The sequence below is a fragment of the Prochlorococcus marinus CUG1415 genome, assembly GCF_017696015.1.
GTDB lineage: Bacteria > Cyanobacteriota > Cyanobacteriia > PCC-6307 > Cyanobiaceae > Prochlorococcus_A > Prochlorococcus_A marinus_AE.
In genome coordinates this window covers 230,141-287,406 of sequence record NZ_JAAORL010000002.1, presented here as the reverse complement: position 1 = coordinate 287,406, position 57,266 = coordinate 230,141, and the positions used below count along the sequence as shown (strand labels likewise).

Below are 57,266 nucleotides of genomic sequence, written 5' to 3'. Positions count from 1 at the left end.
AATAAAATGTATTTCTAGCCCCTTTGGTTTTATTGCTCCAAGTGCTTTTGCTGCTCCTAAAACTGCAGCGCTTCCGCCCATATCATATTTCATCATTTCAATTTGAGATGCTCCTACTTTCAGGTTGTATCCTCCAGAATCAAAGGTTAAACCTTTACCAACAAGCGCAATCTTTTCTTTTATAGGCCCCTCTGACTTCAAAGTGAGATGTATAAATTTAGGATCTAGATCAGAACCTTTTGCCACAGCTAAATATGCACCCATTCCTAAATTTTCACAATCTTTTGCCTCTAAAATTTTTACTTCCAAACCATGCTCTTTAGCTATTTGAGAAGCTTGCATAGACATTTCCTTTGGCGTAAGACTATTTGGAGGGGCGGCTACCAGTCTTCTGGCTAGTTCTACACCTTCACATATTTTTTCTGTCTCTTCAAAGCTAATATTTTCAAATTTCTTTAAATTCAAAAACTCTATTTCTTTCAGAACTCTCTCTTCATCTTTTTTCTTGTTGAATCTATTGTCCTTATAGGCAGATAATCTGACTGATTCCGCTAATTGATTTATTTCTAGTTTTGAATTTATTAATTCCCAAGGTAGCAAGATGCTGATTTTTTCATTTTTATCAACAGTTTTCCTAATTAGATTTCCTATGGAGTTTTCTATATCACTTTTTTTTAGGTCTTTCGATTTTCCAAGACCAACTATGATTAGAGTTTCTAATTTTTGATCTAAAAATTCAAAGCTTAGAGTTTCCCCTTTCCCTCCTTTGAATTTTTTTTGAGTAACTTTTTTTAGTAATAATTTTGGTTCAACAACAAATTTTATGTTTTCAAGTTGACTTGCAATTTCTTCCTCTAAAACTCCAAAAATTAACGAAGCACCTTGCCAGTTATCTAGATTTTTTTGGAATGTGGAAAATTGCATTTGTAAAATGGATTTAATTAACTTTTAGTTGTTTGTGAAAGTAGTTGTCCACCTATCTCGGGTTTCTTTATTAAAAGGTGGTAACCATAAATATATCAGTTGCTGTTCTAATTTACGTCTTAACTTTACTTCTTTAGGTACATCTAAGAAGAAACGAATATCTTGGTGACTTGAGAGGTTGTTATGGTTTAGGGCTTCTTTGTAGTTCATGAGATAATTTTTACAGTCATGTTCTCCCTTCCATCTTTTATTTGCTAAATTTGTTTCTCCAATATAAAGAATGATTTTAGAACTCTCCATCGAGTCAATTACAAAATACATTGCTGGACCATTGTGTATATATTGATTGGTTCTCCAAAAGTTCAATGATAATGGCTGCAGGGAAAACGGATCAATTTTTCTTTCTTTGGAAATTGTATTTATAGGAAGACTTGCTTGGTGCAAAGTTTTATTTTGAGCATCTTTTGAAATTTTTAATTGGTGATTATGGATTCTATTTCTCCATTCAGTAAGGATTTCGCCTTTGATTTTTAGATTATTTGAGTTTTGAAAATTAATTGATGTATTTACATTTGAACTAAATAATTCAAATTGTCTATTTTGGTTTGGAATATTATTTACGTTAAATTTTTCCAATATTTAGAAAACATGTCTACTAAATTTAATTCTGAAAAAATATAAATCAAAGAATTATTTATAAACTAAAATTTATTAATGTTCTAATCAATTTAAAAGATTCTTGTTATCTTGTAATTGAGCCTCAATCTTGCGCAGTAAAAATAGAAATGGGATTCTTTGAGTCAGACATAGTTCAAGAAGAAGCTAAAAAGCTTTTTACAGATTACCAAGAACTTATGAAACTTGGTTCTGATTATGGAAAATTTGACAGAGAAGGAAAAAAGATGTTTATAAAAAGAATGGAATCTCTTATGGATCGTTATAAGGTTTTTATGAAGAGATTTGAATTGTCTGAAGATTTTCAGGCCAAAATGACAGTAGAACAATTAAAGACACAGTTAAGTCAATTTGGAATTACTCCTGATCAAATGTTCGATCAGATGAATAAAACCTTAATAAGAATGAAGGATGAACTTGATAAAACTTCTTAAATTTAACGGTTAAAGCTTCATGTCAGATAATTTAATATTGCCATCATGGCTCTCAAGAGGAATAGAAGAATATTTCCCAAGTAAGGAAACAGATCAAACTTTTTCGGAGATAATTGATCATGCGAAAAAAAATAATAAAAAATTAAGGGTTAAACTCGGAATCGATCCAACTGGAACAGATATTCATCTTGGGCACAGCATATTGTTCAAAAAACTTAGGGCATTTCAAGATAATGGTCATGTTGCAGTTTTAATTATTGGAGATTTTACTGCTCAAATTGGAGATCCAACTGGAAAAAACAAAACAAGAGTGCAGTTATCGGAAAAACAAGTTAAGGAAAATGCAAAAACTTACTTAACCCAACTAGGAATGGGTAAACCAGCTAATGAATCTATTTTAGATTTTGATTCAAAAGATAGAATAGAAATTAGATATAACAGTGAATGGTTAAAAGGACTAGATCTTAATTCGATAATTGAATTAATGGGGAGTGCAACAGTTAGTCAAATGCTTGCTAAGGAGGAATTTAATAAAAGGTACACTTCACAAGTTTCAATTGCTTTGCATGAATTCTTATATCCATTATTACAAGGTTACGATTCGGTGGTTGTTCAATCAGATATTGAGCTTGGAGGGACAGATCAGAAATTTAATATTGCAATAGGAAGAGATCTTCAAAGGCATTTTAAACAAAAACCTCAGTTTGGTATTCTGTTGCCAATTTTGACAGGTTTAGATGGCATAAAGAAGATGAGTAAATCTGAATTTAACACCGTTGGTTTGACTGATGACCCACTTTCAATGTATTCAAAATTAGAAAAAGTACCCGACGATATAATACCTACCTATTTTGAATTACTTACTGAATTAGATTTAAGTTTGCTTGAAAAATCAAATCCTCGTGAATTACAGAGAAGAATGGCTTTAGAAGTTACTACTTTATTCCATGGGACTGAAGAAGCATTAAAAGCGCAATCAAACTGCGAAAAATTATTTCTTGGACACAAAGAAAAAGTTGGAGAAATTCCAGAAATTTCATTAAAAGAGATTGTTTTTCCAGTAAAGTTTTTTTACTTGCTAAGTGCTCTAAAACTTTTCAAATCAAGCAGCGAATCCAAAAGATCTATTAAAGGTGGGGGAGTAAAAATTGATAGTCAGAAAGTAATAAATCCTGATTTAGTTTTTGATTCAAAAAATGAATTAGAAGGGAAGATTTTACAAATTGGAAAAAAAATAATTAAGAGGTTTGGAAACTAAAAATTGATGAATAACGGATTTAACTCAGAAGATAAAATAATATTGGCAATTGATGGGCTAGATGTAAACCAAGCAAAATTACTTCTAGAAAAATGTCCCAATATTAAGTGGGTAAAAGTTGGTTTAGAGCTTTTTGTTAGGGAAGGTCCAAGAGTTATTGAAATTTTAAAAAGTTTAAATAAAAAAGTTTTTTTAGACTTAAAATTTCATGATATTCCAAATACCATGAGTGCAGCATGTTTCCAAGTTTCAAAATTAGGGGTTGATATTATTTCTATTCATGCTTCAGCAGGTCTAAAAGCTCTTAAGGATTCTAAAAAAGCATCTTTAGAAGGAGCCTCCTCAGTCAGAGTAAAACCTCCATTTGTTGTTGGAATCACTGTTTTAACAAGCTTTTCTCTTAAAGATTTTCAAACTGATCTTGATAGAAATAATTCAATTGAAGACAATGTATTGAGACTTGCAAAGTTGTCTTTTGATGCTGGATTAGATGGATGTGTCTGTTCCCCTTGGGAGGTAAAAATGTTGAGATCTATTTATAAGGACAATTTTGAATTAATTACACCAGGTATCAGGTTAAAGATTGAGAATAAAGATGATCAAAATAGAATTATGACTCCCCATGAAGCTATTGATAATGGCGCTTCTAAATTAGTCATTGGTAGATCAATATCAAAAGCTATAGATCCTAATAAAGCTCTAAAAGAAATATTTGAATCTATTAATTCTGGTTGATTTTGGATTCTTCTCCCTTGAGCAATCTTTTCATGTTTGTTCTATGTTTCCAGATTACTAATAATGCCACAATTAAACTTATGAAAAAGTATGAGTGCATAAAATTGCCGAGGTAAAAAAACATAAAGATAGGAAGTAAGAATGCAGCGGAAATACTGGATAAAGAAACAAATTTAGTTTTTGTTAGGACTATTAAAAAAATCCCAAGAGCCGCTAGTCCAACTTTCCAGGAAAGAGCTAAAAACATACCTAATCCAGTCGCAACAGCTTTCCCTCCTTTACCTTTGAGCCATACTGGCCAAATATGTCCTGAGATAGCTGATATGCCTGCTATAACTTCTATTAATCCTTGAGCTGTGTAATATTGAGCAATTTTTACTGCAATAAGGCCTTTCCCAACGTCAACGATAAAGACAAAAAGTGCCGGCCATTTCCCAACATTTCTTAAGACATTTGTGGCACCTGTAGATCCAGAACCTATAGTCCTTAGATCTATATTTTTAAGATATTTTCCAATTAAAAAACCTGTAGGAAGTGAACCTAAAAGATAACTTGTAAAAATTATTAAGATATTCATAAAGATTAGTTTAATTCAAGATCATCGTAAATTTCACTATCTGAACCAGCAAATGCAACCCATAATGGGAACTGAAGTATTGGAATTTCAACAGATGTTTCTGCTGCATCAATAATAATAAATGGTAATTCTTCATTTGCTTCTAATCTGTCAGCTCTTTCGATGACACCTTCAGGCCTTTCAAAAAGAACAATCCCACTGTTAGGTCCAAAGTCATCTCTTGTGAGACCAAGTGAATCTTGAAGTATTCTTCTCCATTCTCCTAATCGTTCAGGCTGCGAAGCTAAAATAAGAGTCTGAAACTGATCACCATATAATTCCCCAAGGATAGATATTAAACCAGCTGATAATAAGGCATTTTTTTGTCGAGATCCTCTACTTTCAATAGAACCTCTTCCACCCATATTAAAGAACCAATCATCCATAATTTCAATATCTGATGAATCAAGACTTCGTCTTAATTTCCAAGGTTCAGCATAAAAATCAGGTTGTTCTATGAAAGTTGAAAAGCAGTTTCTTATAATCTTTTCATCTGGCTTAAATGTTTCAGAAAGAGCAGGAACATTAACTACATTATTTGTACTAGTATTTTCCTTCTTCTCATCCAGTGGAGAAGGCTTTACGATTATTGGTTGAGAAACTAATTCAAGTTTTTCAACGTTTTGTGAAAGATTCTGCAAAGCACCAGTTAAGTACTCTTGAAAGCCCTTAACTCTTTTAGCGATATTATCTGACTGCCCTTTAAAATTTGAATCAATATCTTTTTCTAATTCAGTTTTTTTTGTTTCTAAATTTTTTATTTCTTTAACTAAATAGTCTTTTTTTGAAACTAGATCTCTAAAAATCTCATTAGAAATTTCATCAAAGGATTTGTTTGACTTGTCATTTTTTGAAGTAATTTTTTTATTTTGCTTTGTATTTTTCTGACTAATTTGTTTGGATTTATCATCTGAAATTGACTTATCTTGTATTAATTCCTTTTCAGGATTATTGTTTGAAATTTCTTGATTGGTCATTTAAATAATTTTGATGATTAAGAAAAAACTGAATTTTAGGAATTTTTAATTTCCAGGGAGTCAACTTTTTTTAAAAGTTCATCTTTTAATTGCCTTGGATTAAATAATATTGGTAATAAATGAGGACTGGACTTTTCTCTAAAATAAAAAATACCTGGGATTATAGGAAAAAAGAATTTCCATGATATCCAGTTCTTAAATGGAAAAGTTCTAATCTCTTTACCTAATTGTAAAACGATAAAATCATCAGTTGTTATTTTTATTCTTAAGGTAAATGACTGAAGCAATAAAAAAAAGCTAAAAGATGCAGAAACTATTGTTGGCAAAGAACCAATATTTAAAAATAAAAGCATAAAACTTAAAACTATTAGAATTATTGGTAATTGAAATGATGGTGATATTATTACTGGTTCTTCTTTTTTTGAATTAGTGTTAAACATAGAATCATCCAAATAAAATTTGCGTTAATAATACATCCATTAAAGATACAGTAACGAGAGTAATTACAACCGCTCCTGTTGTACTTGTTCCAACTTCTTTTGGACCACCTTTAGTTGTGAGTCCATATCCACAAGCAATAATTGAAATAAGTAATCCGAATACGACAGATTTTATTAACATTGAAGTTAAGTCTGTACTGGTTAAACTCACATTACCTGATCTTACAGATGTCCAGAAAACTATTGGAGGAACTTTATAAAAAATTGTGCTCCAAATTTGTCCACTCCATAAAGCTACAGATAAAAACAAAAGACACTGTATCGGAGACATTATTACCATCGATAGTAACCTTGGAACCACCAGATATTGGACTGGTTCGGTCCTTAACATTGTTATAGCCTCAATTTGTTCTGTAACTTTCATAGTTCCCAATTGAGCAGCATAAGCAGTGGCAACCTTCCCAGTCATTAAAGTAGCAGTTAGAAGAGGAGCCATTTCTCTAGCCATTCCTACCGCTAATAAACCTCCTATTTCACTTGATACCCCCATGCTTGTCAATTGTGATGCTACTTGAATATTGAAGACTGTACCTGCCGCTATTCCTGTAATTAATACAATTAACAAACTTCCTGGACCTGACTCCATAAGTTGGTCAAAGAGATCATTTTTGGAAATTTTACCTCTGAAGATAAAATTAATTGCTTGCCCGCCAATGATTAAGCTGCTTAGAATTCTTTTGAAAAACTTAGGGTAATACATATCTTTATATTAGTTCTTAATTAATTCTTGATCCCATTCCCTCATAATTAATAGACCCCAGTAGACAAGTATAGAAGGGATTAAACCCATGCAAATCCTTACTGTTATTAATGCAGAATCTGGTTGATTCATATCAATAATCCCCTGACAGGCTGCTTGCTTGAACCCAGTAAGAGTGAGAAGATAACCAAATAATCCAACGCTTAAAGCAATACCTAATTTTTGACATAAAACCATCCAAGCAGTATAAATTCCTGCTGCCTTCTCTGGGTCATGATCAATAGCGTCTGGCAATAAAGACCAAGGTATTAAATATGCTGTTGATGCACCAAAACCAACCAACAAAATTGTTAGAAATAAAGTTAACATTTTTATAGAATCTATATTGAAATTAGTAATTTCAAAATTATTTGACAATGGAGGTAATATCATTGCAATCAAGCAACCAACAATCCATATAAGTCCACCTATTTTTAATGCTTGAACTCTTCCATATTTATTAGAATAAAAACTCCAGACTTGCAATCCTAACAGAGCACTTATTTGAAAAGGAATGATAATCCAAAAGGATACCCCTCTTGGTACATTCATGACTTGTTGCAAATATATTAATGAAACTGTTTGCATTAACTGAAGGCCACACCAGAGAAGTAAATAGAGATATATCACTTTTATAAAGATTTTATTCTTTAAAATACGCTTAAATTGATTTTTTATAGGCTGTATTTTATTGATAGGTTTTCTTGCGATCTTTGCATATGGAGCTAGGCCCCAAGTAGAAAGTAAAGTAATTATTGTAACGAACGTGCCAGATATTCTTCCCATATTTAGGTAACCAGTATCTCCTTTGCTTAGAAATATTGCACCTACTGTTAATCCTGTTAAAGAAGCTAATATTGAGCCAGTAAATCTGGCGGCGTTAAGCCTAGTTCTTATATTTTCATCTTCACTAATTTCTGTGGATAATGCTCCATAAGGAAGATTTACAGATGTATATGCTGTCATATACAAAATTGATGTGCATATGTAATAAAAAGTTTTCTCTTTGAGGCTGTAATCATTGGGTATCCACCACATTGCAGCTAAAAAAATCCCCAAAGGAACTGATGCCCCAATCATCCAAGGTAGTCTTGGCCCCCATCTTGATTGGGTATGGTCGCTCATCCAGCCAATCAAAGGATCATTAATTGCATCCCAGAGCTTGATTATCATCAAGATAGAGCTTGCTATCCAAGGAGGTAATCCAGCCACACAAGTAAAGAATGGGAAGAGGTAAAAACCAAATTGAGCATTAGCAAGGCCTGTTCCAGCATCTCCAAGCCCATAGGAAAGCATTAATCTTGTTCTTGACCCCGATATTTTTTTTGAGTGTGAATTTTCCAATCTTTTTAAGTTGTTGACTGTTTGATAATGTATTATTGCAATGGTAATTCTATTACTTATTGCGGGCGTGGTTTAGTGGTAAAACCTCAGCCTTCCAAGCTGAAGATGCGGGTTCGATTCCCGCCGCCCGCTTTTTAGAATATATTATTTTTTGCTCCAAATACTTCTTCTGAAATGATTAATAAGGAGCTTCTACTTTTTATTGAAACAGATTGTTCATTAACAATTAAAGGTACAAAAATCTCAGACATGCTAGTATCGATAACTTTTAACCAATTATATTCACATTTTGGCAAGGGGAAGTCGATACTTTTTGAATATGCATTTAAACCTATCCAGACCAGAGGATTATTTCTACCTTTGTTTATGCTAAAGGCAACTGTGTGAGACCAACTACTCCAATCTGGGCTATCTAACTTTGTTCCATGCCAATGATATCTTGGAATATTTTCATGGTCTTGATTCTTCGGAAAAAATGATGGATAAAAAATTTTTATAAGTTTTTTTCGAATTTTTATAACGTATTTAAAGTATTCTAACAACTCTAAATCTTGTAGAGCAGGATCCCAATTCATCCAACCCAATAAATTATTTTGGCACCAAGAATTATTGTTGCCTCCTTGGGACCTCCCTATCTCATCACCCATAAGTATCATTGGAACACCTTTAGATATAAGTAAACTAAGAAGAAGATTTTTTTGTTGTCTTTTTCTTAAATCATTGATTAATAAGTCTGTAGTTGGTCCCTCTATACCATGATTCCAAGAATTGTTATGGGAATCACCATCTTTATTTTGTTCTCTATTGGCAAAATTATGTTTTCTATTGAATGTTACTAAATCTTTTAGAGTGAACCCATCATGCGAAGTAATAAAATTTATTGATTTTGGGAAAATATTATCTTCTTTGTAAATAGATGGACTACCTTTTATTTTATCGCTCATATTCCAAGCTGTATCTTTATCTCCCTTCCAAAATCTCCGCAAGTCATCTCTAAAATGACCATTCCAAGTGAAAGTATTCTTGGATGGGAAATCACCTAATTTATATAAACCACCACAATCCCATGGTTCACTTATCAATTTGATATCAATAAGTTCTGGTTCACATTCTATATCTTCAAAAATTGGAGGATTATCGAGCGGCGAAAGATTTTCTCCTCTTGATAGGGCAATTCCTAAATCAAATCTAAAACCATCAACTCCTAATTCACTCGCCCAACATTTTAATGATTCAATTATTAGTTTTCTAACTAATCCTCTGTTTGCTGCAATAGTATTACCACAGCCAGAGACGTCCTGATAATTTTTATCTTTCCCAATAAAGTAATAAAGATTTTCATCTATACCTTTCCAAGATATTGCCGGTCCTTCAGAATCTCCTTCAGACGTATGATTATATACAACATCTAATATGACTTCAATGTCTGCTTTATGACATTCCTCTACTAATCTTCTGAATTCCTCTCTATTCTTTTCGGCGGATTCATTCGAAAGATATTCAAAATGTGGGGTAAACCAATTGATTGGACTATAACCCCAAAAATTTTTTAGACCATTTGGTGCATCAGTTGGATCAAAACAAAAAATTGGAAGTAATTCAATTGTGGTAATCCCCAGTTCTTTAAGATACGGAATTTTTTTTAAAAATTTCTTAAAACAACTTTCATCTTTATCAGTTGATTCAGTGAAAGCTTTGATATGGAGTTCATAAATAATTGTTTCTTCCCAAGAATGTTTCGGTCTTGGATAATCCTTAAAATTAAATAATTTTCTATCGCAAACAACGCTTTTAAGACAAGAATTAGTATTTTCTTGCGTTTTTAATGCATTTTCTCTTTTATAACTTCCCCATCCAGTAATGCCCCTTGAACATGGATCAAGTAATACTTTTTTTTCATAGTTATTATTAATATCATTATTTTTTTGTTTTACTCTAAAACCATAAATACAACCTTCATTTAGATTTTTTATTTCCGCATGCCAGTAAGGACCTGTATTATGATTCTGATCTAGTTTCAATATACTTTTTGGCGAAATAGAGTCCTCTTTCTCAAACAATAAGATTTCTACATATTCTGCATTTGTGGATATTAGGGAAAAATTAACCCCTTCTGAAGTTAGAGAACTTCCTAAAGGAAATGGGTTACCTTTATTGATATAAGTCACTGTCTCTTTATCATTGAGTAGTTAAATATTGAGATAATTTATTCAAATTACTGATATTTGAATAATAGATGCAAAATTAAAAAAAAAACAAATTTAAGGTTTCACTAATCAACATCATGCAACCTTGGAGAATCTTTATTATCTAAACTTATTGTAATTTATCCATCCATCTGCTCTGTGAATAAACGTTTTTGAGAGAAAGTTTAAGCATGAGAAAACTAGATTTTCTTGATTTCAAAATACAAATTATGCTGTTTCATGTGATGAGAAGGAAATATATCTTGAAATTCATAAAATATAATAAATAGTTCAAATTTTTAATTTCATCAACTTTGGGCATTTCCCCCCTTGATCAATGAAGTAAGCCTTTTTAAGGCTAAATCCAGTATTATCAATGGTTTTAAGTGATTCCCAGATACAGAGTTTATTTTTATATAAGAAAAATGTTCGGCTATTAAATTAAATAATATAGCTAAAAATGTCTTTAAGATTTGTATAAAGCTTTGCGCCGCCGTGATTTTCGGTTGCCGTATTCGTATTTGCTCCATATGATGTGCAAGATCGAGGTTTTTAGACTTGATTAAAACTCTTGTCTTTTTAAATCTCTGCTTTACAAAAAATTCAATGAACAAAGCTGATTTAGTAAATCTTGTTGCTGCTCGTACCGAGCTCACAAAAACGGATGTTTCTTTAGTTGTTGATGCAGCTATTGAAACTATTGTTGATTCAGTAGTGGAAGGCAAAAAAGTCTCCATACTAGGATTTGGTTCTTTCGAGCCAAGAGATCGTTCTGCGAGACAGGGATTAAACCCTAAGACAGGCGAAAAAATAGCAATACCTGCTAAAAGAGTTCCTACATTCTCAGCGGGTAAACTTTTTAAGGATAGAGTTCAAGGGTAATCTTTTTTAATCTAATTCTTCCTTTAAAACTAAGATGCTCTTGGAGAGCATCTTTTTTTATGAATGGCAATAAAATATTATTATATTTACTCCTGAAATTTTTAAAAAATTATTCCAAGTTTTATATCTTAAGAAGTGATGAAAATTTTAACTATTTTACTCTTGAAATTTTTATTATTATCTAATTGCCTTATGGCAGAAACAATACCAACAAAGTCCAAGATTTTAAAACAATCCAGTGAATGTATTAAAGATTCTCAAAAACAAATATGTAGAGAATTAGTTTCTCAAATAGAAAAACTGCAATTAGTAGAATTTGATCAAAATAGATTCAAATGTCAATCTAGTTTATTGGGGTTGCAGTCGGAACTTATTGAAGCTTATTTTTTAAAAGAATCCTACAATGAAAAAATGTCATTTATGATCCCATATGTGATTAAAAATTGTTAATTATTAAAATAATTTCTTTTTTTGGAATATTATAAATTTGTTATTTAAGTTGGTATGGTAAAAGGTTTCTCTGATAAAGAAGTTAAGAATGAAGATCAAAAACAAGATTCAAAAAATGAAAAAAAAGGATTAGCTTCTATTCTAAAAGACAAGAAAATTACTTATACTTTGCCAAGTAAAAAACAACAAAATATTCTTGCATCAATAGTACTTGGCTTGAATGGAATTTTATTACTCTTAGTTATCTTGTATCTAAATAATCAAAAATTCCATGACTTTGTTTTAAATATTGGACGTTAACTATATTTTTAGATCGAATATTTTTTTTAGATGATATATTTAAATTTTAGAAAATTTTATGAAGGTCGTTAATTTAGTTTTTCAAATATTTTTTTTGTTAGCACTTGCTTTATTATTTATATATTATTTAACAGGTATTGACTCTGCTTTTGAGGCAGATCAGTATTGTCATTCAGATCTCTCAAGTTACGATAACTTTTCTGGTAATTATGAGTGTGATCATGATACTGAAACACATCAGTGGATACTTTACGAGTCAAATGACAACAAAGAACCAGCTAAAATTATTAAGAAATTTAGGTACAAATTTTTATAATTCAAATTTTTTATAAAAAAACTTTGCACATATTATGGAAATTATGGCTGTAATTGTGAAGGTAAGATACTGATATATGCTTCCTTCTAAGTAAATTTTATTTTTATAAAGAGGATAATCTATGAAAGAACCTAATGTTCCCCATATTATTACCCATAAAGATATGTATAAGAATACTTTTATTGGATTAGATTTTTTTGCTTCCATTTTTAATTAATACCAAAGATTGAAGAGGTTACAGGTCTTCCGTTGAAAACCAACTCAGTTAATATCAGCATTAAGAATCCAATCATTGCTGCTCTACCATTCACAAGCTCAGCGCTGCTATTAAATCCAAAAACATTCTTTACTTCATCCCCCTGATTATCTACCCATTTTGAGTATGCATTGTCAGTTAGTGATTCATTAGTAAAATCATCATTTTGATTTTCTATTGGATAGTTTTCTTCTTGCATAGATTCTTTTTGTTATATATTAATAATTTTAAAACTAATTTATTATTAAATTAAACTTGAAATTAAAATAAAAATTATTATCCATAAAAATTGTAATCTCAAAATTAATTGACAAATTAAGTTAATTTTCTCTCCAGTGCAAATATCTCCATTTGCATTAATTATTGGCTTTTCAATAATTTCATTTTTATATTTACTTTTTCCTCCCAATTTAATTCCTGAAATGTAAGCAAATATAGCTTCTGAAATCCCAGAATTAGGGGAATCATACTTTTTACCGTCAAGATAACTTTCTTTTATGATTAATACATACTCATTAATTTTGGAACTTACTAAAGGTAATGTTATTAAAACTAATCTTGAAGGAATAAAAGTAAACATATCTTCGATTTTTGCACTGAAAAAACCTAAATATCTAAAGTAACCATATTTGTAACCTATCATTGAATCTAAAGTACTTATGGCTTTATAAGACAAACCAAGTGACAAAGGCCCTGGTAGAAAAATTGAAAATTTCATTAAAACAATTCCAATAAACATCCAAAATAGTGGCCCAAATATTCCATCAACAGAGTTTTCGGTAAGACTCTCGGTACTAGACCTCAACAGATGTTCTAAAGATGATGACCTTACATCCCTACTTACTATTCTTTGCACTTTATCTTTGATTATTCTTTCATTTTGGCCATTAATTTCTTTGTTTTCTATTAGCTCTGCAATCTCTTTCACACTTGAAATCAGTCCTTTAGTCGCGATACAACTTGAAAGGCCTATAAAAATTAACAATCCACTAAAAAAATTATTTCTTAATTGCATATAACTTAGTTCTATCAATTTCCCTAGACTAAAGCTCATTACAATAGTCGATATAGCTACAATGAAACCGCCCCAAAATAATATCTTTTTATTTTCTCCAAAATTATTTATGAGGTAATCCGATATTTTCTTTATGTAAAAGCCAATTATTTGAACAGGGTGGATAAAAAATCTTGGATCTCCGATCAATAAATCAAAAAGAATCGATCCAAGAAATATTAAAAATAAATTTATTTCAGCCAACTGAACATCGAACGCAGACCTTTACCTACTTTTTCAATTTCATGTTTTGAATTTTCTTCTCTTAATTGTGTCATTAAGGGCTTATTGTTATCGCATTCTTCTACAAAATTCTTAGCGAAAGTTCCATCTTGAATATCTTTTAGAATTTTCTGCATTTCTTTCTTTGTATCACTATTGATAAGTCTTTTGCCACTTACATAGTCTCCATATTCTGCGGTATTTGAAATGGAATCTCTCATTTGAGATAAGCCCCCCTTCACCATTAGATCAACAATTAGTTTAACTTCGTGTAAGCATTCGAAGTAAGCAAGTTCTGGTTGATATCCTGCCTCTACTAGAGTTTCGAAGCCTGATTTGACGAGTTCTGATAAGCCTCCGCACAAAACCGCTTGTTCACCAAATAAATCAGTTTCTGTTTCTTCTTTGAAATTTGTTTCAAGTATCCCAGCTCTCGTTCCGCCAATCCCTTTAGCATAAGCCATCGCCAACGATCTTGCACTTCCAGAAGAATCCTGCTCTACTGCGAATAATGCAGGAACTCCTTGACCATTCTGATATTCCCAACGAACAGTGTGTCCAGGTCCTTTTGGGGCAATCATTACAACATCTACAAAACTAGGAGGTTTGATAAGTCCGAATCTTATATTAAACCCATGAGCAAAACTTAATATCTTTCCTTCTTTTAGGCTTGGCTCTATTTCTTTAAGATATACATCTTTCTGAAACTCATCTGGGAGGAGAATCATTATCCAGTCTGCTTTTTCGCAAGCTTCAGAAACACTAAACACTTGTAGACCATCGCTAATAGCTTTACTTTCAGACTTACTTCCTTTGTATAATCCTACAATTACATCCATACCGCTGTCTTTAAGGTTTAGGGCATGTGCGTGACCTTGTGAACCATATCCTATTATCGCTATTGTTTTATTATTTAAAAGACTTAGATCTGCATCTGTGTCGTAAAAGAGTTGCGTCATTAGTTGTAGCTTCTTTGCATTTAATAATTAATATTTTAGACATTAAACGTGTAAATAAACCAATAAATTATTAATTTAAAAATGAAAGTTTAAATATTAATTTAGAAAATTTAAGATTGATTTGCTTCGCTTGGATGTGTGATCACTCTATCAATTAGGCCATAGTTTTTTGCCTCTTCTGCACTTAGAAAATAATCTCTATCTGTATCCTTTTCAATTTTTTCAAATGATTGACCTGTCATATCTGCCATAGACATGTTTAACATATCTTTAATTCTTAAAATTTCCTTGGCCTCTATTTCAATATCACTTGCTTGGCGTTGAGATGTGCCTCCTAGGGGTTGATGAATCATGATTCTGCTATGAGGTAAAGCTACTCTTTTACCTTTAGTACCGGCGGCCAATAGGAAGGCACCCATGGAGGCTGCTAGGCCTACGCATATTGTTACTACATCACTTTTTACGTATTTGATAGTGTCATATATTGCCAAGCCAGCAGTAACTGATCCTCCTGGGCTATTTATATATAGATAGATAGGTTTGGAATTATCATCAGAATCAAGATATAGCATTTGTGCAACAAGGCTATTAGCAATACCATCATTAACTTCTTGTCCAAGAAAAAGAATTCTTTCAACTCCTAGTCTTGTATATATGTCAACCCATCTTTCGTATTGACTTCCGGGAAGTCTGTAAGGCACGCTTGGAGTTCCTATTGGCATGATTTTAAAGTAATTGTTTGTGAGAGTTAAATTTTATTTGGTAAATCTTTTTGACTTGTGAGTATTCTATCGATCACTCCATAATCTAGGGCTTCTTGAGGATTGAGATAACTCATCCTGTCGGAGTCTTTAGAGAGTTCTTCTATAGTCTTCCCAGTATTACGAGAGAGAATCTCCAGCATTGATTTTTTATTTTTCAAAACTTCCTCAGCTCTTATTTGTATATCGGTTGCTTGACCTCTTGCTCCGCTTATAGGTTGATGTAAAACAATAGAGGCGTGCGGAAGAGCTGCTCTTTGACCCTTGGTTCCAGATGAAAGGATCACTGCAGCAGTCCCCATTGCTTGACCGATACAGATTGTATGTACTGGAGGTTTAATGTAGCTTATGGTATCGCAGATAGCGAAAGCTTCTGTTTCGAAACCAACAGCGTCACCAGTGTACCAACTTGTTCCGGTTGAATTGATATAGAAATAGATAGGTTTTTCTGGATCCTCAAACTCAAGGTAAAGAAGTTGAGCAATTATTAGCTCAGTAACATCCATTCCTAATTGTCTCTTCGCATCATCATCTGAAAATAATGGTAAACCGAGGTAGACAATTCTCTCTTTTAGTAAAAGAGAGGGCAGATCTGGGGGCGGAGTCCTCATAACGGTGTTCTCGCCGTAATAAGGAGCAGATACAGTCATTTGTATCACAAAAATAAGATTGATTTGATTCTAGCTAGATTTAGCCCTGTGTCGCTGGTGATTTAAAAGATTTGTTTGACTCAGGATTATTTATCAGTTTTCCAAAGACCATTCTTCCTGTGGGGGTTTGTAGTGCGCCTGTTATGACAATATCTAATCTGCTTCCGACAAAATCCTTCGCTTCATCAATAACAACCATTGTTCCATCATCTAAATATCCTATACCTTGCATTTTTTCTTTACCCTCCCTAACAATTTTTATATTAAGTGATTCTCCTGGTTGTACTTCTGGCCTTAAAGCAATAACTAGATCACTCAAATTCATAACTTTTAATTCTTTAACTTCAGCAATCTGAGAAAGATTATAATCAGCGGTAATTAAAGTTCCTGTCATATCCTCAGTAATTTTCAGGAGTTTTTCATCTACCCCCTTACCTTCATACTGTGTAGGGTTGATTACAAGTCTTCTTCCGTATAACTCTCTTAATTCTTTTAGCAATTTTAGACCTCTTCTGCCCTTAGACCTTTTTTCATTGCTGCTTGAGTCAGCTAAGGTTTGTAGTTCATCCATGACACTTTGAGCAACAATTAATTGTCCTTCCAGCAAGCCGCAACTTAATAGGCCATTTATTCTGCCATCAATAATTACACTAGTATCTAGAATTTTTGGACTTGCCGCAGGGAGTATTCCTTCATTAACTAGATATGCATCAGTATTATTTGGATTGAATAATCTTAATAATGTCCTTCCATGGGTATCCGCCAACTTATAACCAAGCACACCAAAGAAACCATTGCTTAATATGGCTGCCAAAGGTTTTGCAAAAAAGACTTCTCTCGGGAATGGGATTAATAGTATTGGGGCAAGAAGGAGATTCGCAACAAGTAATCCTAAAATTAATCCAACTGACCTACTAATTAATAAATCCGTAGGCATTGTCCTTATTTGATCAAGAAACGTTTTTCTAAGTTGAAGGAATATAAAACCAGCTGCTAATCCTATAAAAAAACCTATTATTGCTAAAATAATTCTAAAACCTTCAACATTAGACACCTGTTTAAGTATGTCTACTGGCAATAAATCAACTCCAAGCCATCCTGAAGCAGCCCCAGACAATACAAATAAAATTAATACTAAGATATCTGTCATATCTATAATCTACTAGGATTTATTAATTGAGTAAATAAGGATTTTATTTTTTTCGATCCTTAATATCTTTTTGGAGCTTAAAAATCTATTTAAATTATGAATAAGTATCCAAGAAGCGCTTATATACACATCCCTTTTTGCCATAGAAGGTGTTTTTATTGTGATTTTGCTGTTATTCCAATAGGAAACAAAGTTGAAACTGTACAAGGTTATGGAAGCAAAACTGTTAAAGAATATTTGCACTTTTTATACAAAGAAATATTGTCAATCAAGCATAAATCACCTCTTTCGACAATTTATGTAGGAGGTGGCACACCATCAATTTTGGATCCTAAACAAATAAAAGAATTAATTGATATTTTTAAAGAACATTATGGAATTGACTATGGTGCTGAAATTACTATGGAGGTTGACCCAGCTAGTTTTAGTCAAGATGATCTTTATGGATTCATAAATGCTGGGATAAATAGATTTAGTCTTGGAGTACAAAGTTTTAATAATCAGATACTTCAAAAGTCGGGAAGGCGACATTTGAGAGAAGATGCTGAAAAATCTTGTTTATGGTTGAAAAGAGAATATGATTCTGGGTCAATAAAAAGCTGGAGCTTAGATTTAATTCAAAACTTGCCACTTAGTGGATATAAAGAATGGCAAGATGACTTAAAAAAAACCATGACATTTTCACCCCCACATATATCTATTTATGATTTAAATATTGAAAATGGTACTGTTTTTAAAAAATTACTTAATTTAGGAAAATTAAAACTTCCAAGTGATGAAGAAGCTTTTAGAAATAGTGAATCAACTCATTTAATTTTAAAAAACTCAGGGTATTCAAGATATGAAATCTCAAACTATTGCCTCCCGCGGCATCAATCGAGACATAATAGAGTTTATTGGAGTGGTTCAGGCTGGTGGAGTTTTGGTCAAGGTTCCACTAGTTCACCTTGGGGGGAAAAGTTAACTAGACCAAGAGTTAGTAAAGAATATAAAGATTGGGTAATTAGACAATACGAACTTAATTTAGATTCATCCCTAATTAATAAGGATTTTGTCTATAAAGAACTTGATGAGAAAATAATGTTGGGATTGAGACTTAGAGAGGGTTTAGATATCTATGAGGTGTTTAAAGAACAAAACTGGGAAAACAAAAAATTTCAAAGTAACTTTAGTAAATTGCTTCAAGCATGGGAAATATTTTTTGAACGTGGATTATTAGTTAGAAAGGGTAATAGATTCTTTTTATCTGAGCCTAAAGGAATGGAGCTAAGCAATCAAATTCTTATTTCCATGTTTAAGTGGTGGGATGAGATTAATTAAGATTAATCATATCCTTTTTGTCATAGCTAAGACCATTGGTATCACTTGCTTTGCTCTGATCTTAGATGATAAAAAAATCCCTTCAGAAACTTCTTTAACAAAAGGTAAAGCAAATCTCTTCAAAGAAATAATTTGATAGTTGATCTAAATTAGATGGTATAGCAATCCTCTTTTTTATAAGAAGCAATGATTGAAAATAATAATCATCCAAAAAATAAATCAAACGATTATTTAATCGATGGATGTTTATTAATTATCTTGTATGCCTTGAGTCCATTTATCTTGTGCTTTGTTGTACTTTCCCTTGTTGCAATTCCTAACTTTCCGAAAGTTCAGTCAATGGCAAGAGCTTCTTCAGTAAAAAATGGTTTACTCACTGTTACTAGAGAATGTGTGGATAGAAAGACTAAAAACAAAGCAGACTTAACTTGGAATAGTATTGAGACCTTTTTAGATGAAAATGAATTTATAGGATACGAAATTCAAGCAATAGATCAATATAGTTGTTTCAAAGCTAAAGCTCTACCTTTAGATGGTAGAGATACTTGGTTTGAAGTAGATTTAAATCCAAAGACTGGCGAAGTTATTAAAACTTGTGGCGATTCAACTAAAGAAGGATGTGAAGATGGAAATACCTGGTAAAAGGGTTTTTTATAAGTTTTAATTTGAGAATGAATTTAATAAGCTTTTTTTGTTTCTTCCTACTTAAAAACTTTTGCTAATACTAGCTTTTCGGCTAATTGCTACTTGCCACAAAATGTAGGTGATTAGTTAAGTCTTTCAGAGTCTACCCATTCTTTTAATTTATCCTCAAATAATTTCTTTCCTTGAATAATCGGTTGGCAAAATGGTGGTTGATCATCATTAAGGCCTAACAAATCTGCAGTAACTCTTACTTGTCCATCACAATAATTACCTGCACCGATGCCTATTATGGGAATGTTTAAGTTATTTTGTATTTCTTTAGCTAGCAATTCAGGAATATGTTCAAGAACTATTGAAAAACATCCTAATTTTTCAAGAATTGAAGCTTCTTTCTTGATTTTTTCTTGGCTTTCTAAGCTTTCTCCTTGTTTCTTTAAACCTAGATTTAAATAGCTTTGTGGCGTAAGGCCTATATGACCCATAACAGGGATTCCCATTCTTATTAATCTAGAAATAACTGTTTGTATTTCTGGTTCAGCCCCTTCTACCTTTACAGCTTTTGCATAAGTGCTTTGAATAATTTTCCCTGCATACTCCACAGCTTTATCCTCTCCACATTGGTAAGTCAGAAAAGGCATGTCGGAAACGACCAAAGGTTGATCTTCGATTTTCTTTTTAAACCCTCTCGAAACAGCATTAGTGTGATAAATTATGTTTTCTAAAGTTAATGGCAATGTAGATTTGTATCCTAAACAGACCATTGCTAAGGAATCTCCTACTAGCACGAGATCAGGATTAGCTTGTTCTGCAATGGATCCTGATATTGAGTCCCATGCAGTTAGTGCAATAATTTTTTGAGATTTTTCTTTATACTTAACGAGGTCTGAAGGTAACATAAGAAATTTATGTATCTTTTTTAATCAAGAATTGCTATTATTGTTATGACTCGGCCTTTCGCGGTTTTAACGCCTAAACCTGGTCAGGACCGGAAGGTAGCAGCCACAAGGGATGCTTGAGGCAGGCGAGATAACCGAGTCACTCTATTTTAACTAATAGTTAGTCTATATCTTTCTTATTCTGCATTAACTTCAAAAATTCTGGAATATTTGCTCCTAAGTCTTTATTATTGGAATCATTATAAAAAGATTGATTAGATAATCTGTTTCTAATTCTTTGTTGCTTCAATGGTTGGTTTGTATCAAAACCAGTTGCAATGACGGTAACTTGTATCTCTCCTTCCATATCTTCGTTTACTGCTTGACCAACTATTATATTCGCATCCTGATCTACGACATCACTAATAACTTCTCCAACTGAGTTGACATCGTCAAGAGTCAAATCTCTCCCTCCAGTAATATTTACAAGGCAACCTTTTGCCCCATCAATTCTTCCTGCTTCTAGTAATGGACTATTGATGGCCGCTTGAGCAGCTTCTATCGCTCTAGATCGACCAGATCCAATACCCACACCAAGAAGAGCTGTACCGGCTTCAGTCATGACTGATCTCACATCCGCAAAGTCAAGATTTACCTCGCCTGGGCGTGTAATTACTTCACTTATCCCTTGAACCCCCATTCTTAAAACATCATCTGCATTCCTAAACGCCTCTTGAATAGAGGCACCAGATGAAACTTCTTTTAACCGATCATTTGGTATGACAATAAGAGTATCAACATTTTCTGCTAACCTTGCAATTCCTTCTTCTGCTTGACGCATTCTCCTTTTCCCTTCGAAAGAAAAAGGTTTAGTTACTATTCCAATTGTTAATGCACCGCTTTGCTTTGCTACTTCAGCAACAACTGGAGCTGCTCCTGTGCCAGTACCTCCACCCATTCCTGCTGCTATGAAAACCAAGTCGGATCCCTCTAGTGATTGTTGAAGCTCATCTCTAGATTCTTCTGCAGCCTTTTGACCTATACTTGGATTTCCTCCCGCTCCAAGCCCTCTTGTTAAATTCTGACCTAACTGGACCCTTCGCTCAGCAGAGGACTGCAGTAAGGCTTGCGCATCAGTATTAAGAACTCTGAATGACACGCCTTCAAGATCACTATCAATCATCCTGTTTACAGCGTTACTTCCACCTCCGCCCACACCAATAACTTCTATTTTGGCGTTTTGGCTTGGAAGAATTTCTCTCGATTGATCAAAGTTTGGATTGTTACCGAAGCTCATCTCTTAAATAGGGATCTAATACTAGTATTGGGTGCATTATGAACTTACTAAGCTCATCTGTAGGAGTTTGTTGAGGAAAATCCTTAAAATATTTAATTATTAAATATTTTGTTTTAAATGCTAAACCCACATCAACACTACAATAATTAAAAAAAAATATTTAATATCAATTTTCAAATATTAGGGTTTGAACACTTTTATTTTTGGTTTATTTGGATTAGTAAGATCAATATTATCTATTTTCGTAGAAAAATTATTTTTCTTAAATTCATTTTTTAGGTTATTTATTATTTGTAATTGATAGGTGATTAAATTTGGGTTGAATCCTAAGAATATTGTTTTTAAATCCTTTTCCTCAACTGTTAGAAACCCATTGGTTGAAAAAGTTATTTTAACTATATCAAATTCATAATTCTCTTGGGCAATTAAAATTTCAGATAATATTTTTTTGAATTTTTCTTTCCAACCAAAAACTTGTATAGTTAATTTGCTCAAATATATATCTTCTGCATTTTGTTTGTTGATAAAAATTCCATCTTTATCAATAAAACCTGAGATTTTTTCGTCATTAAATATTCTTTCTCCGTATGCTATTGGAATTCTTGTTTTCATATGAACTTTCAAACCAAAAGGCAATATTTCTCTACGCACTGAAACATTCTTTAGCGATAAATTTTGTTTTAACTCTTTTTCTAAAAAATTAGTTTTAATAAAAATTAATCGGATTGGAAATTTTAAAGATGAATTTTTTACCAGGTCACTCTTCGAGAATAATTCACTCCCAGAAATTCTAATGTCCTGAATATTAACCTTTTTTAGGGTTTTTAAACTTATTAAGCTTGTCGAAAATAGAAATAAAATTAGAAATAAAAAGCTTCTAGGGTGAATTTCTTTTTGGTTTTTCACAAATCACATCGAGCCTTTTCCATTAATTGGTCCATCCATTTTCTCGCCTGTTCTGCATCTGAAAATGGTACATCCATCTCTTTCCCATCACCTACTAATCTCAACCTGCACTTTCCTTGAGATTCATTTGTTAGAGGAGCTTCTCCTGAAGTTAGGGCCATTAATTCAACTAATTCTAGTTTCTTGATTATGAAACTATCTTTTTCTTCAAATGTACCAGCTTCAAATGCGCTCCATCTTAATTCCCCATCTTTTAAGGACGCTGCACCTGAACTATCTAACTTACAAAGTTCAGAACCATTCGCCCAGCTCCTAAAAAGATTTTGCCTTCTTCTTTCTAACCATCCCAGAGCAGTTAATAAAACGAAGATAAATAGTAATGGCAACCAAAGAAGTCCATGCAACATTTGATTTGAATTATAAATCTAGAGATATATCTACTAGTTTAGCCACAAGTTCTTCAATATTTAAACCTGAAGCTTTCCAAAGCATTGGAAACATACTTTTTTTTGTGAAACCAGGAATTGTATTTATTTCATTTAACAAGATTTTATTAGACGATTTTTCTAAAAAGAAATCTATTCTTGCAAAACCAAAAATATTAAGTGCTCTACAACTTCGAACTGCAATTTTTTTAATTTCTTTGGTGATTTTAGAATCTATTTCAGCTGGGATAGTTATCTGATTATTTAAGTTGTATTTTGAATCGTAATCATACCAATCACTTTCGTAATTTACTTCGCCTATCTCAGAGGTTAAGAGTTTTGCATTTCCAATTATTCCGCATTCAATCTCTCTTACCTCTAAACCTTCCTCTATTAAAATTCTTTGATCTATTATCCTAGCCTTTTCTAATGCTTCAAATATTTCACATTCATTTGTGACTTTAGAAATACCAAGAGATGATCCAGAGTTAGATGGTTTAACAAAAACAGGAAAATTAAATTTTTTTAAAATCTCATCAATCAACTTATTTTTTACTTCTTTATCACTGAGATCTTTATTTTGAAAAACTAGATAATTAACTTGTGGAAGTTTAAGATCTGAGAAAATTGTTTTCATCATTATTTTATCCATTCCTAGAGCAGAGCCTATAATTCCACATCCGACTAAAGGTTTCTTAGTAAATTTCAGTAAGCCATGAATTGATCCGTCTTCACCATTAAATCCATGCAGAAGGGGGAACCAAACATCAACATTTTGAAAATTAATTCCTTCTAGGAAGTTAATTTTTTCTTGATTAAAAATTTCTTGTTTTATTGTTGTATTGTTTTCAATTTCATCAATTAGGATCTTCTCTGAGAGATCACTATCAAACCAAACTCCATATTTATTTATATAAAAGGCTCTAACAGTAAAGCGTTGTTTGTTTATTTTTGAATTAAAGGCTTGAAAAACTGTTTTTGCAGAGGATATCGATACTTCATGTTCATTAGAATCCCCACCAAATATTAATCCTACACATTTTTTATGTTTCCTGATCATTTAGTAAAAGTTATAAGCAAAGTTCGCCTGTTAAAGAAAAAGGTCTTGCTTCATTTATTCTGACATCTATCTCATCTCCCAATGCAAAATTAAATTTAATGTTTTTGGGAATCTCTACGAAAGTTAATCTATTAGTCCTAGTTCTACCCATGATTTGTGAAGAATTTTTTGGATTTAAACCCTCAATTAAAACACTTTCAATATTATTCATGTATCTTTGATTTCTACTCCTAGCAGTTTTCTCGACCAAAGCATTAATTTCATTCAATCTAGCTTTTTTTAATTCTTCAGGAAGTTGATTAGTCCAAACTGCTGCAGGCGTATTTGGCCTTGGAGAGTATGCTGCTGTATTTACTTGATCAAAGCCAATATCTGATATTAGCTTTAATGTATCTTGATATTGTTGTTCGGTTTCTCCTGGGAAAGCAACTATTGCGTCAGCTGTGATTGATGCATCTGGCATCAATGATCTTATATTCTCGATAATATTTTTATACTTTTTGATAGTATATCCTCTTGACATTTGTTTTAAGATTTCATCATTTCCACTTTGGAAGGGAATATGGAAATGTTCACAGACTTTATCAAGTTCATAACAAGCTTGAATCAATCTTTTTGAAAAATATCTTGGATGACTAGTAGCAAATCTTATTCGATTAATCCCATTAACATCATGAATATAATATAAAAGATCTGTTAAAGTATTTTCTTTTCTACCCTCTTTTGTAGTTCCTGGCAGATCTCTACCATAAGCATCAATATTCTGACCCAAAAGAGTAATTTCTTTAAAATTATCATCAGCTAATTTTTGTATCTCATTTTTTATCGCATTTGGATATCTTGATTGCTCTTTCCCTCTGACAGAGGGAACTACACAATATGAACATCTTTCATTACATCCATAAATGATATTAACCCAGCCACAAATAGAGCTTTCTCTTCTGGCACTTGTTATGTCTTCAGAAATGAAGATTTCTTCTGTGGCAGCCACTTGATTTCCTAAATCAACTTTCCCCAGAAGATTCTCAAGGTTGTTTACGTGTTGAGGCCCCATTACTAGATCGAGTTCTGGGACTCTTCTTAGTAAGGACTCCCCCTCCTGCTGAGCAAGGCAACCTGTAACAACAAGTTTTAGGCTAGGTGTTTTGTGCTTTCTTTTTGCTTGTCTTCCTAGAAAGCTATAAACTTTTTGCTCCGCATTATCTCTGATAGTGCATGTATTGTATAACACCAAATCGGCATTTAATTCATTATCTGCTCTGGTATATCCCATTTTCTCTAATGTCCCAGCCATTCTCTCAGAATCAGCCTTGTTCATTTGGCATCCAAATGTAGTTATCCAATAACTGCCAGTAGTTGAATTCTTTTCAAATTTTTTTGCGTCTGGTTTTGTTAGCACTTTGCTAGGAATTTTTTATGATTCTTTAATTCAAAATTACAAGTTAAATAATTTTGCTGCAATTTTTTTGAGGGCGAGCGAGGGGATTCGAACCCCCGAATAGCGGCGCCACAAGCCGCTGCCTTAACCACTTGGCGACGCCCGCCTCACATTTATAAATTTAACAACTCAAGGTAATTTTTCATAGTTATTTTTATCATTTATCGAAATTTGAATTATTTTATTATTCAGTAAAGTTTTCTTATGATTTAAAATAGAAGAAAATTAAAAAATTTGAGTAATTCCGGCACCGCTGAGGTTCTTATTCCCAGAAGCCTTTGTTTAATAGAAGATTTTGATAACCTCAATATTGATGTGGAGGAATTTTGTTCAGTTTCTATCATTTGGGAGAATGGTTTTGTTTCAGAATTAAAGCCTTTAAAAAATAAAGATAACAAACCAAAAAATATTCTATTCCCAAGATTTGTTGAGACGCATTCACATTTTGATAAATCTTTTACATGGGCAGATTTTCCTAATCTGGAATCAAACTATGGAGGAGCATTATCAATAAACCTCGAAGAACATAAAGCTAGAACTACAGATAAGGTTCTTGAGAGAGTTGAGAAATCATTAAAACTTGCTATAAAAAATGGATACAGAGCGATTAGAAGTCATATTGATACATACAAAAGTCAATCAATTAATATTTGGATTGAACTTTTCAAATTACAAAAAAAATTTTCATCTGAGTTGACTTTACAATTCGTTGCTCTAGCCCCATTGGAATTTTGGGATACTTCTAATGGAGAAGAGTTGGCAAAAATATTTTCCTCTTATGGAGGAATTTTAGGAGGTGTTATTGTTCCCCCTTTCAATAAAAAAGATACAAGCAGATTTCTCGCAAAGATGCTTCTTCTCGCGAGTAAATATAAATTAGAAATAGATTTGCATATAGATGAATCGATCATTGAGCCTGGAGCAGGAATAAAAGTTTTATTGGAGACAATCGAAAATTTAAAGATTAATAGTATTCCAATTACTTGTAGTCATTTGAGTAGTCTTATTTCTCTAAGTCATAGAGAGATTTTAAATTTAGGAGAAAAAATGGCTAAAAAAAATATTAAAGTTATTGCTTTACCTCTAACAAATTTTTGGCTGCTTAATCGAAGTAATAAAACTACCTCATTAAAAAGACCAGTTGCGCCAATAAAGCAATTACAAAAAGCACACGTGGATGTATCTCTAGGTAGTGATAACGTTCAAGATCCCTGGTACCCATTTGGTAATTTTGATCCTTTTTATATGTTGTCTTGCTCGATACCTATGCTTCAACTAAATCCGTGGGAGAGAATGACTCTATCTTCTGTTTTTTTAGCTCCAAGCAGATTATTAAACTTAAAATGGGATGGTTTAATTAAAAAGGGTTGCCCTGCCGACTTTGTAATTTTAGATGCACAAAGATGGGCAGATGTTTTTTCGAGTACCTTAAAGAGAAAAGTGTTTATAAAAGGCGAGTTATATTGCTAATCGGCTAATTTATATACAAAACAATAAAAATTTTATTAATGACATCAAATAGTTTTAAATTTATAGACAAATTTAGAGAAGTCAAAAACTTAGAGATTATTGAAAGCCAATCTGACATAAAAAGACTTTCAAAAGATTTTTATAACTACTCTCCTATCCTTACTGAAAAATTAGACGAATGTATTGCTGATTTGGTGGTAAGACCTTGTGATCACAAAGCGGTAAAGGAAGTAGCAGAAATTTGTTGGAAATATTCTATCCCACTTACTTTAAGGGGTTCAGGTACAGGTAATTATGGACAAGCCGTCCCATTGTTTAAAGGAGTGGTAATGCAGATGAGTCACTTTAATAAGTTAGAAGAATTTGATCCAGATACAGGTTTTGTAAAAGTACAGTCTGGCTGTGTTATGGGAGATTTGAATAGACAATTAGAGAAATATGGGAGGGAATTGAGGTTATTTCCTAGTACTTGGAAAACTGCAACAATTGGGGGTTTTATTGCAGGTGGATCAGGAGGTATTGGCTCCATTAGGTGGGGATTCTTAAGAGATCCAGGAAATCTTATTGGTTTAGAGGCAGTGACGATGAATGAAAAACCTGCATTATTAAAATTTGATGCTGAAGAATCCGAACCTCTAAATCATGCTTATGGGACTAATGGAATAATTACTTCTTTATTACTTGCTACTGATATCAAACGTAAGTGGTATTCAATAGTTATTGACTGTATTGAATTTGAAAAAACAATAGAAATATTAAAAACTCTTACGAGCGCAGCAATTGATCTGAAACTAGGAGCAATTCTTGAAGAAGAAATTGTAGATCAAATGCCAAAATGGTTTAAAAGTAATTCTAGAAGTCACAAGATATTAATTCAATCTACTCTTGGAGGAACAAAAACCATCGAGCTAATTTGTAAAAAATTCAAAGTTGAATCTACCCTTCTTGGGGAAGAAGAAAAACTCGTCAATGGAATTTCTGAAGTCGTATGGAATCATACAACTCTTCATATGAGGTCTAGGGATAAAAATTGGACGTATTTACAGATGCTTTTGCCACTTAATAATGAATTAGAATTGATTAATTTTTTGAGAAAAAAATGGGGTAAAAAAGTTCTTTGGCATTTAGAGGCAGTTTCTCAACAAGGATCACCGCGATTAGCAGCTTTGCCTGTATTAAAGTGGAATGGGATAGATGAATTAAATGAAATAACGGAAGATTGTAAGAAACTTGGTGCGTTTATTTTTAATCCCCATGTTTTAACTGTCGAAGGCGGAGGCCTAGGAGTGGTGGACGCAGATCAAGTAAAAGCGAAATTAAAATTTGATCCTAAAGGGCTATTAAATCCAGGAAAATTGGAAGGTTGGGAAGTAAAGGAACAATTTAATATTTAACATTTCTGTTTATTTGCAAATTTAATAAATTCAGCAACTAAAAAAATAGAACCTGTTAGAACAGGATGATTAGGTGGCCACTGTTCTAGGGAAAATAAATACTCAATGGCAAGTTCAAATCTTTTAAATTCAATTATTTTTTGAAAGTCAATTTCTTTAATCTGAGAGAGCTCGTTTAATTGCCAACTAGGTTGGTTTGGAACTGGAACAAGTAATAAGTGATCATTTTTCTTTAGCAGTGTTTTTAATATTGCGTAAATATCTTTTTGTCTTTGGACACCTAAAATCCAATAAATTCCTTTATCTTCATTCTCCCAATTTCTTCGCTCATTAGAGAGTGCTTTTGCAGCAGGATAATTATGCGCACAATCTACCAGAATTTCTTTTTTGAAATAATTTATTATTTCTAGCCTTCCTTTCCAAGCAGTATTTTTAAGACCTTCAGATATGTGTTTTTCTTTAATGTTAAATCCCAAATTATTCAGCGCTTCAATTGCTCCAACAGCTACTGAAGCATTTTGCTTTTGGAAAATTCCTTTTAATCCAAGCTCATAGCTGTTTGAAATTGAATCTTTCCAGATAATTTCTGCTCCAACCTCTTTAATTTTTTTGGTTATTAAATTTTTAACTTGACTATTTTGGTTGGATGAGATGACTATCGAGTTTTGTTCAATAACTGCTAATTTTTCTTTAGCAATTTTTTCAATCGTATCTCCAAGAAATTCTTTATGGTCTAAGCCAATATTCCCAATAGCAATTATTGGTCTAGATTTATGGGCTGTTGTCGCGTCTAATCGTCCCCCTAAGCCAGCTTCAAGAATGAGCAATTCAACTTTTTCATTGTCAAAAAAATTTAGTGCGCAGCAAATGATTTTTTCAAAAGGAGTTAATTCAAATGTTGAAAGATTTTTTTCTATTAATCTATAGATTTTTTCAAAATCAGCTTTGTTAATATTTTTTTTATTAACTCTAATCCTCTCGCATACGTCAAAAAGATGAGGAGATGTCGTTACACCAAAATTCTTTTTAGCTTCAAAAAGTATACTTTCTAAATATGCCGCTATTGATCCTTTCCCATTTGTACCAATAATTTGTATCGCAGGGATATTCTTGCAAGGATTACCAATTTCTTGAAGTGCTTTTTTAATTCTTGGTAAACCTAACTTGATATTATCCCTTTCATATTTAGGTGATAATAATTCAAGAATTTTTAAATTTGTATTTTTCAAAATTTAAATTGCTATAACTCTTCAAAAATTGAATTTAGCTTATCCAAAAGAATATTAATTTCTCTTTGCGATATAACTAATGGTGGGACAATCCTTACAACGTTTCCTCCTGCAGGAACTACCAGTAATCCTTTATCAAAAGCTTTTAATGTAATTTTTTTTGCATCAGCATAATCATCATTGATCACCAGACCTTGTATTAAACCTAAACCTCTTTTCCCGCTAATAATATTTGGAAATTTTTTTGACAATTCTTCAAACCCAGCACTTAATTGTTCCCCTCTTAGATAAACATTATTGATAAGATTTCTTCTATTTATTTCTTCTAATACAGTTAGGGCAGCTTTACAGGCGAAAGGGTTTCCTCCAAAAGTGCTTGCATGATCTCCTGGAGAAAAAATGTTGGCTTTTTCTTTTACCAATAATGCTCCAATTGCATGACCTCCGCCTAATCCTTTAGCAAGGGTGAATCCATCAGGTTCAATTTCTAAATTCTCATAACCCCACATTTTTCCAGTTCGACCTACTCCACTTTGGACCTCATCTAAAATGAGAAGAGAATGATATTTATCACATATATCTCGCAGGCTTTTAAAAAATATTTTACTTCCAGGAATTACGCCACCTTCTCCTTGTATTGGTTCAACTAAAACGCCGGAGATTTTTTGATCATTATTTTCACACTCTTCAAATAATTTTTTTACCGAATCAAAATTGTTAAATTTAAAAAATTTGAACCCTTGAATCATTGGTTCGAAACCTTTTTGATATTTGGGCTGTCCAGTAGCACTCAAGGCTGCCAGCGTCCTTCCATGAAAGCTGGATTCTGCTGCGAGAATAATTGATTCTTTACCTTTATTTGTTGTATTCCCATATTTTTTAATTAATTTAATTGCTGATTCATTTGCTTCCGCACCACTGTTGCAGAAGAAGACTCTTTCGGCACAACTCATATTTGTTAAAGTTCTGCTTAATTGTTCTTGTTCTTCAATGTTGTAGAGATTGGAAATGTGCTGAATCTTTTTTAGTTGAGTTGATAGCCTTCTTCTTAAAACTCTATCGCTATGTCCAAGACTACAAGTTGCTATACCAGCAACTGCATCAAGATACTTTTTACCCGTTTTGTCCCATAGCCAACAACCTTTTCCTTCTTTGAAAGATATATCGAATCGACTATAGGTATTCATCAAAGTGGGAGCGGTCGGACTTGAACCGACATACCCGAAGGTGCCGCATTTTGAGTGCGGTGCGTCTACCAATTCCACCACGCTCCCAAGGCTTTTGAAAAAATTAACCTTTCTATTATAACAAAAATCATTTTATTGACTATTGTTTTGATCAAGGAACAGTGATCAAGATAACGTTTGTTAATAGTTAATTTTTCCGAAAAAAAACATAGAATTATATTTATTGAATTTGCTGATAATAAATAAGATAAAAATGCATTATTCAACATTTGTGATGCAACTATGTAGCAAAAAATCAAAAAAGAACCTATTTTTAAGAAGTCAGCTTCATAATCAGTAATATTATGTTATATTAAAAGAAAAAAATTAAATGACTAAAATTAAAGTAAAAAATTTATCTTTACAATTCGTTCCCTACCTTTTCATTGCAGTCACTATATTGACAGCATTTGGTTCTAATAATGGAACTTGGGCATGAATGATTTCAAGATTAGTGGTTTAAATAAAATTTGGTCTAGTCGTTTCTTAGTATTATTTCTTATATTTTTAGGTTGTATTTCACTTATTAATATTGCTTACGTTTAATTAATTTATTAATTTCCCAAACTTTTTTGCAACTTAGGCGGCTTTATATCTAGGAATATCTGCAGGATCTGAATTCATTTTAAACTCCTTATTCTTCAAGGCTTTTTTGTTAAACTCTCTATTTATTTTTATACCCAATATTTTTAGTTTTGATTCAAAATTTTCATACCCTCTATCCAAGTGTTCTAAACCATAGATTTTACTAGTGCCTTCAGCTATAATCCCAGCAATTATTAATGCGGCTGAAGTCCTCAAATCAGATCCAACTAGATCCATTCCCTTAATTTTTTTAACACCTTTGATATGGGCTATATTTTCATTTAATTTTATATTTGCCCCCATTTTATTGAGTAAATGAACATGGTTCATTCTGTTTTCGAAAATTGTTTCAGTTATCTTTGATTCGCCATTTGCGATTGACATTAAAGTTGTAAATGGTGCTTGCAAATCAGTTGGAAATCCTGGGAAAGGAGCTGTTTCAATATCTACCCCTTTAATCTCTTTACCCTTGATTGTAATTGAATTACCTTTAATCGTAATTTTACTTCCACTTTCTTGAAGCTTATTCGTGACAGCTTCAAGATGATTAGGAATTACAGGAGAAACTGTTATCGAAGAGGAAGTCGCTGCAGCAGCTATTAAAAAAGTGCCAGCTTCTATTCGATCCGGAATTACTTTATGAGTACAACCACACAGATTATTAACACCATCAATAATTATTTTTTCTTTGCCCGAGTCGTAAATTTTTGCACCCATTTTATTTAGCATTTGGCATAAATCCTGAATTTCAGGTTCTCTTGCAGCATTCTCAATCGTGGTTCTTCCTTCCGCTAATGATGCTGCCATTATTAAAGTTTCAGTTGCTCCTACGCTTGGGCACTTTAATTTGATATGTGAACCATGTAGTTTATTAGTCTCGTCCTTTATTCTTGCTTTGACAATTCCTTCTTCAATAATAATTTCCGCTCCTAAGGCTTGAAGTCCATTTATGTGCTCATCTATGGGCCTTGAACCAATATTGCAACCTCCAGGTAAGGGGACTTTAGCCTCTCCATATTTACTTAATAATGCACCTATACAAAAGAAACTAGCTCTTAATCCATTAACAAGTTCATATGGAAGTTCTTTAATAGAAATATTTTTAGGATCTATCTCTAATCGATTGTTTTTTTGTATTAATTTAACACCTAAACTCTTTAGGATATTCCCCATTTTTTCAATATCAGTTAGACGAGGAACATTCTCAAGAATTATTCTTTCATTAGTTAGCAGTGATGAGGCTAATAAAACTAAGGCAGAATTCTTAGCGCCACTTATTTCAACTTTTCCATGTAAGTTACCTTGGCCAAAAATCTTTAAATTTTGATATTTAAGATATGACTTCTTTTTGCTTACGCAAATCATTAAGGCTTAATTTATTAGATTCATCATGACAAACGATAACTTGTAAGTCTACCCCATGTAACGTCTTAAATATTAATTAAAAGTGAAAAGGTATTTTTTTTAATTTCTTAGGAAATAAAAATTCAATAAATAATTGATCAAAACATTAATACAATTAGAATATATTTGATAACAAAATTTTCAATTTCCTCATAGAAAATACTTTTTTAAAAATAACTAGTAAAAACAATAATCTAGTTAAAAGATTTAGATCATTCAAAAGAGGATCATCTCCACAAGATCAAGACTTTTTTTGCATAGAGGGCACTCATCTCATTAAAGAATTGTTGAAGTCTGGGAAAAATCCCTCAAAAATTTTAGTTACCGAAAAATGGCTAAGAAAGAATCAAAATCTAAGCAAAAAATTTCAACAGTCATTAATAAATATTGTCTCAGAGGAAGTTTTGGCATCTGCGATTTCAACAATTAATCCAGATGGGATAGCAGCTTTAGTAGAGATTTCATCAATACCTAATTATCACTTTAATAGTAATGATGATTTTGTTCTTGTTCTCGATAGAATTCAAGACCCTGGGAATATGGGCAATCTTTTTAGAACTGCTCTAGCTGCTGGTGTTGATGCAATTTTTTTAGCTGGAGGTGCGCACCCATTAGGCCAAAAGGTATTAAGGGCATCTTCTGGCGCAGTTTTTCACCTCCCATTTAAAAGATTTGAGGGTACTGAGGAAAAAACAATAAATTCTTTATTAAAGTCTGTATCTGAATTATCAAATGTAGGATTTAAGGTTTTTTCTACTAGTAGCCATAATAAAAGTTCAAAAAAACCTTCAAAACCCTACTGGGAAATTGATTGGTCTAAGTCTACTGTCTTGATTTTGGGTAATGAGGGGCAAGGTATTCATGACAAAATTCAAGAAGCATTTAGTGAAACAATTACAATTCCGCATAGTAAGCTTGTAGAATCATTGAATGTGGCTTGCGTTGCAGTTCCGTTATTACTAGAACGAAAAAGAGTCGCATACACCTCTAAACGTAGATAAAAAGTGACTGATTCAAGTTTTGATTTTGATTTAATCGTTATAGGAGCAGGATATGGAGGTTTTGATGCCGCCAAACATGCTGCTGGTAAGGGACTGAAAGTCGCAATAGTAGAATCTTCTGATATGGGAGGCACTTGTGTTAACAAGGGTTGTGTTCCCTCTAAAGCTCTTTTGGCTGCAAGTGGAAAAGTCAGAGAAATAGCTGATTATGAACATTTAGCCAAATTTGGTATTCATGCTTCTCCAGTAAGGTTTGAGAGATCAAAAATTGCAGATCATGCAAATAATTTAGTTTTAAATGTTAGAGAAAATTTAACAAAAACTCTTAAAAGGAGTGGGGTTGAAATTATTTTGGGTATTGGAAGACTTGAAGGGAATCAAAAAGTGGGTGTAAGAGATAAAAACGGAGTTGATAGAATCTTTACTTGTAAAAATATTGTTATAGCAACTGGTTCTTCTCCTTTTGTGCCTCGTGGAATAACTTTGGATAATAGAACTGTATTTACTAGTGATGATGCCGTTAAACTTGAATGGCTCCCAAGATGGATAGCTATTATTGGAAGCGGATATATAGGATTGGAGTTTGCGGATGTTTACACTGCCCTAGGTTGTGAAGTGACTATGATTGAGGCTCTGGAAAATATAATGCCTACATTTGATCCAGATATTACAAAAATTGCGAAGAAGAACCTTATTCAATCAAGAGATATAGATACAAAATCAAATGTCTTTGCGACAAAAATAACACCTGGATGTCCTGTGAAAATAGAACTGACAGATGCAAAATCTAAAGAAGTTTTAGAAACTTTAGAAGTTGACGCTGTACTAGTGGCAACTGGCAGAAGTCCAAATAGTAATAATCTAAATCTTGAGTCTTTAGGGATCGAAACAGTAAAAGGTTTCATTCCTATAGATGATCAAATGCGGGTTAAAAATGGTAAGGAAATAATACCTAACATTTGGGCTGTTGGAGATGTAACTGGCAAACTAATGCTTGCTCATACAGCGGCAGCGCAAGGCACTATAGCAGTTGATAATATTTGCGGCGGTAACGTCGAAATTAACTATAAAAGTATCCCTGCTGCAACATTTACTCATCCTGAGATTAGTTCAGTTGGTCTCTCTGAAGCTGAAGCTAAAGAAATATCGGCAAAAGAAAATTTTACTTTGGGAGTTGTCAAAAGTTTCTTTAAGGCTAATTCAAAAGCATTGGCTGAATTGGAGAGTGATGGGATGCTCAAATTAATTTTTAATAAAGATAATGGGAAAGTTTTAGGTGCTCATATTTTTGGGTTACATGCAGCTGATTTAATTCAAGAAATCTCAAACGCTATTTCAAGAAACCAAGATGTAATTGAATTATCTACTGAAGTACATACTCATCCTACACTTAGTGAAGTTGTTGAGGTCGCATATAAACAAGCTGCTTCTCAAATAAAATAGTTTTTATCATTAATGGAAATAAGACGTAGGCCTCCAAATCCAACCGTAAGGGTAGAAAATTTAGAATATGCTGTACCTCATAGAGAAGCACAAGCAAAAAATATTCTCGAAGAAATTGTATGGCATAAGGACATTGAAATAAAGAATTTTAAAAAAATAGTTACTCTAGAAGATCTTATAAAAAAGATTAGTAATCTTCCTGCTCCTAAAGATTTCTACAAAAGTATCTTAGAGTCGAAAATTAAACCAGGGGTGATTGCTGAGATTAAAAAAGCTAGTCCTAGTAAAGGTGTTATCAGAGAAGATTTTCATCCGGAAGAGATAGCTCCTTGTTATGAAGGATTAGGGGCATCATGTATTTCAGTGCTAACCGATAAAAGGTTTTTTCAAGGTAGTTATGAAATACTCGAAACTGTAAGGAAATCAACTAATCTACCTTTGCTCTGCAAGGATTTTATTATTTCTGCTTATCAAATTTATAAAGCAAGGTTATCTGGTGCTGATGCAATATTATTAATCGCGGCGATTTTAAGCGATGATGATTTAATTTATTTAAAAAAAATTGCTGATAATTTAAGGATGAGCGTTCTTATTGAAGTTCACAACGAGAATGAATTAGAAAGGATATTAAAGTTGAAATCTTTCAATTTAATTGGAATAAATAATAGAGACTTAAAGACTTTTAAAACAAATTTAAAAACTTCAATGGATTTGATGAATATATATTCAGATATATTTTTAAAACAAAATATTATTCCTATTAGTGAATCAGGAATTCATTCTGCAGAAGATTTAGAATCCCTTAAATCTGTTGGAATTAAGGGAGTATTAATTGGTGAAACTTTCATGAGAGAAAGTGATATTGAAAAATCTTTCAAGAAATTATTTAACTCAATTTAATTTTGGCTTCAAATCGTGCTATAAAATTGAATAAACAGAGTTGTACTGAATATATATGCAGGCCGTAATAATAACCGGTATAGTTGCTGGATTTGTGCATGTTGTTAGTGGTGCAGATCATTTAATTGCAATGGCACCAGCAGCTATTAATAATCCCAAAAAAGCTCTTGAAAATAGTTTTTCATGGGGCCTAGGACACTCTTCTGGCATCCTCTTGTTAGCTTTCTTAGCGATTTTTATTAAGGATATTACGCCATTAAACAAATTTTCTAATATTGCCGAATTCTTAGTGGGAATTTCTCTTCTAATTGTTGGAGTATTTGCGATAAAAAGTTCTTTTCAATTAAGAATCCACTCGCACTCTCATAAGCATGAGAATGGAATTGCCCATCGTCACTTTCACTTTCATGTTAAGGAACAAAAAAACAATAATAAGCACTCCCATGCTTTAACAGGTTTAGGATTGCTACACGGTATTGCTGGAGGTTCACATTTTCTTGCAGTTCTTCCTGCTTTAGCACTACCTATAACAAGTGCTTGCTTATATTTGATTTCATATTTAATTGGTTCACTAATTAGTATGAATCTTTTCACTTGTTTAATATCTTTTACGACCTTTAAAGCAAGTCAAAAATTTATTAAAAGATTAATAGCTATAGCGGGAGGGCTTTCCATTTCTATGGGATTATTTTGGATTCAAAGAAGTGCTTCTGTTTTTTTGAACTAAAGAAATTTTTATAATTTAGGAATCATTAATTTAGAGGTGATAATACCAATTATTTTTTCGTTATTTACTAGTCCGAATTTTTTACTATCTTCGCTAAATTCGATATTGTCACCAAGGACCTCTATATTATTTTGATTCACTGAAATTATCCTTTTTATAAGTGTTTTATTTTTAAGTGGATGATTAAAAATAACTATTTGTCGATTTTTTAGTCTTGATTTATTTTTTTTATATTCTTTAAAAAATACAATATCCCCTTCTTCAAGCGAAGGTAACATAGAATCACCACTAACAATAGCGGTTTTTCTTAAACCTAAGATAAATAAAATTAAATCAAAAAAACTTTTGAAAATAATTTAAATTAACTAGCTTTTACAAAAGCATCTGATCTTCCTTTTGATGCCCAGAAAATATTATGAATCTTTTCTACATAACTCATTAATTCTTCAGCTTGAGCTAAATCAATATTAACTTTGCAAGCACTGCATAATTTAGCTGCCTTCCAAATAGTTTCATGAAGGTCTGGATAAGTTTCCAAATGGACAGGTTTAAAATAGTCTGTCCACAATATTAGAATTTCTTTTTTTGTCTCTTTTGCTTGCTCTTCTTTAATTGCAACATATCTAGAAAATGTATTATTGTAAGCAGCCCACTCTTCAGAGTTAGTACTTGAGGGAGCATCTAGTGCAATAAGTTTTTTAGTCATTGATAAAACTGCTTCAGCAGCAACTCTTGTAGATGCTGGGTCATATACACCACAAGGACCGTCGCAATGTGCATGGACTGTCATTGTGGATTTTCTATTTAAAAAAGAATTGATGAATTTACTTAACATTTCGTATATTTAATGTTGTACATATATTACTTGGAGAATAACTAAATTGAAAAGTCTTAGAAATTTTTCTTACTTAATTTAATTGACTTTTAATAATTCAACTTCAAATATCAAAGTTGCATTAGGAGGTATTACATTGCCTGCTCCTCTTGATCCGTAACCAAGTTCAGGAGGAATTGTTAATTTTCTTTTCCCTCCAACCTTCATACCTGCGACCCCTTCGTCCCAACCTTTTATTACTCGTCCGGCACCTAAAGGAAAGCTGAATGGAGCTCTACCGATACTTGTATCGAATTGTGTTCCGTCTTCTAGAGTTCCTGTGTAATTTACAGTAACTGTTTGACCAGTGATGGCTTCATCTCCTTCCCCATTTACGATATCCGAAATAATTAGACCACTTTCTGTAGTCCTTGAGTTGCTGTCTGATGGTTTTTCTTCTGCCATAGCGAAAAATATAGGATTTGGATCTGATGGGTCTAGTTCAAATAAATTATTATTTGAAACATTTGATGATTTTGCAACAGGTGTTTTTTGAATTGACTGAGTTTCTGATTCGGCAGCATTAACAACTTGTGGTGAATTAAATTGACTGAAAAGAGTTAATGAAACACAAAAAACAAAAACTGCAAAACTAATAAAGACTTCTTTCACTTAAATTTTGAAAGTTACTAAAACTAAGTTTACAGAATGAAGGTACAATAAATGGGTGATTATAAATTTAATTTCGTAATTTTAGATTGTTAATCCCGACTCAAATTAAAAGTTTAAGACAATATTTTTACCCTTGTTTAGGAGGAATTCTAGGAGGTATTTCTGTTGCAACTCACTTTTGGCTGATTTTTATGCCGATATCTTTATTTATTTTATGGAAGGGAAGTGAGAGAAAAATAGCAAATTTTTGGTGGGGGTTTTTCTTTGTTTTAATAAGTCATTCATGGTTATATGATCTTCACCCATTGACATGGCTTGGGTTCTCATGGCTTGCAAGTTTAATAATCACTATTTCAATATTATTATTTTGTGCTTTTTTGGGTGGGTTATTAGTTTATTTATGGGGATTATTAGTTGAAATGATTCTCTGGAAAGAGGATGTTTTTAAAATGAAAATATTACCTTTAACAGTAAAAGTATTTTTTTTATCTTTAACTTGGGGGATTGGTGAATTGATACTTTCTCAAACACCTTTTTTTTGGATAGGTTTAGGAGAGAGTCTTGTCCCAGGTGATATTTATCTTGCTGGTTTGGCAAGATGGATTGGCGCAAGTGGTTTATGTGTATTTCAATTATTGATTGGATTTTGGATTTTTTTTAGTCACGGTAGATGGATAAGAAAACTTTACTTTAAAAAAATATTTCTTTTAGGCCTTTTGGTTATTATTTTCTTACATTTATTTGGAGGTTTAATCACTCCAATAAAAAGAAATTATGAATATCCAGTTGCTATTTGGCAAACGAATATACCAACAAGAGAAAAATTAAAAATAGATGATGAATTTATTAAAGAAAAACAATCTGTCGCTCAAAAATATGCTTTATCCAACAAAGCAAAACTTCTTGTTGCTCCTGAAGGAACTCTATCTAATAATTTTTATTTATCTCAAGGCATTAAGGTTAATACTTTGGCAGGAGGTTTCAGAAATTCAAAAAATGAGTTAAGAAGTTCTTTACTCGGATTTCAAATTGGAGATAAATCTTTTACCTCTTTTATAGATAAAAATAGACTTGTTCCGTTAGGTGAAAAAATACCTAAATTTCTAAATAGTTTTTCAAGAGGATTATCTGCAGTAGGAGGAATTCAACCAGGCTCTGATTCAAGATTTTTTGATCCTAAATTTACACCTCCATTAGCAGTAGCTATCTGTTATGAAATTAGTGATGGATTGAAAATAAGAAAGGCTATTAATAGCGGTGCAAAACTAATAATAACTACAGCAAATTTAGATCCCTATCCAACTAAGCTTTATAATCAATTCCTATCTTTGGCTAGATTAAGAAGTATTGAAAATAAGAGAAATAATTTACTCGTATCAAACACCGGCCCTTCGGGTTTAATTAAGGATGATGGAAAAATAATTCAGCTTTTAGATTTAAATGTTGAGCAAAATGAAATAGTTTTCCCTAATTTTTCCTCCGAAAAGACTTTCTATACAAAATTTGGAGATAAACCTATTTTGTTATTGTTTATATTTTTGATGGGATTAAATTTCTTTTGGAAAATTAATTAATCCACCACCTAATAAAATTTCTCCTTTATAAAAAACTGCAGCTTGTCCGGGCGTTACCGAACTTTGACTTTCTTCAAAAATTAATTTAAATGTTTTAGTTGGATTATCTAAATTTTTCAAAGGAATTAAAGTCCCTTTTACTGGATGACTTCTATATCTGATTTGTGCTTCTACTTCTATCTCTTGTTTAGGTTCTTCAATTGAAACCCAGTTAACCTTACTAATTATTGCTTCTCTATTAAATAGATCACTTTTATCTGCTACGTACACTATGTTTTTTCCCTTGTCTAAACTTTTTACATATAATGGCTCCGGCCAAGCAATGCCCAAACCTTTTCTTTGACCTACCGTAAAGTGCTGAATTCCATTGTGAGTTCCTAGGACTTTACCATTTACATGCATAATTTTTCCTTCTTTGGGTTCAATATGTTTGTCGATAAATTTCTGCATTGATCCATAATGCTCAACTAAACATAAATCTTGACTTTCTGGTTTTTGAGCAGTTCTAAGGCCTAATCTCAGGGCTTCCTTTCTGGTTTGTTCTTTTTTCATTTCACCAAGAGGAAACTCTAATCTGCTAAGTACTTCTTGTGAAAGAGAATAAAGAAAATAACTTTGATCTTTGTTCTCGTCCGCACCTCTGAGAAGAAGGAAGTCCTTAAATACAATGCTCTTGCAATCAAGTTTTTCAGCATAAGATGATTTTTTAATCCTTGCGTAATGTCCGGTCGCAATATGAGTAAAGTCTTTTTTGTTTATTGCATAATTAAGCATCTCTTCAAACTTCACATTCTTGTTGCACATCGAACATGGAAGTGGAGTGAATCCTTTCTCATAGCTTTCAGTTGTTTTTTTAATTACCTCTCTTTCGAATATTTCTCTTGAATCTATTATTTTATGGTTAATTCCTAAATCTTCACAAAGGCCAGCAGCATCTACTAATCCTTCAGAACAACAGGAGCCTTGTCCTTTCATTAGCCAAAGAGTTAGTCCTTCAACATTCCAGCCTCTTTCTACAAGAAGAGCAGCTGAAAGTGAACTATCTACGCCACCAGAAAGACCTACAATAATATTTTTCTTCTTTTTAGTTTTATTATTAGTAGAAAAATAGTTCTCTAATTTTTTATCCTTTTGTGTCTTTAACATGGAAGTTTAAATTTTTGAACAGTACTTCAATTGCTTTGTACTAATTATGAAAGAAATTGTATGGCCAAAAATTGACTCTAAACATTTAATTGTTGATTCAAAGCAAATGTTGATATTAGAGAAAGAAATGTTTTCTGATGGAATGCCAGAAGAAGCATTGATGGAAAAAGCTGGTATACAAATTAGTAGATGGCTCTTAAAAAGGAAATTTCTTCTAAAGCATGGAATAACTGTTTTAATAGGCCCTGGGCATAATGGTGGGGATGGTGCCGTAATAGCTAGAGAGCTTTTCTTGAAAGGGTATTTAGTCAAGGTATGGTGTCCATTTACCATAAAAAAAACAATAACAATTGACCACATTAATTATCTTACATCTATTGGTGTAACAAAATTAGTAGAGCCGCCTGATGCAAATGGGAAAGAACTCTGGATTGATGCTGTGTTTGGCAATAATCAAACAAGAAAAGTTGATAATAAATTAATTAAATTGTTTAATCAGAAATTTCACAATAAATGTGGCAAGGTAGTAAGTATTGATGTTCCTACTGGATTATGTCCTGATAAAGGAGAGCCTTTTTTAGATAATGCAGTAAAGGCGAACTACACTTTATCCATTGGGCTTAATAAGATTGGGTTGACGCAAGATTCTGCTTTACCTTTTATTGGAGAATTGAATCATATCGATGTTGGGGTGCCTACTAAAAAGTTATCTAAGATTGAGAAAAAGATTGTTAAGATTACTTATGACGATTTAAAAAGTATTGATTTACCTTCTTTACCAAAAAATTCCAATAAATATAGAAGAGGAAGAACATTATTAATCGCTGGAAGTGACAAATATCCAGGAGCTGCATACTTAGCATTAAGAGGTGCTATATCTAGTGGAGCGGGTTTTATCTCTGCTGTTCTGCCTAGGTTAGTTGCTGAATCTATTTGGCAAGTTGCTCCAGAAATAGTTTTAAAAGGAACTATGCAATGTAATCAAAACGGTGATGCATCTTTATTCAGTTCATTAAAGAATATTGACCTAAGTGCTTATGATTCATTAGTTGTAGGCCCAGGCATAGGAATTGATAATGATGATTGGCAAAAATCAGAAGACTACCTTATGGGTTTTGAAGGATTATTGATCTTAGATGCAGATGCACTTAATAGGATTTCTACATCTAAATTAGGTTCACAATTCTTTTTAGAGAGAAAATTTAAAACATGGATTACTCCTCATGGCAAAGAATTTTTAAGGTTATTCCCTAATATCAAATGTGAAACTAATCTTGGACTAGCTTTTAATGCCGCAAAAGAATTTAATATTAGTGTTTTGCTAAAGGGGGCTAACAGCATAGTTGCTGACAATACAAATGTATGGCAACTTTTTGGAACCGACTCTCAGACAGCTAGAGCTGGATTAGGCGATCTTTTATCTGGATTTCTAGCTGGCAGCTCTGCGATTGATTTAACCTTTTGTAGAAATATTACAACTGATTTTTTTGCTAAATATGTACTTTTACATTCATTTGCTGCGGCAAAGTGTAAAAAGGGTTCAGATGCATCTGCTATTAGTGATTCATTATCAAAATTAATGAGAAATAAGAAAACGAGACAAATATCTTGAAAGACACAATTTAAAAGAGTTATTTCTAGTTTTAAACACATAAATATACAAAAATTACTTGAAATCTGAAGCGCGCATTAAATATTCGGCTATTTCCAAAAAAGTGTAGGAGAGTTTTAATACCTTATTTAGGTCAAACAATGGTTTCATCAATACCAGCACAAGCAGAACCACAAAAAAGGAGAAGTAATGATCCAATTAGTTGGTATTTGCAGAACATCGGAAGAGTCCCTTTGTTAACTCCTGCTGAAGAGATTGAATTGGGTAATCAAGTCCAGAAAATGATGACTCTTACAGAAGATGGCCAATTAAATGAAAAAACTAAAGAATTTACAACTCAGCAAAAAAGAACAATAAAAATAGGAAAGAGAGCTAAAGAGAGAATGATTAAAGCTAACTTAAGATTAGTTGTTAGTGTGGCAAAAAAATACCAAGGCAAAGGACTCGAACTTCTTGATTTGGTTCAAGAAGGTTCTCTTGGATTAGAGAGGGCTGTTGAAAAATTTGATCCGACAAGAGGATATAAGTTTTCTACTTATGCATTTTGGTGGATCCGACAAAGTATGACAAGAGCAATTGCATGCCAATCAAGAACGATCCGTTTACCAGTTCATCTAAGCGAAAGATTAGCATCTATAAGAAAAGTTAGTAGGGATCTTGCACATAAACTTGGTGCTATGCCAAGCAGAATTGAAATTGCAGAAGCAATGGAAATTGATGTGGAAGAATTAGATTCTGTTTTAAGACAAGCTTTATCAACAAGTAGTTTAGATGCTCCAGTTAATGGTGATGATGGCAGAAGCTTTTTAGGCGATCTAATTGCAGATAGTAATAGTGAAGAGCCTTTAGATAAAGTTGAGCAGAAAATGCATCAAGAGCAACTTGGTAAGTGGTTAAGTCATCTAAGTGAGCAAGAGCAACATGTTCTAAAATTAAGGTTTGGACTAGATGGTAATGAGAGACATACACTAGCTGAAATAGGAAGATTATTAGAAGTTTCTAGGGAGAGAGTGAGACAAGTTGAACTGAAGGCATTGAGAAAATTAAGGAATTTAACCAGAAAATTACCCAGCGGTATTTAAACTAATCTTCGGCCCAAATATATTTAGTTAATTCTTTAGAAGGTGGTTCAGGGGCCTCTAAGGCATTTTTAACCGACTCTGATATCTCCATATCTATTTTCTTTTCAATACTCTTTAATTCTTCTTCCGTTGCGAATTTACCATCAATAATTTCTTTGGCTAATTTCTTAATGGGATCTCTTTTCCCCCAAAACTCCTTCTCTTTCTCAGACCGTAATTCATCAGGATCTGCAAGAGAATGTCCTCTGTATCTATAAGTCAAGCATTCAAGAAGAGTGGGCCCTTCTCCTGCTCTAGCGCGCTTAATAGCTCTTTGTGCAGCCCCTCTTACTGCTAATACATCCATTCCATCAACTTCCTCTCCATGCATCCCAAAAGCAGAGGCTTTTCTCCAGATTTCAGGATTGCTGGTCGCTCTATCGTGAGCCATACCAATAGCCCATTTATTATTCTCAACAACAAAAATTATGGGTAATTTCCATAATTGGGCCATATTTAAGCATTCAAAAAACTGTCCATTGTTGCAAGTACCATCTCCAAAGAAAGCAGCAGTTACTGAATCACTATTATTATTACCAGCAACTTCTTTTTTATATTTACTTGAAAAGGCTGCTCCTAGAGCGACTGGAATTCCTTCTCCAATAAATGCATATCCTCCCAATAAGTGATGCTCTTTTGAGAATAAGTGCATGGACCCACCTCGGCCTCTGCTACAACCTGTAGCTTTACCAAAAAGCTCACTCATTACTTCAAAGGAAGGAACACCTGCACTTAATGCATGGACATGATCGCGGTAGGTGCTACAAAACCAATCATGTTTCTTTTTCATTGAGCCAATGACTCCAGTGCTAATAGCCTCTTGACCATTGTATAAATGAACGAAACCAAACATTTTTCCCCTGTAGTACATTTCTGCACACTTATCCTCGAATCTTCGACCAAGTATCATATCTTCATAAAGAAATAATCCGGTTTCTCGATCTAATTCGGCTTTTTTTATGTCATGAAGATTTGAGATTCTCTCTACGTGTGTTTCCAAGAAAATACCTTAATGAAGTTTTGATTTGTTAACATTCTAAGCCGTGAAGGTCGATTTTAATGATTTTTTTTAATAACTCTGTAAGACCTTATGAAAAAATTTTTTAACTTGATAAAATTTGTCTAAGAATTTTCAGTAGGATATTTGTTTGGAACTTCCTCTAGATCATTTTCGTTTAATTGGCGTAAGCCCCTCTTCAACATCCGAGGAAATATTAAGGGCGTTTCAATTGCGGTTGGATAAAACCCCTGATGAAGGTTTTACTTATGAAGTTTTAACCCAGAGATCAGAGTTGCTTCGTTTGACTGCTGATTTGCTTACAGATCCAGAAAGCAGGAGAGAATACGAAAATTTGTTGCTAAATGGATCATCTGGATTGGAGTTTCCCTCAAATAGAGAAGTAGCAGGGTTAATCCTTCTTTGGGAGTCAGGTTCCCCTAAAGAAGCTTTTAAAATCACAAGAAAAGCTTTGCAGCCCCCACAAACACCGGCCTTAGGAAGTAGTAGAGAAGCCGATCTAACCTTATTGGCGGCCTTAACAGCTAGAGATTCTGCAATTCAAGAACAACAGCTTAGATCCTATTCAAACGCTGCAGACTTTTTACAAGACGGTATACAACTTCTTCAAAGAATGGGGAAGCTTGGCGAAATAAGGAAAGATCTTGAGGAAGACTTGGCCTCTTTACTTCCTTACAGGATCCTAGATCTACTTAGCAGGGATTTAAATGATCAGGAATCTCATAAAAAAGGTTTAAATATGTTGGAAAATTTAATAATTAAAAGAGGTGGTTTGGAAGGTAATAATAAATCTGAATATGGAAATTATCTAAATCAGCAAGAATTTGATGCTTTTTTTCAACAAATAAAGCCATATTTGACAGTGCAAGAACAGATAGATTTGTTTCTTGAATTACAAAAAAGAGGATCATTAGAAGCAGGATTTTTAGCTTTTCTCTCCTTAACAGCAATCGGTTTCTCAAGGAGGAAGCCAGACAAATTATTTCAAGCGAGGAGAATTTTAAAGAAACTAAATTTATCAGGCCTTGATTCAATGCCTCTTGTTGGTTCTTTAGACTTGCTTTTAGCAGATATTGATCAGGCTTATGCAAGGTTTTCTAGCAGTTCTGATGAAAATTTACGAGATTGGATTAATAATTATCCAGGAAATAAGTTAGAAGCGATATGTATTTTCTGTAAAAATTGGCTAGAGAATGATGTTTTAGTTGGATACAGAGATATTGAATCAAAAGAGGTGGATTTAGATTCTTGGTTTGAAGATAGGGAAATTCAAGAATTTATTGAACAATTAGAAAAGAAATCATATAAAAACACACTTAAATCAAATCTTCAGAACCAAATGATTAAGAAAGAATCTTATCCAAAAAGTAATGAAGATTTTGATAGTAAATTTTTAAATGTTGATGAAAGAAGCTTGCCTTGGCCAGGAGGTATAAAAAAAGAATACGAGAATCTTGATATCCCAGAAAACAAATTTAACGAAGAAACCTTCACGAATAGATCATTAGAGGTATATAAGTATTTAATTGAAAAATTTGCTGAATTAAAGTTTAGTTTTGGGGAATTTCTCAAGGATAAAGAGAATTTTAGTCGTTCACCTTATTTAATTTATATATATGCGTTTTTGATTCTATTTACATTTGGAATCGGTATTGGATTTCTACGAAATAATTTTAAAAAATCAATTCAGGATAAGCCTTTTGAGGATAAACCTTTAATAGTGGTAGATAAAAATCAAAAGGTTAATGATAAAGATATTACTGAGGAAATTAAAAAAAATTCTATAAATAAATCGAATGATCTTACTTTGGACAAAACCGCCAATAATTCCTTTAAAGTCGAAAAACTCACTAAAGCATCGCCTTCTTTACAAGAGATAAGAAATTTAATTAATGTATGGCTTTTAAGTAAAAGTAATTACTTGTCTGGAAAAAGTGAAATTAATCTTTCTAAGATTGTTAGTAATGGATTGATCGATAGAACAATTGAAGAAAGAAAGAAAGATATAAAGAAAGGGATTTATAAAGAAATTAATTCCCAAATTCGGAAAATAGAATTGGAATCACAAACTTCCTCTAGGATAGCTGTTTTAGTTGAATTAAATTATCTAGAAAGAATAATAAAGAATTCTGGGGATTTGATTAATGAGACATCATTGACTCCATTGAAAGTTAAATATATTTTGGGTTTTTCTAATAAATCCTGGAAATTGGTTGATTTTGTTAGTGGACTTTAATTATAAACTTTGAAATCATCTATAATTATTAAAAATACTTTTTAATAATGTTTGATGAACTCTCATCACGCTTTGAAGACGCAGTCAAGGGTTTAAGAGGCGAAGCAAAAATTAGTGAAAATAATATCAACGATGCCTTGAAGGATGTAAAAAGGGCACTCCTAGATGCAGATGTAAGTTTATCTGTAGTAAAAGAGTTTATTTCAGATGTTAAAGATAAAGCTATCGGTGAAGAAGTAGTTAGGGGTGTAAATCCAGGTCAAAAATTTATAGAAGTTGTAAATAAAGAATTGATTAATATTATGGGGATTGAAAATTCCCCATTAAATGAAAATGAAAATAGTCCTACAGTGATTTTAATGGCTGGACTTCAGGGAGCTGGTAAAACAACTGCAACAGGAAAATTAGGCCTTTATCTGAAGGAAAAAGATCAAAAAGTTCTTTTGGTGGCTGCAGATATTTATCGGCCAGCAGCTGTGGAGCAACTCAAAACATTAGGAAGTCAATATGACTTGGAAGTTTTTTCAGCGAAAGAAAAAAATAGTAAACCAGAAGATATAACAAAAGATGCATTGAATTTTGCTAGTGAAAATAATTTTAATTCGATCATTATTGACACTGCAGGAAGATTGCAAATTGATGATTCAATGATGAGTGAAATGGTTCGAATAAAAGAAGTTTCAAATCCTGATGAAGTTTTACTTGTTGTTGATTCTATGATTGGGCAAGAAGCTGCTGATTTGACAAAGTCATTTCATGAAAAAGTAGGGATTTCTGGGGCGATACTAACCAAGTTGGATGGAGACTCTAGAGGTGGAGCTGCTTTATCAATAAGGAAAATAAGTGGCAAGCCAATTAAATTTATTGGTGTCGGTGAAAAAATAGAAGCACTGCAACCATTCCATCCAGAAAGAATGGCTAGCAGAATCTTAGGCATGGGTGATGTATTGACACTTGTTGAAAAAGCCCAAAAAGAAGTTGAACTTGCTGATGCAGAAGCGATGCAAAAGAAACTTCAAGAAGCAACTTTTGATTTTAATGATTTTGTAAAGCAAATGAGATTAATTAAAAGGATGGGATCACTTGGAGGATTAATGAAATTAATACCTGGAATGAATAAAATCGATGATGGGATGATAAAAAATGGAGAAGATCAACTCAAGAAAATAGAATCTATGATTTCTTCAATGACTATTGAGGAGAAGCAGAAACCTGAGGTTCTTGCTGCTCAGCCGTCAAGAAGACAAAGAATTGCTCAAGGTAGTGGATATGAAGCAAAAGATGTCGATAAAGTATTAGCTGATTTTCAAAGAATGAGAGGTTTTATGAAACAAATGTCAAATGGAGGAATGCCTGGAATGGGAGGAATGCCTGGAATGGGAGGAATGCCTGGAATGGGAGGAATGCCTGGAATGGGAGGAATGCCTGGAATGGGAGGTTTGAATGCTAATAAACCAATGAAAAAACAAAAAAATAATAAAAAGAAAAAAGGTTTCGCTGATTTATAGTTTCTAAATTTTTACCTTTAAATGATATTATTATTAAAAACACACTAATTTAAGATGATTAAATTGCGCCTTAAGCGCTTTGGAAAGAAAAAAGAGGCAAGTTTCAGAATTGTTGCATCCAATAGTACTTCCAGAAGAGATGGTAGACCTTTACAAGAATTAGGTTTTTATAACCCAAGAACTAAAGAAACTAGGCTTGATACAGAAGCTTTAAGAATAAGACTTACTCAGGGAGCTCAGCCAACTGATGTTGTAAGAACTTTATTAGAGAAAGGGGGGTTATTAGAAAAAATTGAGAGACCCTCTATAGCTATTGGTAAGGCAAAGTTACAAAAGGAAAAATTAGCAAAAGCTAAAACTAAAGACGAAGAAACTGATAGTAGTAAAGCTGAAGGCGATAGTAAAGACACTGAAAGCTAGTGAATTGATAAATTTTTATTCTTTTACAGTAATTAAATGAAAGAAGTTTCCAAAAATGGTCACTTCACAATTGATTTGCCAAGCTCTGATGCTGCCACAGCATTATCTGGCCCTGGGAATTCTTTCTTAAAAAAGTTTGAATCTCTAACGGGAGTATCATTAACTATAAGAGGTTTACAACTTGAGATGAACGGTGTCATCTCCAAGATAGAGAGAGCATCAGCATTAGTAGAGCTGACAAGACCAATTTGGGAACAAGGGCTAGAAGTACCAGAGGTAGATCTTAAAGCAGCTCTGAGTTCTTTAAATATGGGGGAGTCATCTTCACATGCTGAACTTGGGAAAAAAGTTCTTGCGCGTTCCAAAGAAGGAAGATATTTAAGACCAAGAACTATAAGGCAAAAAGAATATGTTGAATCAATTGAAAACTTTGATCTTACTTTCGCAATTGGTCCAGCTGGAACTGGCAAGACATTTTTGGCAACTGTTTGCGCAGCAAGACTATTGAACGAGAAAAAAATAGAAAAAATTGTTTTAACCAGACCAGCTGTAGAAGCTGGTGAAAGTTTGGGATTCCTGCCTGGAGATTTGCAACAAAAAGTAGACCCATATTTGAGACCCCTATTTGACTCTTTACATAGTATTTTTGGCTTTGATAGAACAAATTCGTTAATCGATAAGGGAATTATTGAAGTTGCTCCATTAGCATTTATGCGAGGCAGAACCTTGGATAACTCTTTGGTTATTTTAGATGAAGCCCAAAACACAACTTGCTCTCAAATGAGAATGTTTTTAACCAGATTAGGTGAGAGATCAAAAATGGTTGTAAACGGGGATATTACTCAAATTGATTTAAAAAAAGATCAGGAAAGTGGCCTCATCGAAGCATCAAGAATTTTCTCTGAAACGGAAGGTATAAAATTTTGTTACTTAACTTTTGAAGATGTAGTTCGTCATTCTTTAGTTCAGAAAATTATTGAGGCTTATCAATAATTTTATAACTCGGGTGATCCGTACCCTGAAATTTTAAAAATCAAGTAGAATAAAAACATATTTAATTAAAAAAATGCCAGCAAGTAGTAATTTTAATCAAGCTATTCGTGAAGCACAAACAAGTTCAATTGTTGGACCTAATGTAGTTCAAAAAGCTCTACCTTACGTTGGTGGGGGAATGGCTTTAACATCCGTTGGTGCTCTTGGAGGATTGACTCTTTCTCAAAGCCCCATATACGGACCTTTATTTTTAGTAGCAATTATTGCCCAATTAGTTTTGTTTTTTGTAGCTTCTAGCGCTGCTAATAATGCAAATAACACTAAAGCTTTACCTTTGTTGGCAACATACAGTTTGCTTACTGGATTTACTTTAAGTGGAATTATTGCTTATGCAGCATTAACTATTGGTGTTGGATCTATTGCCACCGCAGCATTAGCAACAGGTATCACATTTATTATCGCTTCTTACACTGGCCAAAGGATGAGTGATAGTGTTGGGCAGGCACTAAGCGGAGTAGTAGGTCTAGGGTTGATTGGACTTGTTATTGCGATGGTAATTCAGTTAGTTGGTAGTATTTTCTCTCCAGCATTTGGAACAGGTGGCTTTGAATTGTTAATAGCAGGATTTGGAACTGTTTTATTTGTAGCAATGTCTTTTGTTGATTTCTACACCATGCCAAGAAGATATAGCGACGATCAATATTTGGCAGGAGCTCTTGGGATGTACTTAACTTATATAAATCTATTTGTATTCATTCTTAGGTTAATGATTGCACTAAATGGTGGCGGAAGAAGGGATTAATTCTACATTAAAAAGCTGTTAACTAATCAAGCGTAGAAAATTTCTACGCTTTTTTATTGGGTGATATCAAGAATTTGTTTTTTTATAAATTCCTTTTGTTCCGAGTCATATTTTACTGAATTATCAAAACTATTTCCCATATTATCTAGGTCTCTAATGATTTGATTGACAGAATTTGTAACTGACTTAGATCCAAGCAGTCTCAAAATAGCTTTACATCTATCTGAAATATTTTCTGATGTCATCTCATATTCATGATTGTTATCTCTTCGATGAAAAATAATTTGAGCGGAACTCATTATTAGGTTTTTTACTACTATTTCTGCTACAGCATCCCCTCCTGCGTTCAGTTTGTAAATTAGTGAGAAAGGAAGTTTATCTAACAAAAAACAATCTTTATCTGATAAAGCGTACGCAAAAAATCCTCTGAGTCCATTTCTTGTTTTAATTAGCTCTGCAATTCTATCTGCTAAAACCTCATCGCTTAGTAAATCTTCACCCCACTCTTTACACCATTGTGCGGATATGTTTATTGCTTGTGTAAACGAAGCTTCTTTTAAATTTATGGTTTTTTTTTTCATTTTTGATCAGAATTTTATTATTGATTCATTAAAAGTCTTTGACCAATTATAGATCTGGGTTTGTAACTTTACTAGGAAGGCCAAATGTGGGTAAATCTACTTTAATAAATAAATTGATTGGAGAAAAAATAACTATTACTTCTCCAATAGCGCAAACTACTAGAAATAAATTAAAAGGAATACTTACTACAAACAATGGGCAAATAATTTTTGTAGATACACCAGGAGTTCATAAACCTCATCATCGCCTTGGAGAGATATTAGTAAAAAATGCAAAATCTGCAATTAATGGAGTTGATATGGTAATTTTTGTAATTGATTCAAGTGAAGAACCTGGTAGAGGTGATGAATATATATTGAACTTTTTAATCGCAAATAAAACTGAGTTCATTGTTGCATTAAATAAGTGGGATTTGGTTAATAAAGAATTTAGGAATTTACGATTAGATCAATATAGAAGATTTTTTGGAATTAATAGAAATTTTCATATTGTAAGTGCTTCTCAAGGAGAAGGATGTTCTGAACTAGTCGATATGGTACTTAATTTTCTTCCAGAGGGGCCAAAACTTTATGGCGAAGATACGATATGCGACCAACCATTAGATAATTTATTATCTGATTTAGTAAGAGAGCAGGTGTTAATAAATACAAGAGAAGAAGTACCTCATAGTGTTGCAGTAAAGATAGAAAAGATAGAGGAAATGAAAAGAAAAAATGGCAAAAGTTTTACAGCTATTTTGGCTACTATTATTGTTGAAAGATCAACTCAAAAAGGTATTCTGATTGGAAAGAAAGGTTCAATGTTAAAAATTATTGGACAGTCAGCAAGATCAAATATGTCAAAATTGATTGATGGTCCAGTTCACCTGGAGTTGTTTGTGAAAGTTGTTCCAAATTGGAGAAAAAAAGAATCAAGGTTAATTGAGTTTGGTTATGAGGAAGATTTCTAGATGAGTAGTTTTAATTTTGATGTGATTACATTGTTTCCTAAAGCTTTTGAATTAATAAATAATTTAGGGGTTATAACAAGAGCTATAGATAAGAATTTGATCGATGTAAATTTACATGATTTAAGAGAATATGGAGAAGGCTCTTACAGACAAGTAGACGATAAGCCTTATGGAGGAGGAGCAGGCATGGTATTAAAACCTGAACCTATTTATAAGGCATATGAATCAATTAGAAAATCACCTAAAAGTAAAACTTTGTTGATGACCCCACAGGGTAAAGTCTTAAAGCAAAAGGATCTTGCGAGATGGTCCACTTTGGATCAAATAATAATAATTTGTGGTCAATATGAAGGTTTTGATGAAAGGATTAGATTATTAGCTGATGAAGAGATATCGATAGGTGATTATATACTTTCTGGAGGTGAAATACCTGCTATATCAATAATTAACGGGTTGACTAGATTATTACCAGGAACTCTTGGTGATCCAAACTCCTTAGTGGATGAGAGTCATAATTCTTCTTTATTAGAATATCCTCAATACACGAGGCCGTTAACTTTTAAAGATATGAAAGTACCAGATATTTTAGTGAGCGGTAATCATGAAGAGATTAAATCGTGGAGAAGACGAAAAAGTATTGAAAGAACAATGGAGAGAAGAAGTGACTTAATTTCAAATGAAAACTACAAAAAATCCCCACAAAGTAAGAGAATAATAAAAGAACATAATCAATGCATGAAATTTAGAATAGGTAATGGCTACGATATTCACAGACTAGTAGAGGATAGAGATTTAATTATTGGAGGTGTAAAATTGCATCATCCTGAAAAATTAGGATTGGATGGTCATAGTGATGCTGATGTTTTAAGTCACTCAATAATGGATGCATTATTGGGAGCACTTTCCCTGGGCGACATAGGAAAGTATTTCCCCCCATCTGATGAAAAATGGAAAAATGCTGACAGCTTGTTTTTGTTATCAAAAGTAATTGATTTGATAAGACAAGAAGGTTGGGAAATAAATAATATTGATAGTGTTCTTGTCGCTGAAAGGCCAAAAATCATGCCACATATAAAACTAATGAAAAAAAACATTTCTAAAATCTTAAATATTGATGAAAATTTAATTGGGATTAAAGCCACTACAAATGAAAAATTGGGTCCAGAAGGGAGAGAAGAGGGTATAAGTTGCCATTCAGTAGTGCTACTTGAGAAAAAATGAAATTTAATTTAAATTTAATTTCATTTTTTCAAAGATTTTGTTTAGTATTAATTTGCTTAGTAGTTTTAAGTTTTCAATTTGATATTCCCAATTTAAAAGCTATTACTATGGATAATTATCAAGGTGAAATGGTCATAGAGGAATTAAGACTTAAAGTCCCTGCCGATGTAAAAGCAGTATGGTTGAATGCTGAACAAGAAATATGGGAGCCATGGTTATCTTCTCAAAAAGGTTTTTTGGGGAGACAATTATTTTGGGATAAAGAAAAAGAAGAAGCTTTAATATTGGTAAATTGGGAAAACAAGAAATTATGGAAAAGCATACCAATGTCAGAAGTAAATGTAGTCCAACAAAGATTTGAAGATAATGTTAAGGCTGCACTAAATGTAGGAGAAAATCCTTTTGAATTGATTTTTGAGGGAGAGTTAGATAAGCAAAGATGAATTTTGATATCAAGTTTGATTTTCAAAGGAGAGAGAGGCTTGGACTCATTGAGGCTATTTGGGGGCAAGACAAAAGTATAGACCAATTAAAGAGATTATCTGAAAGTGTTTTAAGTAAAAATGAGGTTGTTTTCATTACTAGGATTAATAGTGAAAAGGCTAATTATCTTTTAGATTTGTATGATGATGCACGATTCTATGAAGAAGCAAATTGCCTAATAATTGGGAAAAATCTGAATAAAATAAATACAAATAAAAAAGTTGCCATAATTTCAGGAGGCTCAAGTGATTTGGCCGTAACACTTGAAGCACAATTAGCTCTTAAAATTTATGGAGTGAATTTTCAATCTTTTATTGATGTTGGAGTGGCAGGACTTCACCGATTATTGAGTCAGTTAGAAGAAATTAATAAATATGATGTATTAATAGTTTGTGCTGGAATGGAAGGAGCTTTAGCAACAGTTGTTGGAGGATTGTTGGCACAACCAATAATTGCAGTACCTGTCTCTGTAGGCTACGGCGTAAGCAAGGATGGAGAAACTGCTTTAAATAGCATGTTGTCAAGTTGTTCCCCAGGTATTGCAGTTATGAATATAGATAATGGTTACGGAGCGGCAATGGCAGCTCTGAGAATTATTAAAAGTATTTCCTAAATAACTTACTTTTTTTCTATTTCTAAAAGGTTTTCTATCCATAAATTAAGTTGTTTTGAAAGCATTCCTTCTTCTCGCATTTTGATTGCCTTTATAACGACTTCTGTGTTTACCCACTCTGGAAATCTTTTAGGCATTTATTTTTATATTCAGTAACTATAATTTGGTACAAATTTTTATAAAAACAAGATCTAAGTAACAAATTTAATCTTTAATGTTTGATTTTGTACCTAATCTAGACAACTCAGAAGAGGCATGTTCACTTTCTACATTTTTTAATCTTTCTATTAACTCCGAAAGATCTTTATGGGCTAACTCCCCATTTTGCTCCCATTTTAGGGATCTTGAATTGCTATCAATTTTTTCTTTCATTATTTTATTTAAGTATTAAAAATATAAAACGAAAACAGAAAAAAATTGGTTATTGTTTCAAGCTTAAACTTAAAAAAATATGAAGATTTTTAATATACAAAGATTTTATCTTTTAACCACCACCAACTATTGAAACGATTTCTAAATTATCCCCATCTTTAAGTTTCACTTTGTCCCATTTTATTGAATTAATAATTAAATTGTTTAACTCGACAACAATTGTGTTGGGTTTATATCCCATGTAATATAGCGCTTTAGATAGTAGAGCATTTTCTTGATCAAGTTCTATTTTTTTTTCCTCGCCATTTACCTTGATTTTCATGAGACAACTCTTTTAAAATCATAATAGCGTCTTCTTTAGGATCTTCAGAATTCATTAATTGAGAAACTAAGGCAACTTTTTTAAAACCATTGCTTTTTAAATATGAAAGATTTTTTGTCGTAACTCCTCCGATAGCAAACCAAGGAATATTCAAATCTTTTGTTAATGTTTTGATCTTTTCAATACCTATAGGCTTTTTGTTCTTTTTTGTTGCAGTTTCAAATACTGGTCCTATTCCTATGTAATCACAACCCTCTTTAAGAGCATTAGAAATATCAATTTCATTATTTGCGCTCATACCAATAATTTTTGAATATCCTAATAATTTTCTTGCGGTTTTTAAATCTAAATCATCTTGTCCAAGATGAATTCCATCAGCATTTGAAGCTAAAGCTATATCAACTCTATCGTTAATAATTAACAACGAATTATATCTTTTACATAGATTTTTAATCTGAATTGCTTCTTTAAGATGATCTTTATCAGTTCCCGTTTTAAATCTATGTTGAATGATTCTTACTCCAGCAATTAAAATCTCTTCTATTATTTCTAATAAGTTTTCCTTTTGATCTGTGATGACATATAAGTCATTTTGTTTTAATATTTCCTCCGAATTCTTATGCTTGCTTAAACTTAATAAGTCGACTTCTAGAGAATAAATTTCATATCTTATTGCCGAAGCGATTTTTGAAAGCTCATGATTATGTAGCCTTGAGAATTCTTCTATCACTCTTAATGCTTCTTGAACTCTACCTGAATTAGAACTTAAGATTTGCTCAGAGCTCTTTCTTTTGATTTGCTCTTGATGAGTTAATCCTTTGCATTTGTCCTCAATATGATTCCTAGATTGTTTATAAACTTCTAAATGATTTTTCCCTAAAATTTGTCTAAAATTTTTAATCCTTTCAACATATTTTTCTTTGCCTAGACCAAATCTGGCCCAATCCTCTAGTACTCTTAGTCCTTCTCTAGCTCTATCAAGATTAGCGTCAATAATTTGATAAATTCTTAAATCTTCAGCGTTTGTAGTATCGGAATTCCGCATTGGTAATTTATTTTTTGTAATTTTTAAAAATTCTTAGGGCATTATCTCTATCTGTTTTTATTTGATTAGAAAGTTGGTCTATATTCTTGAACTTGATTTGAGATCTAAGCTTTTCAACTGGTTCTACAGATAGATTTAAACCATATAGATCAATATCTTTATTTATTAAATGAACTTCAACAGCAGATGGCAATAAAGGATTTATTGTTGGTTGAGAGCCAAGATTCATAACAGATTCAATTTTTTGGTTGGAATTTTCAATGGTAGTCCAAGCTGCATAGACTCCTTCTCCTGGTAAAAATTTTCTGCCATCTATTTCAAGATTTGCTGTGGGCCATCCTATACTTTTTCCAATCCCTTTACCTTTAACAACCTTTCCATTAAAACTATAAGGCCTATTAAGAATTTTGAAAGCATTTTTCAGATCACTTTTCTCTAATAAATCTCTTATTCTGCTGCTGCTGATTCTACCTTCTTTGTCTTCTAAAATAGGAGTAATTTTTAGTTTTATATCCGTATCTTTAATTGTATTTTTTATAGTATTTATGTCTCCACTTCTTTTAAAACCAAATTTAAAATTAGCACCTACAGAAATGTTTTTTGCCTGTAATTGATTTATTAAGATTTCTCTTACAAATCTTTCTGCACTTAATTTAGATAGTTCCTTATCAAAGGGAATCAGAACTAATTGTTCAATCCCAAGATCTTCAAGAATAGGTAGTTTTTCATCTGGGAGATCAAGTCTAAGGCGCGTTTCTTTATATAGAACTTCTCTGGGATGTGGCCAGAAACTCGCAATTGTTGGGGTATATAGATTTTCTTCAACTACACTTTTTATTAATTTTCTGTGGCCAGCATGTAGGCCATCAAAACTTCCAATAGCTATTGAAGTAGGATTCTTAACTTCAGATGGCGATATTAAAGAGATCAAAAGATTACGTGCAATTTTATGATTTTGATGGCAAATTTGAATAGATTATAGTTTATTCAATCAAATGAATGTCTGACAAAATTGATTTTCAGTCCCTTT

The 57,266-nt window shown here is 32.5% G+C and carries 62 protein-coding genes, 3 tRNA genes and 1 other RNA gene (2 of these 66 running past the window's edge); 30 read left to right on the top strand and 36 right to left on the bottom strand.

Features of this window, described 5'->3' with window-relative positions; genetic code table 11:
* On the bottom strand, positions 1-924 hold the 5' portion of the coding sequence (locus tag HA143_RS07635; protein WP_209085450.1) for a leucyl aminopeptidase. Its footprint begins 549 nt before the window's first position; the window shows 924 of its 1,473 coding nt (coding positions 1-924); it begins with the start codon at positions 922-924; its stop codon lies beyond the left edge, outside the window.
* A 24-nt stretch (positions 925-948) separates the two neighbouring features.
* Positions 949-1,560, bottom strand: a complete 612-nt coding sequence (locus tag HA143_RS07630; protein ID WP_209085435.1) for a hypothetical protein — start codon at positions 1,558-1,560, stop codon at positions 949-951.
* A gap of 149 nt (positions 1,561-1,709) precedes the next feature.
* Here HA143_RS07630 and HA143_RS07625 point away from each other — a divergent pair, with 149 nt between their 5' ends.
* From HA143_RS07625 to pyrF, 3 genes are read left to right on the top strand one after another with little or no spacing between them, the layout of a single operon-like run.
* Entirely contained in the window at positions 1,710-2,033 is a 324-nt protein-coding gene (locus HA143_RS07625; protein ID WP_209085432.1) for a DUF1825 family protein, read from the top strand.
* 19 nt (positions 2,034-2,052) lie between these two features.
* Positions 2,053-3,291 carry a tyrosine--tRNA ligase gene (tyrS, locus tag HA143_RS07620; protein WP_209085429.1) on the top strand — a complete coding sequence of 413 codons (1,239 nt, stop codon included), beginning with the start codon at positions 2,053-2,055 and terminating at the stop codon, positions 3,289-3,291.
* A gap of 6 nt (positions 3,292-3,297) precedes the next feature.
* The gene (gene pyrF, locus HA143_RS07615) at positions 3,298-4,026 is read left to right on the top strand and encodes an orotidine-5'-phosphate decarboxylase (RefSeq protein WP_209085426.1); all 729 of its coding nucleotides are present in this window, start codon (positions 3,298-3,300) and stop codon (positions 4,024-4,026) included.
* On the opposite strand, the gene plsY is transcribed toward pyrF, so the two are convergent.
* The 5 genes from plsY to HA143_RS07590 are packed head-to-tail and all read right to left on the bottom strand — an operon-like array spanning position 4,013 to position 8,154.
* Positions 4,013-4,603 carry a glycerol-3-phosphate 1-O-acyltransferase PlsY gene (plsY, locus tag HA143_RS07610; protein ID WP_209085423.1) on the bottom strand — a complete coding sequence of 197 codons (591 nt, stop codon included), beginning with the start codon at positions 4,601-4,603 and terminating at the stop codon, positions 4,013-4,015. The two genes, pyrF and plsY, sit on opposite strands and share 14 nt — an antisense overlap.
* Before the next feature lie 5 nt (positions 4,604-4,608).
* Complete coding sequence (locus tag HA143_RS07605) at positions 4,609-5,619, bottom strand: DUF3086 domain-containing protein (RefSeq protein WP_209085413.1); 1,011 nt, start codon at positions 5,617-5,619, stop codon at positions 4,609-4,611.
* A 35-nt stretch (positions 5,620-5,654) separates the two neighbouring features.
* On the bottom strand, positions 5,655-6,059 hold the full coding sequence (locus HA143_RS07600; protein ID WP_209085409.1) for a DUF3119 family protein: 405 nt from the start codon (positions 6,057-6,059) through the stop codon (positions 5,655-5,657).
* Between the two features lie 4 nt (positions 6,060-6,063).
* The gene (locus HA143_RS07595; protein WP_209085406.1) at positions 6,064-6,819 is read right to left on the bottom strand and encodes an MlaE family ABC transporter permease; all 756 of its coding nucleotides are present in this window, start codon (positions 6,817-6,819) and stop codon (positions 6,064-6,066) included.
* Between the two features lie 9 nt (positions 6,820-6,828).
* Complete coding sequence (locus tag HA143_RS07590; RefSeq protein ID WP_209086620.1) at positions 6,829-8,154, bottom strand: MFS transporter; 1,326 nt, start codon at positions 8,152-8,154, stop codon at positions 6,829-6,831.
* A 109-nt stretch (positions 8,155-8,263) separates the two neighbouring features.
* Here HA143_RS07590 and HA143_RS07585 point away from each other — a divergent pair.
* Positions 8,264-8,334: transfer RNA gene (locus HA143_RS07585), tRNA-Gly, on the top strand.
* 2 nt (positions 8,335-8,336) lie between these two features.
* Here the strand turns inward: HA143_RS07585 and HA143_RS07580 are convergent.
* The gene (locus HA143_RS07580; RefSeq protein WP_209085404.1) at positions 8,337-10,370 is read right to left on the bottom strand and encodes a glycogen debranching protein; all 2,034 of its coding nucleotides are present in this window, start codon (positions 10,368-10,370) and stop codon (positions 8,337-8,339) included.
* 624 nt (positions 10,371-10,994) lie between these two features.
* Between HA143_RS07580 and HA143_RS07575 the strand changes: the two genes are divergently transcribed.
* The 4 genes from HA143_RS07575 (at position 10,995) to HA143_RS07560 (ending at position 12,336) form a co-directional block, all read left to right on the top strand.
* Entirely contained in the window at positions 10,995-11,270 is a 276-nt protein-coding gene (locus tag HA143_RS07575; RefSeq protein WP_011132955.1) for an HU family DNA-binding protein, read from the top strand.
* A gap of 192 nt (positions 11,271-11,462) precedes the next feature.
* A complete protein-coding gene (locus tag HA143_RS07570) occupies positions 11,463-11,720 on the top strand; it encodes a hypothetical protein (RefSeq protein ID WP_245210913.1) in 258 nt (85 codons plus the stop codon).
* Between the two features lie 54 nt (positions 11,721-11,774).
* Positions 11,775-12,020 (top strand): hypothetical protein, encoded by a 246-nt coding sequence (locus HA143_RS07565; RefSeq protein ID WP_209085399.1) that lies wholly within the window; start codon positions 11,775-11,777, stop codon positions 12,018-12,020.
* A gap of 58 nt (positions 12,021-12,078) precedes the next feature.
* Positions 12,079-12,336 carry a hypothetical protein gene (locus tag HA143_RS07560; protein WP_209085396.1) on the top strand — a complete coding sequence of 86 codons (258 nt, stop codon included), beginning with the start codon at positions 12,079-12,081 and terminating at the stop codon, positions 12,334-12,336.
* A gap of 209 nt (positions 12,337-12,545) precedes the next feature.
* Here HA143_RS07560 and HA143_RS07555 read toward each other — a convergent pair whose 3' ends face one another.
* The 6 genes from HA143_RS07555 to HA143_RS07530 form a co-directional block, all read right to left on the bottom strand.
* Positions 12,546-12,791, bottom strand: a complete 246-nt coding sequence (locus HA143_RS07555) for a chlorophyll a/b-binding protein (RefSeq protein WP_209085393.1) — start codon at positions 12,789-12,791, stop codon at positions 12,546-12,548.
* 45 nt (positions 12,792-12,836) lie between these two features.
* Positions 12,837-13,850, bottom strand: a complete 1,014-nt coding sequence (cbiB, locus tag HA143_RS07550) for an adenosylcobinamide-phosphate synthase CbiB (protein ID WP_209085389.1) — start codon at positions 13,848-13,850, stop codon at positions 12,837-12,839.
* Complete coding sequence (gene ilvC, locus HA143_RS07545; protein ID WP_209085386.1) at positions 13,838-14,827, bottom strand: ketol-acid reductoisomerase; 990 nt, start codon at positions 14,825-14,827, stop codon at positions 13,838-13,840. Before ilvC ends, cbiB begins: the two co-directional genes overlap by 13 nt.
* A gap of 110 nt (positions 14,828-14,937) precedes the next feature.
* Positions 14,938-15,549, bottom strand: coding sequence for an ATP-dependent Clp protease proteolytic subunit (locus HA143_RS07540; protein ID WP_002807795.1), 612 nt, complete (start codon positions 15,547-15,549; stop codon positions 14,938-14,940).
* A gap of 26 nt (positions 15,550-15,575) precedes the next feature.
* Positions 15,576-16,238 (bottom strand): ATP-dependent Clp protease proteolytic subunit, encoded by a 663-nt coding sequence (locus HA143_RS07535; protein ID WP_011376956.1) that lies wholly within the window; start codon positions 16,236-16,238, stop codon positions 15,576-15,578.
* Positions 16,239-16,278: 40 nt separating this feature from the next.
* Positions 16,279-17,388, bottom strand: coding sequence for a PIN/TRAM domain-containing protein (locus tag HA143_RS07530; RefSeq protein ID WP_209085384.1), 1,110 nt, complete (start codon positions 17,386-17,388; stop codon positions 16,279-16,281).
* A 96-nt stretch (positions 17,389-17,484) separates the two neighbouring features.
* On the opposite strand from HA143_RS07530, the gene hemW reads away from it, so the two are divergent.
* Both hemW and HA143_RS07520 read left to right on the top strand, forming a co-directional pair.
* Positions 17,485-18,708, top strand: coding sequence for a radical SAM family heme chaperone HemW (hemW, locus tag HA143_RS07525; protein ID WP_209085381.1), 1,224 nt, complete (start codon positions 17,485-17,487; stop codon positions 18,706-18,708).
* A 186-nt stretch (positions 18,709-18,894) separates the two neighbouring features.
* The gene (locus tag HA143_RS07520; protein WP_209085377.1) at positions 18,895-19,350 is read left to right on the top strand and encodes a PepSY domain-containing protein; all 456 of its coding nucleotides are present in this window, start codon (positions 18,895-18,897) and stop codon (positions 19,348-19,350) included.
* Positions 19,351-19,475: 125 nt separating this feature from the next.
* Here HA143_RS07520 and panB read toward each other — a convergent pair whose 3' ends face one another.
* A complete protein-coding gene (gene panB, locus HA143_RS07515; protein ID WP_209085374.1) occupies positions 19,476-20,249 on the bottom strand; it encodes a 3-methyl-2-oxobutanoate hydroxymethyltransferase in 774 nt (257 codons plus the stop codon).
* Positions 20,250-20,296: 47 nt separating this feature from the next.
* On the opposite strand from panB, the gene ffs reads away from it, so the two are divergent.
* Positions 20,297-20,393: signal recognition particle sRNA small type (gene ffs / locus HA143_RS07510), an RNA gene on the top strand.
* A 16-nt stretch (positions 20,394-20,409) separates the two neighbouring features.
* On the opposite strand, the gene ftsZ is transcribed toward ffs, so the two are convergent.
* The 6 genes from ftsZ to HA143_RS07480 form a co-directional block, all read right to left on the bottom strand.
* Entirely contained in the window at positions 20,410-21,525 is a 1,116-nt protein-coding gene (gene ftsZ, locus HA143_RS07505) for a cell division protein FtsZ (protein WP_209085369.1), read from the bottom strand.
* Between the two features lie 180 nt (positions 21,526-21,705).
* Complete coding sequence (locus HA143_RS07500) at positions 21,706-22,431, bottom strand: cell division protein FtsQ/DivIB (RefSeq protein ID WP_209085366.1); 726 nt, start codon at positions 22,429-22,431, stop codon at positions 21,706-21,708.
* Positions 22,428-22,838: a hypothetical protein gene (locus tag HA143_RS07495; protein WP_209085364.1), complete on the bottom strand. Its 411-nt coding sequence runs from the start codon at positions 22,836-22,838 to the stop codon at positions 22,428-22,430. The genes HA143_RS07500 and HA143_RS07495 overlap by 4 nt, the downstream gene beginning before the upstream one ends.
* Before the next feature lie 10 nt (positions 22,839-22,848).
* Positions 22,849-23,916 (bottom strand): D-alanine--D-alanine ligase family protein, encoded by a 1,068-nt coding sequence (locus HA143_RS07490; RefSeq protein ID WP_209085362.1) that lies wholly within the window; start codon positions 23,914-23,916, stop codon positions 22,849-22,851.
* 10 nt (positions 23,917-23,926) lie between these two features.
* Positions 23,927-25,234 carry a tRNA (N6-isopentenyl adenosine(37)-C2)-methylthiotransferase MiaB gene (gene miaB / locus HA143_RS07485; RefSeq protein WP_245210931.1) on the bottom strand — a complete coding sequence of 436 codons (1,308 nt, stop codon included), beginning with the start codon at positions 25,232-25,234 and terminating at the stop codon, positions 23,927-23,929.
* Between the two features lie 153 nt (positions 25,235-25,387).
* A tRNA-His gene (locus tag HA143_RS07480) sits at positions 25,388-25,460 on the bottom strand.
* Between the two features lie 128 nt (positions 25,461-25,588).
* On the opposite strand from HA143_RS07480, the gene HA143_RS07475 reads away from it, so the two are divergent.
* Positions 25,589-26,824 carry an amidohydrolase family protein gene (locus HA143_RS07475; protein ID WP_209085358.1) on the top strand — a complete coding sequence of 412 codons (1,236 nt, stop codon included), beginning with the start codon at positions 25,589-25,591 and terminating at the stop codon, positions 26,822-26,824.
* Positions 26,825-26,862: 38 nt separating this feature from the next.
* Positions 26,863-28,218: an FAD-binding oxidoreductase gene (locus tag HA143_RS07470; RefSeq protein ID WP_209085356.1), complete on the top strand. Its 1,356-nt coding sequence runs from the start codon at positions 26,863-26,865 to the stop codon at positions 28,216-28,218.
* Here the strand turns inward: HA143_RS07470 and HA143_RS07465 are convergent.
* From HA143_RS07465 to murA, 4 genes are all read right to left on the bottom strand, one after another.
* Positions 28,215-29,447: a bifunctional folylpolyglutamate synthase/dihydrofolate synthase gene (locus tag HA143_RS07465; protein WP_209085354.1), complete on the bottom strand. Its 1,233-nt coding sequence runs from the start codon at positions 29,445-29,447 to the stop codon at positions 28,215-28,217. The two genes, HA143_RS07470 and HA143_RS07465, sit on opposite strands and share 4 nt — an antisense overlap.
* Before the next feature lie 11 nt (positions 29,448-29,458).
* The gene (locus HA143_RS07460) at positions 29,459-30,634 is read right to left on the bottom strand and encodes an aspartate aminotransferase family protein (RefSeq protein ID WP_209085351.1); all 1,176 of its coding nucleotides are present in this window, start codon (positions 30,632-30,634) and stop codon (positions 29,459-29,461) included.
* A 5-nt stretch (positions 30,635-30,639) separates the two neighbouring features.
* Positions 30,640-30,721 (bottom strand) — tRNA-Leu (locus HA143_RS07455).
* 531 nt (positions 30,722-31,252) lie between these two features.
* On the bottom strand, positions 31,253-32,623 hold the full coding sequence (gene murA, locus HA143_RS07450; RefSeq protein WP_209085348.1) for a UDP-N-acetylglucosamine 1-carboxyvinyltransferase: 1,371 nt from the start codon (positions 32,621-32,623) through the stop codon (positions 31,253-31,255).
* A gap of 161 nt (positions 32,624-32,784) precedes the next feature.
* On the opposite strand from murA, the gene HA143_RS07445 reads away from it, so the two are divergent.
* The 4 genes from HA143_RS07445 to HA143_RS07430 are packed head-to-tail and all read left to right on the top strand — an operon-like array spanning position 32,785 to position 36,733.
* Positions 32,785-33,663, top strand: a complete 879-nt coding sequence (locus tag HA143_RS07445) for a TrmH family RNA methyltransferase (protein ID WP_373921648.1) — start codon at positions 32,785-32,787, stop codon at positions 33,661-33,663.
* A gap of 3 nt (positions 33,664-33,666) precedes the next feature.
* Complete coding sequence (lpdA, locus tag HA143_RS07440) at positions 33,667-35,106, top strand: dihydrolipoyl dehydrogenase (RefSeq protein WP_209085343.1); 1,440 nt, start codon at positions 33,667-33,669, stop codon at positions 35,104-35,106.
* A gap of 12 nt (positions 35,107-35,118) precedes the next feature.
* Entirely contained in the window at positions 35,119-36,006 is an 888-nt protein-coding gene (trpC, locus tag HA143_RS07435) for an indole-3-glycerol phosphate synthase TrpC (RefSeq protein ID WP_209085341.1), read from the top strand.
* Between the two features lie 55 nt (positions 36,007-36,061).
* Positions 36,062-36,733, top strand: a complete 672-nt coding sequence (locus HA143_RS07430; RefSeq protein WP_209085339.1) for a hydantoin utilization protein A — start codon at positions 36,062-36,064, stop codon at positions 36,731-36,733.
* An 8-nt stretch (positions 36,734-36,741) separates the two neighbouring features.
* Here the strand turns inward: HA143_RS07430 and sodX are convergent, their stop codons facing one another.
* The 3 genes from sodX to HA143_RS09855 form a co-directional block, all read right to left on the bottom strand.
* On the bottom strand, positions 36,742-37,029 hold the full coding sequence (gene sodX, locus HA143_RS07425; protein WP_348534785.1) for a nickel-type superoxide dismutase maturation protease: 288 nt from the start codon (positions 37,027-37,029) through the stop codon (positions 36,742-36,744).
* A gap of 65 nt (positions 37,030-37,094) precedes the next feature.
* Entirely contained in the window at positions 37,095-37,568 is a 474-nt protein-coding gene (sodN, locus tag HA143_RS07420) for a superoxide dismutase, Ni (protein ID WP_209085336.1), read from the bottom strand.
* 78 nt (positions 37,569-37,646) lie between these two features.
* Positions 37,647-38,219, bottom strand: coding sequence for an FKBP-type peptidyl-prolyl cis-trans isomerase (locus tag HA143_RS09855; protein ID WP_209085332.1), 573 nt, complete (start codon positions 38,217-38,219; stop codon positions 37,647-37,649).
* Positions 38,220-38,305: 86 nt separating this feature from the next.
* Between HA143_RS09855 and HA143_RS07410 the strand changes: the two genes are divergently transcribed.
* The gene (locus HA143_RS07410) at positions 38,306-39,793 is read left to right on the top strand and encodes an acyltransferase (RefSeq protein ID WP_209085330.1); all 1,488 of its coding nucleotides are present in this window, start codon (positions 38,306-38,308) and stop codon (positions 39,791-39,793) included.
* Here HA143_RS07410 and mnmA read toward each other — a convergent pair.
* Positions 39,767-40,939, bottom strand: a complete 1,173-nt coding sequence (gene mnmA / locus HA143_RS07405) for a tRNA 2-thiouridine(34) synthase MnmA (protein WP_209085327.1) — start codon at positions 40,937-40,939, stop codon at positions 39,767-39,769. The genes HA143_RS07410 and mnmA overlap by 27 nt on opposite strands.
* A gap of 46 nt (positions 40,940-40,985) precedes the next feature.
* Here mnmA and HA143_RS07400 point away from each other — a divergent pair, with 46 nt between their 5' ends.
* Together HA143_RS07400 and HA143_RS07395 are read left to right on the top strand one after the other, a co-directional pair.
* On the top strand, positions 40,986-42,551 hold the full coding sequence (locus HA143_RS07400; protein ID WP_209085325.1) for an NAD(P)H-hydrate epimerase: 1,566 nt from the start codon (positions 40,986-40,988) through the stop codon (positions 42,549-42,551).
* 140 nt (positions 42,552-42,691) lie between these two features.
* A complete protein-coding gene (locus HA143_RS07395; RefSeq protein WP_209085323.1) occupies positions 42,692-43,633 on the top strand; it encodes an RpoD/SigA family RNA polymerase sigma factor in 942 nt (313 codons plus the stop codon).
* A 1-nt stretch (position 43,634) separates the two neighbouring features.
* Here the strand turns inward: HA143_RS07395 and pdhA are convergent, their stop codons facing one another.
* Positions 43,635-44,672 carry a pyruvate dehydrogenase (acetyl-transferring) E1 component subunit alpha gene (gene pdhA, locus HA143_RS07390; protein WP_209085321.1) on the bottom strand — a complete coding sequence of 346 codons (1,038 nt, stop codon included), beginning with the start codon at positions 44,670-44,672 and terminating at the stop codon, positions 43,635-43,637.
* A gap of 148 nt (positions 44,673-44,820) precedes the next feature.
* On the opposite strand from pdhA, the gene HA143_RS07385 reads away from it, so the two are divergent.
* From HA143_RS07385 to HA143_RS07365, 5 genes are all read left to right on the top strand, one after another.
* Positions 44,821-46,926 carry an IMS domain-containing protein gene (locus tag HA143_RS07385; protein WP_209085319.1) on the top strand — a complete coding sequence of 702 codons (2,106 nt, stop codon included), beginning with the start codon at positions 44,821-44,823 and terminating at the stop codon, positions 46,924-46,926.
* 47 nt (positions 46,927-46,973) lie between these two features.
* Positions 46,974-48,434, top strand: a complete 1,461-nt coding sequence (ffh, locus tag HA143_RS07380; protein ID WP_209085317.1) for a signal recognition particle protein — start codon at positions 46,974-46,976, stop codon at positions 48,432-48,434.
* A gap of 54 nt (positions 48,435-48,488) precedes the next feature.
* Positions 48,489-48,854 (top strand): 30S ribosomal protein S16, encoded by a 366-nt coding sequence (gene rpsP / locus HA143_RS07375; protein WP_209085314.1) that lies wholly within the window; start codon positions 48,489-48,491, stop codon positions 48,852-48,854.
* Positions 48,855-48,890: 36 nt separating this feature from the next.
* Positions 48,891-49,847, top strand: coding sequence for a PhoH family protein (locus HA143_RS07370; protein WP_209085302.1), 957 nt, complete (start codon positions 48,891-48,893; stop codon positions 49,845-49,847).
* 73 nt (positions 49,848-49,920) lie between these two features.
* Positions 49,921-50,649: a Bax inhibitor-1/YccA family protein gene (locus HA143_RS07365; protein WP_209085293.1), complete on the top strand. Its 729-nt coding sequence runs from the start codon at positions 49,921-49,923 to the stop codon at positions 50,647-50,649.
* A gap of 53 nt (positions 50,650-50,702) precedes the next feature.
* Here the strand turns inward: HA143_RS07365 and HA143_RS07360 are convergent, their stop codons facing one another.
* On the bottom strand, positions 50,703-51,230 hold the full coding sequence (locus tag HA143_RS07360) for a hypothetical protein (RefSeq protein ID WP_209085288.1): 528 nt from the start codon (positions 51,228-51,230) through the stop codon (positions 50,703-50,705).
* A gap of 38 nt (positions 51,231-51,268) precedes the next feature.
* Between HA143_RS07360 and era the strand changes: the two genes are divergently transcribed.
* The 4 genes from era to larB are packed head-to-tail and all read left to right on the top strand — an operon-like array spanning position 51,269 to position 54,497.
* A complete protein-coding gene (gene era / locus HA143_RS07355; RefSeq protein WP_209085284.1) occupies positions 51,269-52,180 on the top strand; it encodes a GTPase Era in 912 nt (303 codons plus the stop codon).
* Positions 52,181-53,401 (top strand): tRNA (guanosine(37)-N1)-methyltransferase TrmD, encoded by a 1,221-nt coding sequence (gene trmD / locus HA143_RS07350; protein ID WP_209085280.1) that lies wholly within the window; start codon positions 52,181-52,183, stop codon positions 53,399-53,401. It begins immediately after the preceding gene.
* Positions 53,398-53,844: a TIGR03792 family protein gene (locus HA143_RS07345; protein ID WP_209085276.1), complete on the top strand. Its 447-nt coding sequence runs from the start codon at positions 53,398-53,400 to the stop codon at positions 53,842-53,844. The genes trmD and HA143_RS07345 overlap by 4 nt, the downstream gene beginning before the upstream one ends.
* On the top strand, positions 53,841-54,497 hold the full coding sequence (larB, locus tag HA143_RS07340) for a nickel pincer cofactor biosynthesis protein LarB (RefSeq protein WP_209085272.1): 657 nt from the start codon (positions 53,841-53,843) through the stop codon (positions 54,495-54,497). Before HA143_RS07345 ends, larB begins: the two co-directional genes overlap by 4 nt.
* 5 nt (positions 54,498-54,502) lie before the next feature.
* On the opposite strand, the gene HA143_RS09850 is transcribed toward larB, so the two are convergent.
* The 5 genes from HA143_RS09850 to HA143_RS07320 form a co-directional block, all read right to left on the bottom strand.
* A complete protein-coding gene (locus tag HA143_RS09850) occupies positions 54,503-54,634 on the bottom strand; it encodes a hypothetical protein (protein ID WP_011376917.1) in 132 nt (43 codons plus the stop codon).
* 67 nt (positions 54,635-54,701) lie between these two features.
* Positions 54,702-54,869 (bottom strand): hypothetical protein, encoded by a 168-nt coding sequence (locus HA143_RS07335; protein WP_209085268.1) that lies wholly within the window; start codon positions 54,867-54,869, stop codon positions 54,702-54,704.
* A 112-nt stretch (positions 54,870-54,981) separates the two neighbouring features.
* Positions 54,982-55,191, bottom strand: coding sequence for a sulfur carrier protein ThiS (gene thiS, locus HA143_RS07330; RefSeq protein WP_209085266.1), 210 nt, complete (start codon positions 55,189-55,191; stop codon positions 54,982-54,984).
* A complete protein-coding gene (locus HA143_RS07325) occupies positions 55,148-56,236 on the bottom strand; it encodes a thiamine phosphate synthase (RefSeq protein ID WP_209085264.1) in 1,089 nt (362 codons plus the stop codon). Before HA143_RS07325 ends, thiS begins: the two co-directional genes overlap by 44 nt.
* 7 nt (positions 56,237-56,243) lie before the next feature.
* Positions 56,244-57,167, bottom strand: a complete 924-nt coding sequence (locus tag HA143_RS07320; protein ID WP_209085262.1) for a bifunctional riboflavin kinase/FAD synthetase — start codon at positions 57,165-57,167, stop codon at positions 56,244-56,246.
* 68 nt (positions 57,168-57,235) lie between these two features.
* On the opposite strand from HA143_RS07320, the gene HA143_RS07315 reads away from it, so the two are divergent.
* Positions 57,236-57,266, top strand: the beginning of a protein-coding gene (locus HA143_RS07315) for a DUF3611 family protein (protein WP_209085259.1). The gene runs 503 nt beyond the window's last position; the window shows 31 of its 534 coding nt (coding positions 1-31); the start codon lies at positions 57,236-57,238; its stop codon lies beyond the right edge, outside the window.

Excerpts from the sequence above, each read along its gene's own strand:
- HA143_RS07530 (WP_209085384.1), bottom strand. The coding sequence starts at position 17,388 with ATGACAGATATCTTAGTATTAATTTTATTTGTATTGTCTGGGGCTGCT.
- HA143_RS07535 (WP_011376956.1), bottom strand. The coding sequence starts at position 16,238 with ATGACTGTATCTGCTCCTTATTACGGCGAGAACACCGTTATGAGGACT.
- HA143_RS07345 (WP_209085276.1), top strand. The coding sequence starts at position 53,398 with ATGAAATTTAATTTAAATTTAATTTCATTTTTTCAAAGATTTTGTTTA.
- HA143_RS07470 (WP_209085356.1), top strand. The coding sequence starts at position 26,863 with ATGACATCAAATAGTTTTAAATTTATAGACAAATTTAGAGAAGTCAAA.
- HA143_RS07570 (WP_245210913.1), top strand. The coding sequence starts at position 11,463 with ATGGCAGAAACAATACCAACAAAGTCCAAGATTTTAAAACAATCCAGT.
- trpC (WP_209085341.1), top strand. The coding sequence starts at position 35,119 with ATGGAAATAAGACGTAGGCCTCCAAATCCAACCGTAAGGGTAGAAAAT.
- HA143_RS07520 (WP_209085377.1), top strand. The coding sequence starts at position 18,895 with ATGATTGAAAATAATAATCATCCAAAAAATAAATCAAACGATTATTTA.
- sodN (WP_209085336.1), bottom strand. The coding sequence starts at position 37,568 with ATGTTAAGTAAATTCATCAATTCTTTTTTAAATAGAAAATCCACAATG.
- tyrS (WP_209085429.1), top strand. The coding sequence starts at position 2,053 with ATGTCAGATAATTTAATATTGCCATCATGGCTCTCAAGAGGAATAGAA.
- murA (WP_209085348.1), bottom strand. The coding sequence starts at position 32,623 with ATGATTTGCGTAAGCAAAAAGAAGTCATATCTTAAATATCAAAATTTA.
- HA143_RS07595 (WP_209085406.1), bottom strand. The coding sequence starts at position 6,819 with ATGTATTACCCTAAGTTTTTCAAAAGAATTCTAAGCAGCTTAATCATT.
- pyrF (WP_209085426.1), top strand. The coding sequence starts at position 3,298 with ATGAATAACGGATTTAACTCAGAAGATAAAATAATATTGGCAATTGAT.
- HA143_RS07430 (WP_209085339.1), top strand. The coding sequence starts at position 36,062 with ATGCAGGCCGTAATAATAACCGGTATAGTTGCTGGATTTGTGCATGTT.
- HA143_RS07325 (WP_209085264.1), bottom strand. The coding sequence starts at position 56,236 with ATGCGGAATTCCGATACTACAAACGCTGAAGATTTAAGAATTTATCAA.
- HA143_RS09850 (WP_011376917.1), bottom strand. The coding sequence starts at position 54,634 with ATGCCTAAAAGATTTCCAGAGTGGGTAAACACAGAAGTCGTTATAAAG.
- HA143_RS07460 (WP_209085351.1), bottom strand. The coding sequence starts at position 30,634 with ATGAATACCTATAGTCGATTCGATATATCTTTCAAAGAAGGAAAAGGT.
- HA143_RS07490 (WP_209085362.1), bottom strand. The coding sequence starts at position 23,916 with ATGATCAGGAAACATAAAAAATGTGTAGGATTAATATTTGGTGGGGAT.
- panB (WP_209085374.1), bottom strand. The coding sequence starts at position 20,249 with ATGTTACCTTCAGACCTCGTTAAGTATAAAGAAAAATCTCAAAAAATT.
- rpsP (WP_209085314.1), top strand. The coding sequence starts at position 48,489 with ATGATTAAATTGCGCCTTAAGCGCTTTGGAAAGAAAAAAGAGGCAAGT.
- HA143_RS07370 (WP_209085302.1), top strand. The coding sequence starts at position 48,891 with ATGAAAGAAGTTTCCAAAAATGGTCACTTCACAATTGATTTGCCAAGC.
- HA143_RS07540 (WP_002807795.1), bottom strand. The coding sequence starts at position 15,549 with ATGCCAATAGGAACTCCAAGCGTGCCTTACAGACTTCCCGGAAGTCAA.
- HA143_RS07605 (WP_209085413.1), bottom strand. The coding sequence starts at position 5,619 with ATGACCAATCAAGAAATTTCAAACAATAATCCTGAAAAGGAATTAATA.
- HA143_RS07555 (WP_209085393.1), bottom strand. The coding sequence starts at position 12,791 with ATGCAAGAAGAAAACTATCCAATAGAAAATCAAAATGATGATTTTACT.
- plsY (WP_209085423.1), bottom strand. The coding sequence starts at position 4,603 with ATGAATATCTTAATAATTTTTACAAGTTATCTTTTAGGTTCACTTCCT.
- HA143_RS07335 (WP_209085268.1), bottom strand. The coding sequence starts at position 54,869 with ATGAAAGAAAAAATTGATAGCAATTCAAGATCCCTAAAATGGGAGCAA.
- HA143_RS07590 (WP_209086620.1), bottom strand. The coding sequence starts at position 8,154 with ATGCTTTCCTATGGGCTTGGAGATGCTGGAACAGGCCTTGCTAATGCT.
- ffh (WP_209085317.1), top strand. The coding sequence starts at position 46,974 with ATGTTTGATGAACTCTCATCACGCTTTGAAGACGCAGTCAAGGGTTTA.
- HA143_RS07395 (WP_209085323.1), top strand. The coding sequence starts at position 42,692 with ATGGTTTCATCAATACCAGCACAAGCAGAACCACAAAAAAGGAGAAGT.
- mnmA (WP_209085327.1), bottom strand. The coding sequence starts at position 40,939 with ATGTTAAAGACACAAAAGGATAAAAAATTAGAGAACTATTTTTCTACT.
- HA143_RS07400 (WP_209085325.1), top strand. The coding sequence starts at position 40,986 with ATGAAAGAAATTGTATGGCCAAAAATTGACTCTAAACATTTAATTGTT.
- hemW (WP_209085381.1), top strand. The coding sequence starts at position 17,485 with ATGAATAAGTATCCAAGAAGCGCTTATATACACATCCCTTTTTGCCAT.
- miaB (WP_245210931.1), bottom strand. The coding sequence starts at position 25,234 with ATGAACAAGGCTGATTCTGAGAGAATGGCTGGGACATTAGAGAAAATG.
- larB (WP_209085272.1), top strand. The coding sequence starts at position 53,841 with ATGAATTTTGATATCAAGTTTGATTTTCAAAGGAGAGAGAGGCTTGGA.
- HA143_RS07625 (WP_209085432.1), top strand. The coding sequence starts at position 1,710 with ATGGGATTCTTTGAGTCAGACATAGTTCAAGAAGAAGCTAAAAAGCTT.
- trmD (WP_209085280.1), top strand. The coding sequence starts at position 52,181 with ATGAGTAGTTTTAATTTTGATGTGATTACATTGTTTCCTAAAGCTTTT.
- ftsZ (WP_209085369.1), bottom strand. The coding sequence starts at position 21,525 with ATGAGCTTCGGTAACAATCCAAACTTTGATCAATCGAGAGAAATTCTT.
- HA143_RS07600 (WP_209085409.1), bottom strand. The coding sequence starts at position 6,059 with ATGTTTAACACTAATTCAAAAAAAGAAGAACCAGTAATAATATCACCA.
- HA143_RS07565 (WP_209085399.1), top strand. The coding sequence starts at position 11,775 with ATGGTAAAAGGTTTCTCTGATAAAGAAGTTAAGAATGAAGATCAAAAA.
- HA143_RS07360 (WP_209085288.1), bottom strand. The coding sequence starts at position 51,230 with ATGAAAAAAAAAACCATAAATTTAAAAGAAGCTTCGTTTACACAAGCA.
- HA143_RS07495 (WP_209085364.1), bottom strand. The coding sequence starts at position 22,838 with ATGTTGCATGGACTTCTTTGGTTGCCATTACTATTTATCTTCGTTTTA.
- thiS (WP_209085266.1), bottom strand. The coding sequence starts at position 55,191 with ATGAAAATCAAGGTAAATGGCGAGGAAAAAAAAATAGAACTTGATCAA.
- ilvC (WP_209085386.1), bottom strand. The coding sequence starts at position 14,827 with ATGACGCAACTCTTTTACGACACAGATGCAGATCTAAGTCTTTTAAAT.
- HA143_RS07575 (WP_011132955.1), top strand. The coding sequence starts at position 10,995 with ATGAACAAAGCTGATTTAGTAAATCTTGTTGCTGCTCGTACCGAGCTC.
- HA143_RS07365 (WP_209085293.1), top strand. The coding sequence starts at position 49,921 with ATGCCAGCAAGTAGTAATTTTAATCAAGCTATTCGTGAAGCACAAACA.
- HA143_RS07560 (WP_209085396.1), top strand. The coding sequence starts at position 12,079 with ATGAAGGTCGTTAATTTAGTTTTTCAAATATTTTTTTTGTTAGCACTT.